At 71.5% G+C, this 40,965-nt stretch carries 34 protein-coding genes, 1 tRNA gene and 1 pseudogene; 13 read left to right on the top strand and 23 right to left on the bottom strand.

Translation table 11 applies throughout. From position 1 onward, the window contains the following. Positions 1-145: 145 nt before the first annotated feature. Positions 146-3,217, bottom strand: coding sequence for an excinuclease ABC subunit UvrA (uvrA, locus tag ACGFU6_RS27860; protein ID WP_393614776.1), 3,072 nt, complete (start codon positions 3,215-3,217; stop codon positions 146-148). A 175-nt stretch (positions 3,218-3,392) separates the two neighbouring features. Between uvrA and ACGFU6_RS27855 the strand changes: the two genes are divergently transcribed. Further along, positions 3,393-4,085 (top strand): maleylpyruvate isomerase family mycothiol-dependent enzyme, encoded by a 693-nt coding sequence (locus ACGFU6_RS27855; protein ID WP_393614774.1) that lies wholly within the window; start codon positions 3,393-3,395, stop codon positions 4,083-4,085. Positions 4,086-4,095: 10 nt separating this feature from the next. Beyond that, entirely contained in the window at positions 4,096-4,752 is a 657-nt protein-coding gene (locus ACGFU6_RS27850; RefSeq protein ID WP_393614772.1) for an MBL fold metallo-hydrolase, read from the top strand. Between the two features lie 120 nt (positions 4,753-4,872). On the opposite strand, the gene ACGFU6_RS27845 is transcribed toward ACGFU6_RS27850, so the two are convergent. From ACGFU6_RS27845 to ACGFU6_RS27825, 5 genes are all read right to left on the bottom strand, one after another. Then, positions 4,873-5,883 (bottom strand): TerC family protein, encoded by a 1,011-nt coding sequence (locus ACGFU6_RS27845; RefSeq protein WP_393614771.1) that lies wholly within the window; start codon positions 5,881-5,883, stop codon positions 4,873-4,875. A 259-nt stretch (positions 5,884-6,142) separates the two neighbouring features. Beyond that, entirely contained in the window at positions 6,143-8,074 is a 1,932-nt protein-coding gene (locus ACGFU6_RS27840; protein ID WP_393614769.1) for a TerD family protein, read from the bottom strand. Positions 8,075-8,216: 142 nt separating this feature from the next. Further along, entirely contained in the window at positions 8,217-8,795 is a 579-nt protein-coding gene (locus ACGFU6_RS27835) for a TerD family protein (protein WP_393614767.1), read from the bottom strand. 130 nt (positions 8,796-8,925) lie between these two features. Then, on the bottom strand, positions 8,926-11,043 hold the full coding sequence (gene uvrB, locus ACGFU6_RS27830) for an excinuclease ABC subunit UvrB (protein WP_393614765.1): 2,118 nt from the start codon (positions 11,041-11,043) through the stop codon (positions 8,926-8,928). 38 nt (positions 11,044-11,081) lie between these two features. Beyond that, positions 11,082-11,957, bottom strand: a complete 876-nt coding sequence (locus ACGFU6_RS27825; protein WP_393614763.1) for an MHYT domain-containing protein — start codon at positions 11,955-11,957, stop codon at positions 11,082-11,084. A 247-nt stretch (positions 11,958-12,204) separates the two neighbouring features. Here ACGFU6_RS27825 and ACGFU6_RS27820 point away from each other — a divergent pair, with 247 nt between their 5' ends. From ACGFU6_RS27820 to ACGFU6_RS27810, 3 genes are all read left to right on the top strand, one after another. Further along, positions 12,205-13,191, top strand: a complete 987-nt coding sequence (locus ACGFU6_RS27820; protein WP_393614761.1) for a glycerophosphodiester phosphodiesterase — start codon at positions 12,205-12,207, stop codon at positions 13,189-13,191. Positions 13,192-13,258: 67 nt separating this feature from the next. Next, positions 13,259-13,801, top strand: a complete 543-nt coding sequence (locus ACGFU6_RS27815; protein WP_393614759.1) for a methylated-DNA--[protein]-cysteine S-methyltransferase — start codon at positions 13,259-13,261, stop codon at positions 13,799-13,801. Positions 13,802-13,877: 76 nt separating this feature from the next. After that, the gene (locus ACGFU6_RS27810) at positions 13,878-15,176 is read left to right on the top strand and encodes an MFS transporter (RefSeq protein WP_393614757.1); all 1,299 of its coding nucleotides are present in this window, start codon (positions 13,878-13,880) and stop codon (positions 15,174-15,176) included. Between the two features lie 41 nt (positions 15,177-15,217). Here ACGFU6_RS27810 and ACGFU6_RS27805 read toward each other — a convergent pair whose 3' ends face one another. From ACGFU6_RS27805 to ACGFU6_RS27765, 9 genes are all read right to left on the bottom strand, one after another. Beyond that, on the bottom strand, positions 15,218-15,580 hold the full coding sequence (locus ACGFU6_RS27805) for a cupin domain-containing protein (protein ID WP_393614755.1): 363 nt from the start codon (positions 15,578-15,580) through the stop codon (positions 15,218-15,220). A 91-nt stretch (positions 15,581-15,671) separates the two neighbouring features. After that, positions 15,672-16,325, bottom strand: a complete 654-nt coding sequence (locus ACGFU6_RS27800; RefSeq protein ID WP_393614753.1) for an SGNH/GDSL hydrolase family protein — start codon at positions 16,323-16,325, stop codon at positions 15,672-15,674. 52 nt (positions 16,326-16,377) lie between these two features. Next, positions 16,378-17,187, bottom strand: a complete 810-nt coding sequence (locus ACGFU6_RS27795) for a sugar phosphate isomerase/epimerase family protein (RefSeq protein ID WP_393614752.1) — start codon at positions 17,185-17,187, stop codon at positions 16,378-16,380. Between the two features lie 112 nt (positions 17,188-17,299). Further along, entirely contained in the window at positions 17,300-18,727 is a 1,428-nt protein-coding gene (locus ACGFU6_RS27790; protein ID WP_393614750.1) for a polysaccharide lyase 6 family protein, read from the bottom strand. Between the two features lie 57 nt (positions 18,728-18,784). Then, complete coding sequence (locus tag ACGFU6_RS27785; RefSeq protein ID WP_393614748.1) at positions 18,785-20,218, bottom strand: polysaccharide lyase 6 family protein; 1,434 nt, start codon at positions 20,216-20,218, stop codon at positions 18,785-18,787. 51 nt (positions 20,219-20,269) lie between these two features. Further along, positions 20,270-21,580, bottom strand: coding sequence for an alpha-L-fucosidase (locus ACGFU6_RS27780; protein WP_393614747.1), 1,311 nt, complete (start codon positions 21,578-21,580; stop codon positions 20,270-20,272). Positions 21,581-21,632: 52 nt separating this feature from the next. Next, positions 21,633-22,499: a carbohydrate ABC transporter permease gene (locus ACGFU6_RS27775; RefSeq protein ID WP_393614745.1), complete on the bottom strand. Its 867-nt coding sequence runs from the start codon at positions 22,497-22,499 to the stop codon at positions 21,633-21,635. Further along, entirely contained in the window at positions 22,496-23,467 is a 972-nt protein-coding gene (locus ACGFU6_RS27770) for a carbohydrate ABC transporter permease (protein ID WP_393614744.1), read from the bottom strand. The genes ACGFU6_RS27775 and ACGFU6_RS27770 overlap by 4 nt, the downstream gene beginning before the upstream one ends. Continuing rightward, complete coding sequence (locus ACGFU6_RS27765; protein WP_393614743.1) at positions 23,464-24,792, bottom strand: extracellular solute-binding protein; 1,329 nt, start codon at positions 24,790-24,792, stop codon at positions 23,464-23,466. The genes ACGFU6_RS27770 and ACGFU6_RS27765 overlap by 4 nt, the downstream gene beginning before the upstream one ends. 482 nt (positions 24,793-25,274) lie before the next feature. On the opposite strand from ACGFU6_RS27765, the gene ACGFU6_RS27760 reads away from it, so the two are divergent. The 3 genes from ACGFU6_RS27760 to ACGFU6_RS27750 all read left to right on the top strand — a co-directional run bounded on the left by ACGFU6_RS27760 (position 25,275) and on the right by ACGFU6_RS27750 (position 28,763). Continuing rightward, positions 25,275-26,285 carry a hydroxyacid dehydrogenase gene (locus ACGFU6_RS27760; RefSeq protein WP_393614741.1) on the top strand — a complete coding sequence of 337 codons (1,011 nt, stop codon included), beginning with the start codon at positions 25,275-25,277 and terminating at the stop codon, positions 26,283-26,285. Positions 26,286-26,904: 619 nt separating this feature from the next. Further along, positions 26,905-27,861, top strand: coding sequence for a pseudouridine-5'-phosphate glycosidase (locus ACGFU6_RS27755; protein WP_393614739.1), 957 nt, complete (start codon positions 26,905-26,907; stop codon positions 27,859-27,861). Then, complete coding sequence (locus ACGFU6_RS27750; protein ID WP_393614738.1) at positions 27,858-28,763, top strand: carbohydrate kinase family protein; 906 nt, start codon at positions 27,858-27,860, stop codon at positions 28,761-28,763. The genes ACGFU6_RS27755 and ACGFU6_RS27750 overlap by 4 nt, the downstream gene beginning before the upstream one ends. Positions 28,764-28,798: 35 nt before the next feature. Here ACGFU6_RS27750 and ACGFU6_RS27745 read toward each other — a convergent pair whose 3' ends face one another. Next, positions 28,799-29,452 carry a uridine kinase gene (locus tag ACGFU6_RS27745; RefSeq protein WP_393614736.1) on the bottom strand — a complete coding sequence of 218 codons (654 nt, stop codon included), beginning with the start codon at positions 29,450-29,452 and terminating at the stop codon, positions 28,799-28,801. Positions 29,453-29,462: 10 nt separating this feature from the next. Further along, positions 29,463-30,158, bottom strand: coding sequence for a nucleotidyltransferase domain-containing protein (locus ACGFU6_RS27740; protein WP_393614735.1), 696 nt, complete (start codon positions 30,156-30,158; stop codon positions 29,463-29,465). An 18-nt stretch (positions 30,159-30,176) separates the two neighbouring features. Between ACGFU6_RS27740 and ACGFU6_RS27735 the strand changes: the two genes are divergently transcribed. Beyond that, a complete protein-coding gene (locus ACGFU6_RS27735; protein ID WP_393614734.1) occupies positions 30,177-30,542 on the top strand; it encodes a nuclear transport factor 2 family protein in 366 nt (121 codons plus the stop codon). A 55-nt stretch (positions 30,543-30,597) separates the two neighbouring features. Here ACGFU6_RS27735 and ACGFU6_RS27730 read toward each other — a convergent pair whose 3' ends face one another. Together ACGFU6_RS27730 and ACGFU6_RS27725 are read right to left on the bottom strand one after the other, a co-directional pair. After that, positions 30,598-31,089: a cupin domain-containing protein gene (locus ACGFU6_RS27730; protein WP_393614733.1), complete on the bottom strand. Its 492-nt coding sequence runs from the start codon at positions 31,087-31,089 to the stop codon at positions 30,598-30,600. Positions 31,090-31,199: 110 nt separating this feature from the next. After that, positions 31,200-31,877 carry a winged helix-turn-helix transcriptional regulator gene (locus tag ACGFU6_RS27725; protein ID WP_393614731.1) on the bottom strand — a complete coding sequence of 226 codons (678 nt, stop codon included), beginning with the start codon at positions 31,875-31,877 and terminating at the stop codon, positions 31,200-31,202. An 88-nt stretch (positions 31,878-31,965) separates the two neighbouring features. Between ACGFU6_RS27725 and ACGFU6_RS27720 the strand changes: the two genes are divergently transcribed. Both ACGFU6_RS27720 and ACGFU6_RS27715 read left to right on the top strand, forming a co-directional pair. Continuing rightward, positions 31,966-33,177, top strand: a complete 1,212-nt coding sequence (locus tag ACGFU6_RS27720; protein WP_393614730.1) for a pyridoxal phosphate-dependent aminotransferase — start codon at positions 31,966-31,968, stop codon at positions 33,175-33,177. Between the two features lie 148 nt (positions 33,178-33,325). Then, the gene (locus ACGFU6_RS27715; protein WP_393614789.1) at positions 33,326-33,907 is read left to right on the top strand and encodes a peptidase; all 582 of its coding nucleotides are present in this window, start codon (positions 33,326-33,328) and stop codon (positions 33,905-33,907) included. A gap of 321 nt (positions 33,908-34,228) precedes the next feature. On the opposite strand, the gene ACGFU6_RS27710 is transcribed toward ACGFU6_RS27715, so the two are convergent. Together ACGFU6_RS27710 and ACGFU6_RS27705 are read right to left on the bottom strand one after the other, a co-directional pair. Beyond that, positions 34,229-34,315 (bottom strand) — tRNA-OTHER (locus ACGFU6_RS27710). Between the two features lie 33 nt (positions 34,316-34,348). Further along, positions 34,349-35,079: pseudogene (locus ACGFU6_RS27705) on the bottom strand (hypothetical protein). Between the two features lie 391 nt (positions 35,080-35,470). Here ACGFU6_RS27705 and ACGFU6_RS27700 point away from each other — a divergent pair. Beyond that, on the top strand, positions 35,471-36,019 hold the full coding sequence (locus ACGFU6_RS27700) for a DUF3574 domain-containing protein (protein ID WP_393614728.1): 549 nt from the start codon (positions 35,471-35,473) through the stop codon (positions 36,017-36,019). Positions 36,020-36,126: 107 nt separating this feature from the next. Beyond that, a complete protein-coding gene (locus ACGFU6_RS27695; protein WP_393614726.1) occupies positions 36,127-36,435 on the top strand; it encodes a hypothetical protein in 309 nt (102 codons plus the stop codon). 27 nt (positions 36,436-36,462) lie between these two features. Here ACGFU6_RS27695 and ACGFU6_RS27690 read toward each other — a convergent pair whose 3' ends face one another. Next, positions 36,463-37,773 (bottom strand): SWIM zinc finger family protein, encoded by a 1,311-nt coding sequence (locus ACGFU6_RS27690; protein WP_393614725.1) that lies wholly within the window; start codon positions 37,771-37,773, stop codon positions 36,463-36,465. Beyond that, positions 37,770-40,751, bottom strand: coding sequence for a DEAD/DEAH box helicase (locus ACGFU6_RS27685; RefSeq protein WP_393614723.1), 2,982 nt, complete (start codon positions 40,749-40,751; stop codon positions 37,770-37,772). The genes ACGFU6_RS27690 and ACGFU6_RS27685 overlap by 4 nt, the downstream gene beginning before the upstream one ends. Positions 40,752-40,965: the final 214 nt, after the last annotated feature.

Genomic DNA, 40,965 nt, shown 5'->3' with positions numbered 1-40,965 from the left:
ACCCCCCTACGCCCCGCCCCCCCCCCCCCCCCCCACCCCAGCCCCCCCCCCCCCCCCCCCCCCCCCCCACCCCCCCGCCCCCCCCCCCCCCCCCCCCCCGCCCCGCCCCGCCCCCCCCCCCCCCCCCCCCCCCCCCCCCCCGGCCTCAGGCCTTGCGCGCGCGGGTCGCCCTCTTGGCCGCGGGCTTCTTCGCCTCGGCCTTCTTGACGGCGGCCTTCTTCGGCGCGGCGCCCGTGGCCTTCGCCGCGGTGCTCCGGTCCGTCTTGGCCGTCTCCGTCTTCCTGGCGGGGGCGGACTTCGCGGCGACCGCCTTCTTCGCCGCCGTCCCCCGGACCGGCTTGCGGGCCGAGGGCACCGCCGCCTCGCCGACCCGGTCCGCGTCCAGGATGCCCTGGAGGAACTTCCCGGTGTGGCTGGCGGGAACACCGGCCACGTACTCCGGGGTGCCCTCGGCGATGACGAGACCGCCGCCGTTGCCGCCCTCGGGGCCCATGTCGATGACCCAGTCGGCGGTCTTGACGACATCGAGGTTGTGCTCGATGACGATCACCGTGTTGCCCTTGTCGACCAGGCCGGAGAGCACCTTGATGAGCTTGGAGATGTCCTCGAAGTGCAGGCCGGTGGTCGGCTCGTCCAGCACGTAGACCGTGCGGCCGGTCGAGCGCTTCTGGAGCTCGCTGGCCAGCTTCACGCGCTGTGCCTCACCGCCGGAGAGCGTCGGCGCGGACTGCCCGAGCCTGACGTATCCGAGGCCGACCTCGTTGAGCGTGCGCAGGTGGCGCGCGATGGTCGGCACGGCCTCGAAGAACTCCAGGCCCTCCTCGATGGGCATGTCCAGCACCTCGGCGATGGACTTGCCCTTGTAGTGGACCTCCAGGGTCTCCCGGTTGTAGCGCGCCCCGTGGCAGACCTCGCACGGGACGTACACGTCCGGCAGGAAGTTCATCTCGATCTTGATGGTGCCGTCGCCGGAGCAGTTCTCGCAGCGGCCGCCCTTGACGTTGAAGGAGAACCGGCCCGGCAGGTAGCCGCGGACCTTGGCCTCCATCGTCTCCGCGAACAGCCTGCGGACGTGGTCGAAGACGCCGGTGTACGTGGCCGGGTTGGACCGGGGCGTCCGGCCGATGGGCGACTGGTCGACGTGCACGACCTTGTCGACGAGGTCGTCCCCGTCGACCCGGGTGTGCCGGCCGGGGACCGACTTGGCGCCGTTCAGCTCGCGCGCCAGGTGGGTGTAGAGGATGTCGTTGACCAGGGTCGACTTGCCGGAGCCGGAGACACCGGTCACGGCGGTCAGCACGCCGAGCGGGAAGGCGACGTCGATGTCCTGGAGGTTGTTCTCCCGGGCACCGTGCACCGTGAGCAGGCGCGAGGGGTCGACGGGACGCCGGATGTCGGGCATCGCGATCGACCTCTTGCCGGTCAGGTACTGACCGGTGATCGACTTGTCGTTGGCCAGCAGCTCCTTGAGCGATCCGGAGTGGACCACCTTGCCGCCGTGCTCACCGGCGCCGGGGCCGATGTCGACGACCCAGTCGGCGACCTTGATGGTGTCCTCGTCGTGCTCGACGACGATGAGGGTGTTGCCCATGTCGCGGAGCCGGACCAGGGTCTCGATCAGGCGGTGGTTGTCGCGCTGGTGCAGGCCGATGGACGGCTCGTCCAGGACGTAGAGCACGCCGACCAGGCCGGAGCCGATCTGGGTGGCGAGCCGGATGCGCTGGGCCTCGCCGCCGGACAGGGTGCCGGCCGCGCGGTTCAGCGAGAGGTAGTCCAGGCCCACGTCGACCAGGAACTTCAGCCGCTCGTTGACCTCCTTGAGCACCCGCTCCGCGATCTTCTTGTCACGGGCGTTCAGCTTCATCCGGCCGAGGAACTCGGCGCACTCGCTGATCGACATCGCGGCGACCTCGGCGATGGACTTCTCCATCACCGTCACCGCCAGGACGATCGGCTTGAGGCGGGTGCCCTCGCAGGTGGGGCAGGGCACCTCGCGCATGTAGCCCTCGAAGCGCTCCCTGCTGGAGTCGCTCTCCGCCTCGGAGTGCCGCCTCTTCACGAACTGCACGGCGCCCTCGAAGGAGGGGGTGGTGTAGGCGCGCTCGCGCCCGTAGCGGTTGCGGTAGCGGACCTCGGTCTGGATCTTGTGGCCGTGCAGCAGGGCCTTCTTGGCCCGCTGCGGCAGCCCGTCCCAGGGAATGTCCGTACGGAAGCCGAGGGCGTCCGCGAGCGCGTTGATCTGGCGCCCGAAGTACTCCTTGGTGTGGCCGTGCGACCAGGGGTGGATGGCGCCCTCGTCGAGGGACTTCTCCCCGTCCGGGACGATCAGCTCCGGGTCGACCTCCATCCGCGTACCGATGCCCGTGCAGTCCGGGCAGGCGCCGAAGGGCGAGTTGAAGGAGAAGGAACGCGGCTCCAGCTCCTCGAAGGAGAGGTCGTCGTACGGGCAGTAGAGGTGCTCGGAGTACATCCGCTCACGCTCGGCGTCGTCCTCGGGGAGGTCGACGAAGTCGAGCACGACCATGCCGCCGGACAGGCCGAGGGCCGTCTCCACCGAGTCGGTCAGCCGGCGCTTGGCGCTGTCCTTGACGGTGAGGCGGTCGATGACCACCTCGATCGTGTGCTTCTCCTGCTTCTTGAGCGCGGGCGGCTCGGAGAGCTGGATCGTCTCGCCGTCGACCCTGGCCCTGCTGTAGCCCTTGGTCTGCAGGTCCGCGAAGAGGTCGACGAACTCGCCCTTGCGCTCACGCACCAGCGGCGAGAGCACCTGGAAGCGGCTGCCCTCGGGCAGCCCGAGCACCTTGTCCACGATGGCCTGCGGCGACTGGCGCGAGATCGGCCGGTGGCACTCGGGGCAGTGCGGCTTGCCGATCCTGGCGAAGAGCAGCCGGAGGTAGTCGTAGACCTCCGTGATGGTGCCGACCGTCGAGCGCGGGTTGCGCGAGGTCGACTTCTGGTCGATGGAGACGGCGGGCGACAGGCCCTCAATGAAGTCGACGTCCGGCTTGTCCATCTGACCGAGGAACTGCCGGGCGTACGAGGAGAGCGACTCCACGTAACGGCGCTGCCCCTCGGCGAAGATCGTGTCGAACGCGAGCGACGACTTGCCCGACCCGGAGAGCCCGGTGAAGACGATGAGGGAGTCGCGGGGAAGGTCGAGCGAGACGTTCTTGAGGTTGTGCTCGCGAGCGCCACGGACGATGAGACGGTCGGCCACGCCGGTCCGCACCTTTCTAGAGAGAAGCGGGGGAACTGAGCCCCTGCCCCAGGGTATGGGGGGTGCCACAGCGATGTACGGAGCTTTCGACTCCGAGCGTATAGCACGCGCATTCGATTTACGGACGGCTGATGACTCCTTCACCCGAATGAGTGGCGGGGCTACTCTCGGCCCCATGATTGATCACGCGCACGACCTGGACGCACTTCGTGAAGCGACCGCCCGGCTGCTCAGTGCCACGGAGAAACTGGACGACTCCGAGCTCGCCCGGCCGTCGCGGCTGCCCGGCTGGAGCCGGGGTCATGTCCTCGCGCACCTTTCACGTAACGCCGACGCGCTGGTAAATGTTCTCCAGGGTCGGCCGATGTACGCAGACAGCGAAACCCGCGACCGCGACATCGAGCGCGACGCGCACCGCACGCCGGCCGGACAGCTGGCCGATCTGACGGAGAGCGCGGCCCGCTTCGTGGCGGCGGCCGCCGCCCCGGCCGACTGGTCACGCACCGTCGCGATGCGCAACGGTGTGACGGACTCGGCCTCCCGGATCCCCTTCCGCCGCCGTATCGAGGTCGAGCTGCACCACGTCGACCTGGGCGTCGGCTACGAGCTGGAGGATCTCCCGGACGACTTCACCGCCCGGGAGATCGACTTCCTCGCCGAGCGGTTCGCCGGGCACCCGGACATCGTGTCCACGGCCGTGGCCGACGACACGGGCCGGATCTGGACGACGGGGGGCGGCAGGGAAGGCGGCCCGGTCGCGGTCCGCGGGACGGCGCCCGAGCTGCTCGGCTGGCTCTGCGGGCGCCGCGACGGGTCGGCGCTGACCGTCGATGGCGCCCAGCCCCTGCCCGTACTGCCCCCGCTATAGGCTGAGACGCATGACGTACAGCGGAGTGGTCAAGGTCGGCGGGCGGGCGGACGTGCACGAGCTGACGGATCTGATGATCTCCAAGGCCGCCGTCGGCCCGATGAACAACAACGCCTATCTGCTGCGCTGCCGGGCCACCGGCGAGCAGCTCCTGATCGACGCGGCGAACGACGCCGCGACCCTGCTCCGGCTGATCGGTGACGACTCGATCACCTCGGTCGTCACCACCCACCGCCACGGCGACCACTGGCAGGCGCTGGGCGAGGTCGTGGCGGCCACCGGCGCGCGTACGTACGCCGGGCGCCATGACGCCGAGGGGATCCCGGTCACCACCGATGTGCTCGTCGATGACGACGCCACGATCCGGGTCGGGCGGGTCGCCCTGACCGCCCGGCATCTGACCGGGCACACGCCGGGCTCGATCGCGCTCCTCTACGACGACCCGCACGGTGCCCCGCACCTGTTCACCGGGGACTGCCTCTTCCCGGGCGGGGTCGGCAACACGTTCGGGGACGCCGAAGCGTTCGTGAGCCTGCTGGACGATGTGGAGACCAAGCTCTTCGCCCCGCTGCCGGACGAGACCTGGGTCTACCCGGGGCACGGCAACGACACCACGCTGGGCGACGAGCGGCCCCGGCTGCCCGAGTGGCGCGCCCGCGGCTGGTAACAACGACACACATGACATGAAGGGCCCCGGTGAGATCCGCTTCACGGAGCGGGAGTCACCGGGGCCCTTTCATGCGCGTCGCCGTGCGTGGCCCCGCTTCACCGGGGCCACGCGGCCGGTTCAGGCGTCGATTCCGGCGCCCTTGTCCGCACCGTCCTCGGCCTTCGCGGCCTCGTCGGACTCCGCGGCGGCCTGCTTCCTGTTGGCGAGGAGGCTGGTGATCGTGGTGATCACCAGCACGCCGCAGATGACGCCGAGCGAGACCGGGATCGAGATCTCGGGCACGTGCACCCCGGACTCGTGCAGGGCGTGCAGCACCAGCTTGACGCCGATGAAGCCGAGGATCACCGAGAGCCCGTAGCTGAGGTGGACCAGCTTCTTCAGCAGACCGCCGATCAGGAAGTACAGCTGCCGCAGGCCCATCAGGGCGAAGGCGTTGGCCGTGAAGACGATGTACGGGTCCTGGGTCAGCCCGAAGATCGCCGGGATCGAGTCCAGCGCGAACAGCACATCGGTGGTTCCGATGGCGAGCATGACGACCATCAGGGGCGTCAGGACGCGCTTGCCGTTGTTGCGGATGAAGAGCTTGGTGCCGTGGTACCTGTCGGCGACACCGAAGCGGCGCTCGATCGTCTTCAGGAGGCGGTTCTCCTCGAACTCCTCTTCCTCCTCGTCGGCCCGCGCCTCCTGGATGAGCTTCCAGGCGGTGAAGATCAGGAACGCGCCGAAGATGTAGAAGACCCACGAGAAGTTGGCGATGACCGCGGCGCCGGCGGCGATGAAGATCGCCCGAAGCACCAGCGCTATCAGGACACCGAAGAGCAGCACCCGCTGCTGGAGGTGTGAGGGCACCGAGAACTTCGCCATGATCAGCACGAAGACGAAGAGGTTGTCGACACTCAGCGACTTCTCGGTGATGAAGCCGGCGAAGAACTCGCCCGAGGCCTGGCTCTCACCCGAGACGAGCAGGCCGAGCCCGAAGAGGGCGGCCAGGGCGATCCAGACGATCGTCCAGATTCCGGCTTCCTTGGTCGACACGTCATGGGGCTTGCGCCCGATGAAGAAGTCGACGGCGATGAGGGCGCTGAGACCAAGGATGGTCAGCGCCCAGAGGGTCCATGAAACGTCCACTGCGCCTCCGGCAGTTCGCTACGGCTACTGATCAGCGTCGTCGCTGCCGGAGGTCTCTTCCACCTGGGCGCACGGGCTGCGCGCCTGGCCGGCGCCCCGGGACCGGTCACAGTCCGTACTGACGGGAACGCCGCGATCGGGAGTACTCCCCTCCGCCCAAAGAACAGTACAGGAATTACCAAGGAAAGGTAAAGAGGAAGCTAAAGAAGAACCAAAGCCCCAGTTCAGAGGGGTAGTGGGCGATCGGGGACGGAGCGGGTCAGCGGGGCTCGCCGCGACGGGCGGCCGCCACCTGAGCGAGCACGAGATCAAGGACGCGGCTGCCCTCGGGCGTGGTCAGCGGCTCGTACGTCCAGGCATGGCCGACCCAGGGGTCGGCCAGATGGTCGTCGGCAACCGGGGTGATCCGGAGCAGCGACCGCCACAGCGGATCGAGTACCGGCCCGAACGCGGAGGCGTCCTCCCGGTCGGCGACCATCAGCAGATGGACGCCGACGGACGGCCCCTCGTCGGCGAGGTAGCGCAGCTGGTTGACGGCCCGGTCGTCGAAGCCGTGCGGGAAGTCGTTGACGATCAGCAACTGCTCGGCCGGGTCCAGATCGGGCGGCAGCGAATCCGCGGCGCCGGCCCGGATCGCCATCTGCACCAGGTCGACCCGCCGGGTCAGCTGGGCGAGCACCGAGGACACTCCCCCGGCGCCGGAGGCGGGCGGGCCCGCGAGCACCCCGGAGCGGACCAGCGGATCCAGCGCGGCCGAGGCGGAACCGGCCGGGTCGATGACGTGGACCGAGAACTCGCCCGCGGGGTAGACGGCGAGCAGCCGGGCAGCGTGCAGTACGGCGCTCTCCATGGCCAGGCGGCGCAGCTGGTCCCCGTCCGTCAGGGCGGCGGCCTCGGAGGCCGTGCGCCCGCTGTCGATCCAGATGCCGCGCTCCAGCGGCAGCCGCACGAGCAGCGGGATGCGCAGTTCGCCGCTCTCGGGCAGGTGCAGGTCACCGATCCGCAGGGCCATGGGGATCTCCATCGGAACCCGGTAGGCGTGCCAGACGGGGTTGTCCCAGCCCGCGTACGGGGCGGGGAGCGCGGGTTCCACCACGGCGGACTCGGCGGCCAGCTGGGCGAGGTCGCGGTCCAGTGCCTCGCGGGCCCGGCCGGTCAGCTCGTCGCGCTTGGCGCGGGCCTGTTCACGGGCCAGGTCGCCCGAACCGCCGATCCGGCTGCGCGGGTCGGACAGGGTCCGCTCCAGCTCCTGGTCCATCCGGGACTCCGCGAAGTCGACCGCGCTGCGGTAGGCGGCGGTGGCCCTGGCCAGGTCCTCGAACATCCCCCAGATCTGGTTGTAGAGGCGTTCGTCCATGGACCAGCCGGTCGCGTCCCCGGCAACGGGCCCGGCCTGCTCTCCGGGCCCGGCGGGCGGCGCGGCGGGAGGGGGCGGCGGGGGCGCGGAGGGCCGGCGGCGCGGGTGCGCGTAGTCGATGGGCCCGGACGGGACGGCGGCCGGTGCCGGCTGCTCGGGCTGCCGGGCGGCCGGGGGCCCGACGAGGGGCTGCCCGCCGCCCGGGACGGCCGCGGGTCCCGCCGCGTGCCGGACCCGGTCGCCCTCCGGGGTGCGGGGCGGGGGCGGTGACACGGAACGGGCCAGGCCTCGGGCGACGGCCTCCTGGATCGAACCGGCCAGCTCGGCCGCCCGGTCCACGCCCTGGTCGGCGAGCATCGCGGCGAGACCGCCCGCGTAGCCCTGCCCGACGGCGCGGACCTTCCAGGCGCCCTGCCTGCGGTAGAGCTCCAGGGCGGCGACGGCCGACTCGGTGTCCAGGCCGGTCAGGGTGAAGGTGGCGATCTCGGTGCCTTCGAGTCCGGTGACGGCGACGAAGGGCGCGGCCACGGCTCCGAACCGGGTCGGACCGCCCGCCTCCAGCGGCAGGGCGAGCAGCACGGTGACCCGGTGCACCCCGTCGGGCAGGGCGTCGAGGTCCACGGCGAGCCGGTGCTCGGCGGCGGCCTGCCTGGAGACCTCCAGACCCGGCAGGTGCGGGGAGCCGGGGTGGGCGATCCGCTCGACGCCGTGCACGGTGCCGTGCTCGTCCCCGAGGGTGGCCCCGGCGACGACCGGCGCGCCTGCCGAAATCCGGATCTCCAGACGGGTCTGGGGCAAGGCGTGGTTCTGCCCCCGGACCAGCTCGGCCGTCATTGCCCTGTCCCCTCGACGAGTTGCTGCCGCGCGGCGCGGTGCCGCGGTGGTGATGAAGGTGGTGGTGATGCGGTGAAGCTCCCGGCGGCCGATGCCTCCGGGAGCTGCGCGTACCGATACGGACCCGCTGGTCCGGCTCCGCCTACAGGTGCGGCAGGATCGCCGGCATGAGGTCCTGGAAGGTGCGGCCGTTGGCCGGGTTGCCGATGGCGGTCATCTGCCATCCGCTGCCCGCGCGGTGCACCTTCGCCATGATCTGCGCGGTGTACTGCCCGCCACCGTCCAGGGTGTAGCGGGCGAGCTCCTGGCCGTTGGTCTCGTCGACGATGCGGCAGAAGGCGTTCTGCACCTCCTGGAACGTCTGGCCGGTGAAGGAGTTCACCGTGAAGACGATCTGGTCGATGTGGACCGGCACCCGCTGGAGGTCGACCAGGATCGCCTCGTCGTCGCCGCCCGAGCCGGCGCCGCCGACCAGGTTGTCCCCGGTGTGCTTGACCGAGCCGTCGTCGCTGACGAGGTGCCGGAAGAAGACGACGTCGACCGGCTGCTTGTCGGCGAACAGGACCGCCGAGGCGTCCAGGTCGATCTCGCGGGTGCGCGAACCGAACAGACCGCGGCGCGGCGCCGCCTGCCAGCCGAGCCCCATCCGTACCGCGGTCAGGGTCCCCCCGTCGCTCTTCTGCAGGCTGATGGCCTGGCCCTTGGTCATATTGACCGTCACGCGCTGTCCCCTCTCCGCTTCCCCGCAAACCGTCCTTGCGCGGTTTCCAGCACCCTACGCATTCACGCCACCCGCGCATCGGGTCCGGGCCGTTTTGTGTCGGTCCTGCAACACACCCCGCACCGCGGGGTCAGGCCAGGCCCGCCTCCCGCATCTGGCGCAACTCCTTCTTCAACTCCCCTACCTCGTCGCGCAGTCGGGCGGCCACCTCGAACTGCAGGTCCGCGGCGGCGGCGCGCATCCGGTCGGTCATCTCCTCGATGATCCCGGCGAGCTCGGTGGCCGGCCGGTCGGTGACCGCCGCCCCCTCGCCCTTGGTCTTCGCGGAACCGGCCTTGATGCCCAGCGTGGGCACGGGCGCCTTGGTGCCCTTCGTCTGGCGGTAGCCGGTGCCGAGCAGCTGCTCGGTGTCGACCTCCTCGCGGGCGATCGTCGCGACGATGTCGTTGATCTTCTTGCGCAGCGGCTGCGGGTCGAGGCCGCGCTCGGTGTTGTAGGCGATCTGCTTCTCGCGGCGCCGGTTGGTCTCCTCGATGGCCTGCGCCATCGCCGGGGTGATCTTGTCCGCGTACATATGGACCTGACCGGACACGTTACGGGCGGCTCGGCCGATGGTCTGGATCAGTGAGGTGCCCGAACGCAGGAAGCCCTGCTTGTCGGCGTCGAGGATCGCCACGAGCGACACCTCGGGCAGGTCGAGGCCCTCGCGCAGGAGGTTGATGCCGACCAGGACGTCGTACTCGCCCGAGCGCAGTTCGCGCAGCAGCTCGATGCGGCGCAGGGTGTCGACGTCGCTGTGCAGGTAGCGCACCTGGATGCCGAGCTCCAGGAAGTAGTCGGTGAGGTCCTCCGACATCTTCTTGGTGAGGGTGGTGACCAGGACCCGCTCGTCCTTCTCGGTGCGCTTGCGGATCTCGTGCACCAGGTCGTCGATCTGGCCCTCGGTGGGCTTGACGACGATCTCCGGGTCGACGAGGCCGGTGGGGCGGATGATCTGCTCCACGAAGCCGTCGCCGCGGGAGAGCTCGTACTTGCCGGGGGTGGCGGAGAGGTAGACCGTCTGGTTGATCCGTCCGAGGAACTCCTCCCACTTCAGCGGGCGGTTGTCCAGGGCGGACGGCAGCCGGAAGCCGTGGTCGACGAGGGTCCGCTTCCGGGAGGCGTCTCCCTCGTACATCGCGCCGATCTGCGGCACGGTGACGTGCGACTCGTCGAGCACGAGGAGGAAGTCCTCGGGGAAGTAGTCCAGGAGGGTGTTGGGCGCGGTGCCGGGGGTGCGGTCGTCGAAGTGCATCGAGTAGTTCTCGACGCCCGAGCAGGTGCCGATCTGGCGGAGCATCTCGATGTCGTACGTGGTGCGCATCCGCAGCCGCTGGGCCTCCAGCATCTTGCCCTGCTTCTCCAGCTCGGCCAGCCGCTGCTCCAGCTCCTTCTCGATGCCGCCGACGGCCTTCTCCAGGCGCTCCGGTCCCGCCACGTAGTGGCTGGCGGGGAAGACGTGGAGGGACTGGTCCTCGCTGATGACCTCGCCGGTGAGCGGGTGGAGGGTGGAGAGCGCCTCGATCTCGTCACCGAACATCTCGATGCGGACGGCGAGCTCCTCGTAGACCGGGAAGATCTCGATGGTGTCGCCCCGCACCCGGAAGGTGCCCCGGGCGAAGGCCAGGTCGTTGCGGCTGTACTGGATCTCGACGAAGCGGCGCAGCAGCTGGTCGCGGTCGATCTCGTCGCCCACCTTGAGCTGGACCATCCGGTCCACGTACTCCTGCGGTGTGCCCAGGCCGTAGATGCAGGAGACGGAGGCGACGACGATGACGTCACGCCGGGTGAGCAGGGAGTTCGTCGCGGAGTGGCGCAGCCGTTCGACCTCCTCGTTGATCGAGGAGTCCTTCTCGATGTAGGTGTCCGACTGCGGGACGTACGCCTCGGGCTGGTAGTAGTCGTAGTACGAGACGAAGTACTCGACGGCGTTGTTGGGCAGGAGCTCGCGGAACTCGTTGGCCAGCTGGGCGGCGAGGGTCTTGTTCGGCGCCATCACCAGGGTGGGGCGCTGCAGCTTCTCGATCATCCAGGCGGTGGTCGCCGACTTTCCGGTGCCGGTCGCGCCGAGGAGCACGACGTCCTTCTCACCTGCCCGGACGCGCTTCTCCAGCTCGGCGATGGCCGTCGGCTGGTCGCCGCTGGGCTGGTAGGGACTGACGACCTCGAAAGGCGCCACCGAACGTTCGATCTTCGAAACGGGCCGCATGCAACCACCGTACGGCCCCCCACTGACAACGGGCCGGGTCAGCGGTCGTGGTACTCCACGGGGTCGCGCCGCTGCGAATGGAAGGACGCCGGGTCGGCGTGGGTGCCGAACCGGGGTATCTGGCGCTGGGCGGGGACGCCGAGGGCCCGTCCGGCCGCGGCGTCCTCCCAGTCCGGGGTGCCCATGACCACCAGCGGGTCGAACATCACGACGACCCCGGCGATCAGCAGGAAGCAGGCCGGGCCGATCAGCATGGGCACGAGCAGGCCGGTCGGGGTGTCACCGGCGGTGGTGCCGGTGACGGTGGCGGGGTGCAGGTGGACCCGGAGCGCGGCCATGCCGGTGTAGTGCATCCCGCTGACCGCGACGCCCATCACGACGGCCGCACCGAGGCTGGGCAGGAAGCCGTGGATCGAGACGGCGGCCCAGAGCGCGGCGGTCGAGGCCGACACGGCGATGACCACGGAGAGTGTCACGGTGATCGTGTCGTACTCGAACTGCCCATCAAGTCGCATCCCGGCCATGCCGAGGTAATGCATGGTGGCCACGCCGAGTCCGGTGATCGTGCCGCCCGTCACCAGCGCCATCGGGGTGGCGCCCCGGTACCCGACAAGGAAGATCCCGACACCGACCACGACGATCGCGACGGCGAGGCTGGCGAACGTGACCGGCTTGTCGTAGCCGATCGGCACCTCCTCGACGGAGAAGCCCATCATCGCGATGAAGTGCATCGTCCAGATTCCGGAGCCTATGGAAGTCGCGCCGAGAGCCAGCCAGCCTGCCTTGAAGGAACGTTCCGTGCGCAGTGACCGGGTGGTGCAGCGCAGACCGAGTGCCGCGCCGAGGCAGGCCATGACAAACGCGGCGACGGGGGTCACCGCCCCGTAGCTGAAGCCGTCGATTGTGCCCTGCATACACACGTCCTTCGCAGAAGCCCGGGTGCGGACGACCCTAAGGCGCGAGGCCCGGCAAACAAACAGAAGAGCTGCATTTTATCGACAGGGGCACGGGTCCATGACGCGGTCCCCGGGGTCCGTTCACAGTCCCCCGGGTCCGTTCACATGGTGGCCACCCGCCGCCTCTCCCCCGTTCGGCGGCGGCTGCGACTCTCGGGCCGTCCGCACACTCCGACGCTCCGCATCCCTGACGCAAGGAGTCCACGTGTACGCAGGCACCGCTACCGCTACCGCCTCCGTCGCTGCCGCCGCACTGCTGGCCGCCGGCACGTTCCTGATGTCGAACACCGGCGCACCCGTCTCGGACACCACCACCGCTGCCGCCGGGCACCCCGGCCCGGTGACCCGCGCCGCCGCCCCGGTCCGTACCCCGCTCGTCATCGCCCACCGGGGCGCGTCTGCCTACGCCCCCGAGAACACCCTCGTGTCCGTCGACAAGGCCCACGCGCTCGGCTTCGAGTGGGTGGAGAACGACGTCCAGCTGACCAAGGACGGCGTTCTCGTCGTCATCCACGACACCGATCTGAAGCGCACCACCGACGCCGAGACGGTCTTCCCCGGTCGCGCACCGTGGGCGGTCAAGGACTTCACGGCCGCCGAGATCGCCCGGCTGGACGCGGGCAGCTGGTTCGGCGCGCGGTACGCCGGAACCCGGGTGCCCACGCTCCGGCAGTACCTGGAACGTATCGAGCACAACGACCAGAGCCTGCTCATGGAGATCAAGAGCCCCGAGACCTACCCGGGGATCGAGCGGGCGACCCTTCAGGTGCTGGCCGAGGAGGGCTGGCTGGACGGCGGCCACGTCCGCGACCGCCTCGTGATCCAGAGCTTCGGCGCGGACAGTGTGCGCAGGGTGCACGAGCAGCGTCCCGACGTCATCACCGGCCTGCTGGGCACCCCGGCCGTCGCCGAGCTGCCCGCGTACGCCCGGTTCACCGACCGGATCAACCCGGACCACACCTCGGTCTCGGCCCAGTACGTCGCGGCGGTGCACGCGCTGAAGGGGCCGCACCACAAGAGGCTGCAGGTCGACACCTGGACGGTCAACGACGCGGCGGACGCGCTCCGGGTGACCGGCTACGGCGTGGACGGCATCATCACCAACGCCCCGGACGTGGTCCGTGCGGCCACCGGGACGCGCGAGGCCATCGGGGCACCTCAGGCAGCCGGGGTGCGTGCGACCGGCGGCTGATCGTTGCGGGGCCGTTGTCGCGGCCGGCCACCGAGCGTTGTCAGTGGCCGGCCGTACCGTGGGTGCCATGAACAACAACGGGGTTGTCGAGTGGGCCGTCGTGGAGAGCGACATCGGCCCGCTGCTGCTGGCCGCGACCGACGCCGGGCTGGTGAGCGTGGTCTTCCACGCACGTCCGGCGGTACGGGACAGGGCGCTGGCCCAGTTGCGGAGCCGGCTCGGCGCCGAATTGGCCGAAGCACCGGACTCCGCGCGGCTGGCCGAGCCGATACGCCAGTTCGCGGCATACTTCGCCGGCACCCTGCGTGATTTCTCGCTCGCTCTCGACTGGTCACTGACCAGCGGTTTCAACCGTCAGGTGCTCCGTGAGCTGGCGACGGGCGTGCCCTACGGCGCCGTCGCCGGCTACGGGGAGCTCGCCGACCGGGTCGGGCAGCCCGGGGCGGCCCAGGCGGTCGGGGCGGCCATGGGGTCCAATCCGCTGCCGGTCGTGGTGCCCTGCCACCGGGTGGTGGAGCGCGACGGCGGGATCGGCGGCTTCGGCGGCGGGCTGGAGACGAAGCGGCAGCTGCTCGCGCTGGAGGGCGTGCTGCCGCAGCCGCTGTTCTGAGCCACCTCGGCGGACGGTACCCCGATCGCCCTCGATCTCATTTTCGTACGCACGTTCGGACTGACACACTGCGTCGGTGACCAACACCCTCGACGCATCCGACGCCCCCGGCGGGTCCGCTCCCACCGGGCGGGTCACCTCGGCCGACCTGCCGGGGCTCCGGCGCAGAACGACCGCCGTCCTGATCGCCGGTCAGATACTCGGCGGCCTCGGCGTGCCCGTCGGCATCGCCTTGGCCCCCGTGCTGGCGACGCAGGTCAGCGGCTCCGAGGCGCTGTCGGGCCTCGCGCCCACCGCGTCGGTGACCGGCACGGCCCTGCTGTCGCTGCCGCTGGCCGCGCTGATGACCTCGCGCGGCCGCCGCCCGGGGCTCGTGCTGGCGTATCTGATCGGGGCGCTGGGAGCCGGCCTCGTGGTGCTCGCCACCCTGGTGGAGAACTTCCCACTGCTGCTCCTCGGCATGGCCGCCTTCGGCGCGGGCTCCTCCGCCAATCTGCAGGCGCGGTTCGCCGCGGCGGATCTGGCCGAGCCCGAGCGGCGCGGCCGGGCGATCTCGACGGTCATCTGGGCCACCACCATCGGCTCGGTCGCGGGGCCCAACATCGCGGCCCCGGCGGGCCGGGTCTTCCGCGGCACCGCCGTGTCCGAGACGGCCGGGCCCTTCGTCTGGGCGGCCGGCATCTTCCTCCTCGCCGCCCTCGTGATCGCGGTGCTGCTGCGGCCCGACCCGCTGCTCACGGCACGCGCGCTGGACCCGCAGGAGGGCAGGTCGACCGCCAACCGTTCGCTGCGTGCGGGCATCGCCGCCGTGCGGGCTTCGCCGATGGCCCGGCTCGCGCTGGTGACCATGACCGTCTCGCACACCGCGATGGTCTCGATCATGGTGATGACCCCGGTCGACCTGGGCCACCACGGCGCGGACCTCCAGCTGGTCGGCCTGGTGATCAGCGGCCACATCGCGGGGATGTACGCGTTCTCGCCGGTGATGGGCTGGCTGTCGGACCGCTTCGGACGGATCGCTGTCATCGGCCTGGCGGTCGGGCTGCTCTCCCTGGCCGCACTCCTTGCGGGCACCGCGGGCGCAGCCCACGGCCGGACCGCGGCCGGGCTGTTCGTGCTCGGGCTCGGCTGGTCCGCAGGGCTGGTCGCCGGCTCCGCGCTGCTCACCGACTCCGTACCGCAGCCCGCCCGCGCCGCCGTACAGGGCCTGTCGGACCTGACCATGAATGCCTCGGCGGGCATCGGCGGCGCGGTCGCCGGGGTGATCGTCTCCCGGGCGAGCTACGGCTGGCTGAACCTCACCGGCGCCTGCCTGCTGCTGCCGATGGCCGCGCTGGCCCTGCGCCGGTCCCTCACCCGCCCCGCCTCGGCCTGAGGGACCCCAAGGCCTTCAGGGCTTCAGGACGCCACGGGCCTTCAGAGGCTGATGTGGTACGCCTTGCGCAGCGTCTCGTGCACGGTCCACGTCGTACGGTCGCCCTCGCGCAGCACGCAGGCGTCGCCCGGTCCGAGCTCCAGCGTCCCGCCGCCCTCGACCGCCATCGTCGCGCGACCGCTGACCACCACGAACAGCTCGTTGGCCTCGGTGTCCGTGACCACGCCGGGCGTGATCTGCCAGATCCCGCGCAGCTGCTTGCCGTCGGGCGACTCCCACAGCACCTTGCCGGTGACCTGCGGATCGCCCGAAACGATCTGCGCCGGATCGAGCGGCTCCGGTTCGAGTTCGGCATCCGGGATGTGCACGACGAAAGAGGCGGGAACTTGATCAATTGTGGTCATGGGCGGTCACTCTAGCGACCGTCCATCCGCGTCCCGCAGGGCCCCGGGCCGAGTCCGTGAAGCATCCGGCCCGGTCCCCGCGAAGACGGTGCTACGCCCGCGCTTCCGTGGCGGCCGGGTCGGCCACGGCGAGCCAGGCATCGGCGATCAGCCGGTGCCCGAGCGGGGTCGGGTGGACGCCGTCCCGGGCCAGCTCCACCGGCTGCCGGTCCCGTACCGCACGGGCCATGACATGGTCGGCGCGGACCACCTGGGCCGCGTTGTTCGCGGCCGCGCGCAGGACTGCGTCGGTGCGGGGAGTCAGGTCGTCGAACCACCTCTCCTGGTCCGGCCCGACCGGGACGAGGAACGGGGTGATGACGACCAGCCGCGCGGGCATCATGCGCGCGGTGTCCGCGAGCAGGCCGTCGAGGCAGGACTCGAACTCGTCCACCGGGCTGGCCAGTCCGCTGTCGTAGTGCCGCCAGGTGTCGTTGATGCCGATCTTGACGGTGACCACGGTGGGCCGGTGGTCGATGACATCGGTGGTCCAGCGGGTCTCCAGGTCGTAGACGCGGTTGCCGCTGATCCCCCTGTTGATGACACGGGGTCCGGGCCCGGGTCCTTCGGCCGCACGGTCGCGCAGGATCCGCGCGATCTCGTGGACGTAACCCGCACCGAGCGAGGCGGAGTCCGCGCGGTCGCGGCCCGCGTCGGTGATGGAGTCTCCGATGAACAGGAGCGTGTCGTCGTTCTTGATGCGCATGTCTGCCGTTCTGACATCGGGGGCGCCGGAACGCCCCTCGTGGCCTGCGGGTTCAGTCGACTATGTTCGGCCCCACGCCGTCCGGCAAGGCGAATCCCCTCAGCGCCGCCGCCTCCCGCGCCAGCACCTCGGGGTCGTCGCCGGGCACGAACTCCAGGAGCGCCTCGACGCCCCGGCCCGCCAGCAGGCCGAGCGCTGCCGTCCACAGGTGCGAACGGGCCCCCAGCGGCAGCCGGTTGTTGCCGGGCCACCACGAGAAGGCGTGCACGGCACAGACCCGGTCGGCCAGCTCCGCGAGCCCCGCCAGCGCCTCCTCGTCCGGGGCGTCGAGCGGCGGCTGCCAGTAGGTGCGCACGTTCTCCGCGCCCACCTCGTCCAGCAGCCGGGCGGTCGAGGCGACGGTGTCGGTGAGCGTCCCCCCGTGGAACTCGGGCGCGAGCAGCAGTCCGTGGCCGGCGGCGATCCGCGCCGCCTCCCGCAGACAGCGCACCGTCTCCCGCCGCTCCCCGGGCGACGCGGACCGCGATCCGGCCGCTCCCGCCCACACCCGTATCCGGGGCGCCCCGAGCAGTACCGCGGCGCGGGCGACGGCGGGGAATCCCGCCAGCTCGCCCCGGGTGGCGCGGAAGTACGAGCCGTACGAGCAACAGGTCATGCCGTAGCGGTCGGTGGCCTGGCGGACCGCGCGGACGGTGTCGGGCTCCGCGGCGGGCGCGTGGACGTCGGCCCCCCACTCGATCACCTCCAGGCCCGCACCGGCGGCACGTCGGGCGACCTCGGCGGCGGGCAGCCGGCGGAACGTGACCGAGCACAGGCCCGGCCTGATTCCGCCCACCGCGTTCCGGCTGCTCTCGTCGGTCATGGCACTGCCTTCCTGCGGTGGGCGGTGGGCGTTCGGACGCTCTTCGTAGCGGTCCGCCCGGACGGGGCGGGCGGACCGGGCCCGCTGTGCGGTTCCCCGTCACCGTGCTCGCTCAGGCGGCATTCGGGCCCACGTCGGCGGCCGTGAGCGGGTGCCGGAGCGCGGGCGCCGTCGCGTACTCGTCGGCGCCGATGTCCCGTACGCTGCCGCGCTGGTCCCCGTCGATGTCGTCGGCGACGGCCGCGCCGCTCAGGGTGGCGGCGCCGATCGCCGGGCTGCCCGACGTCAGCCGCAGGATGCCGTCCGCGCCCTGGCTGAGCAGCGGGTCGGCCCGGGTGAAGCCCCCGGCGGGGATGTTGCCGTCTCCGGCCGCGCCCCACAGCAGGTTGCTCTGCCAGGTGAAGCCGGTGGTGGCCCCCATCGCGACGAGGCTGCCCGCGTCACCGACGAGCAGGTTGTCCGCCACGGTCACGTTCGTCGGCTCGAACGCCCGGGTCTCGCCGGAGAGCGAGCCGGTGTTGTCGATCAGCGAGTTGTGCACGATCACCGCACGGTCGCAGGCGTCGTTGCCCGTCCGCTGCTCCGGTGTCTCGCCGGAGTTGTGGTCCCGGGTGGTGCCGCTGCCGACCACCAGGGCCCGGCCGGACAGCCCGCTCAGGTAGTTGTTGACGATCCGGTGGTCGTTGCCGTAGATGCGTACCCCGTCGATGCCGTCGATCAGGTAGTTGCCCTCCACCACGGAACCGTTGCCGTGGCGCAGCACGATGCCGCCGCGGCTGTCGCGGACGGTGTTGTACCGGATGGTGTTCTTCGAGGACTTCACCGAGATGGCCTCGGGGTCGCCGTCGCAGCGCTCGAACAGGTTGTACTCGACGACCGCGTTGGCCTCGGACAGTGCCCGGCCGCTGACGCCGAGGCGGATGGGCTCGCCTCCGTTGGCGCCGGTGAAGGTGTGGTCGGAGAAGTGGTTGCGGAAGATGTGCAGGTTCTGGGCCATGGCGGTCTTGCCCGTGCCGTCCACGACGATGAAGATGCCCGCGGTGGTCTTGTTGTGGAAGTGGTTCCGGTCGATCTTCGAGTCGTCCGCCCGCACGACGAGCCAGTACGGGTCGCCGGCGTCCGCGAGCTGGAAGTCGTTGCGGGTCAGCCGGATCGACGAGCAGTCCGCCGGGATCTCCATCGTGGTGCTCTGCCGGAAGGAGAAGCCGCTGATGGTGATGTTGCTCGAATCGCTGAGCACGAAGCCGCGTTCGCCGCGCAGCACGGCGCCGCCGCGGGTCTTGGAGACGATGGTGATCTGCGCGGCGCCGGTGCCGTTCTTGCCGGAGATGTTGACGGAGCTGCCGGACGGGACCGTGTAGGTGCCGTCGGCGACGACGATCCGGTCCCCGGGCGCTGCGCTGTTGATGGCGCTCTGCAGTGCGGCCAGGGAGGAGACCGGGATGTCGGCCGCGGCCGCGGTGCCCGACAGCGCGGTGGTGAGGGGTACGGCCGCGAGTGCGGCCACGGCGGTGCTTCTGAGGAACGTGCGGCGTTGCATGGTGCCTCCTGCGTCGATGCGGACGGATTCGTTCAGCCGGCGTGCGGGCCGTGGTCGTCAGCCGGCGTGCGGGCCGACGTCGGCCGGGGTGAGGGGGGCGCGGCCGGGGCCCCGGCGGGAGTACTGGTCGGCGCCCACGTCCCGGCTACGGCCGCGCGGCCGGCCGTCGATGTCGTGGGTGACGGGCGGCCACCGGAGCGTGCCCGCACCGATCGCCGGGCTGTCGGCGGCCGGGCGCGCGATGCCGTACGGGTCCGGCACCAGGCGGGGGTCGACGCGGGCGCCGCCACCGGCCGGGATGTTGCCGTCGGCGGCGGCGCCCCACAGGAGGTTGCCCGACCAGGTGAAGCGCACGGTGTTCGCCATCTCGACGAGCTGACCGGTGTCCGCGACGAGCAGGTTGTCCGCGACGGTGACGTCCCGCGGCTCGTGCGGGCGCTGGCTCTCGCCGGAGAGCGTGCCGTTGTTGCCGACCAGGGTGTTGTACGCGATGAGGACGCGGTCCGGGGCGTCGTTGCCCCGACGCGTGTCGGGCGACTCGCCGGGCAGGTGGTCGCGCTCGGAACCGCTGCCGATGACCAGGGCGCGCCCCGACAGGCCGGCGAGGTAGTTGTTGACGATTGTGTGGTCGTTGCCGTAGATCCGTACCCCTTCCTGGCCGTCGACGAGGTGGTTGGCCTCCACCCGGTTGCGGTTGCCGTGGCGCAGCACGATGCCGCCCAGGCTGTCGCGGATGGTGTTGTACCGGATGGTGTTGTCCGAGCTCTTCACCGAGATCGCCTCGGGGTCCCCGTTCGCGCGCTCGAACAGGTTGTACTCCACGAGCGCGTGGGCGCCGGACAGCGCCCGGGGGCTGACACCGAGCCGGATCGGTTCGCCGCCGTTGGACCCGGCGAAGGTGTGGTCGGAGAAGTAGTTGCGGTACACGTGGACGCGCTGGGCCATCTCCTCGGTGTCCGCGCCCTCGATGCCGAGGTAGATGCCGAGGGTGCTCTTGCCGTGGAAGTGGTTGTGGTCGACCGTGCTGTCGTCCGCGCGCACCATCACCCAGTGCAGGCCCTCGATGTCGGCCAGTTGGAGGTCGTTGCGGGTGAGCCTGATGTGCGAGCAGTCCGGGGGGACGTCCAGGGTGCTGCTCTGACGGAACGAGAAACCGCTGAGGGTGATGTGGTGCGACGCCTCCAGGACGAAGCTGTGCTCGCCCTCCAGGACGACGCCGCCGCGGGTCTGCGCGGCGATGGTCACGGGTGCGCGCGGGGTGCCGCGCTTGTTCCGGATGGCGAGGGGGCTGTCCGGCGGCACGGTGTACGTCCCGTCGGCCACAACGATCCGGGTTCCGGGGCGTGCCCGGTCGATGGCGGCCCGGAGCTGGTCCAGTGTGCGGACGGGCTCCGGAGCCGTGGTCGCGCTCGCGGTCAGTGGTCCGCCGACGGGGGCGGCGGCCAGTGCCACCCCGGCAGCGGTGCTCATGAGGAACGTGCGGCGTTGCATGGTGCCTCCGTGAGTGCGGAATTGAGGGGGTTGCGGACCGGGGTCCGGGTCTCAGCCCTCGGCCGGTGTGTCCAGGAACAGTTCGATGACGGGGACGGGGGTGTCGGGGCGGCGCACCGGGATCTGGAGCGTGAGCGTTCCGGCGGGCTGCCCGCCCATCTCGGTGTTGACGGCGGGCCGGTCCGGGTCGATGTGGACCGGGATGATCTCGGACGCGTCGTTCAGCAGCTGGGCGTACCGCACCCGGCCGGCGAGGCCCGGCAGGTGCAGGTGGCGCGGGGGCCAGGCGAACAGGTGGACGTAGAGCCGGTCGCCGCGCTGGGTGTACCGGCATTCGGCGGGGGCGGTGTACGGGGACGGCCCGCAGCCGCGTACCGACCGCTCGTGCAGCTGTGTCCACCGGCCGATCTCGCCGAGGATCGCCGAGTCGCGCGGGTCGAGGTCGCCTCGGCCGGTGGGGCCCACGTTGAGCAGCAGGTTGCCGCCCTTGGACACCCCGTCGACGAGCATCCGGATCAGCAGGTCGGCGCTCTTGTGGTCGAGGTTGTCGCGGTCGTAGCCCCAACTGCCGTTGAGCGTCTGGCAGGCCTCCCACAGGACGGGGCGCCCGTCCTCGGTCATCGGGCCCGATGGCTGGTACTGCTCGGGGGTCACGAAGTCGCCGGGAAGCCCGGTGCGGTCGTTGACCAGGACGTGCGGCTGGAGTTCCCGGATCGTCTCCAGGAGCTTCGGGGAGTCCCAGTCGTCGGGTCCCTTGCCGCCCCACCAGGTGCGCCCGGCGTAGGAGAAGTCGAAGAAGAGGTAGTCGACGCGCCCGAAGGACGTCAGCAGTTCACGGACCTGGCCGTGCAGGTAGCGCCGGTAGTCGCGGATGTCCCGGCCGGTGTTCGCGGCCTTGAACTCCTCGTCGTCGCGCTGCGGGTGGGTGCCGTCCACGGGGAAGGACGGGTGGTGCCAGTCGATCAGCGAGTAGTAGAGGCCGACCTTGAGCCCTTCGGCGCGGCAGGCCTCGACGAACGGGCCGACGAGGTCGCGGCCGTGCGGGGTGTTGGTGACCTTGTACTCGGTGAGGGCGCTGTCCCAGAGGCAGAAGCCGTCGTGGTGCTTGGTGGTCAGGACGACGTACCGCATACCGGCCGCCTTGGCGGCCCTGGCCCACTGGACCGGGTCGTAGCGGTCGGGGTCGAAGTGGTCGAAGTAGACCTGGTACTGCTCGTCGGTCAGCTTCTCCCGGTTCTTGACCCACTCGTGCCGCGCGGCGAGGGAGTACAGGCCCCAGTGGACGAACATGCCGAACCGGGCTGCGGTGAACCAGTCCGTCTCCGGGGCTCCTGCGGGAGCGGGGGTCGCGGGCGGGGTCATGGGATGTGCTCCTTGCGGGGGACGGGGGTGGTGACGGAGGGGTTCGCCGGGGTCAGCCCTTCAGCGCACCGGAGGACAGGCCGCTGACGAAGGACCGCTGGAAGAAGAGGAAGACGATCACGGAGGGCAGCAGGGCCAGCAGCGAGGCGGCCATCACCACTCCGGGGGTCACCGCGGGGTCGATCCGCAGGGTGCGCAGCGCCAGCGGGAGCGTGTACGAGGAGGAGTCGGTGGAGACGAGGAGGGGCAGCAGGTACTGGTCCCAGATCATGGTGAACCCGAAGACCCCGATGACGCCGAGGGCGGGCTTGCACATCGGCAGGATGATCTGGGCGAAGATCCGCAGGTCGCCGGCCCCGTCGATGCGGGCGGCCTCCTCCAGTTCGCGCGGCACGTCCTTCATGAACTCGGTCATGACGAGGATGGAGAACCCCCAGGCGCCCAGCGGGACGATCATTCCGGCCAGGGTGCCGATGAGGTTGAAGTGGACGACCGGCAGGTCGGAGAGGATCAGGGACAGCGGGAGGGCCAGGATCTCCTCGGGCAGCATCAGCGTCGCCAGGACGGCGACGAGCACCAGCGTCATCCCGGGGAAGACCTTCCTGGCCAGCGCGTACCCGGCCAGGACGGAGACGGCGACCTGTAGCAGCAGCCCGCCGCCGACCACGAAGAACGAGTTCAGCAGGTACCTGAGCACCCCCTGGTCGAAGGCGATCCGGAAGTTGTCCAGCGTGACGCCCGAGGGGATGACGCTCAGCTGTGTCGGGTCCTTGACGTGTCCGAAGGCGCTGACGAGCAGGGCGAGCAGCGGCCCCGCGAAGACGATCAGGACCAGCAGGTGGACGACGTTCCTCAGGATCCGTCCGCCGGCGGTGCGGCTCTCGGTCAGGCCAAGCGCGGTCTCGGTCTGCTCGCTCACTTGCTTTCCCTCCGCCGCAGCAGTTGGACGACGACGGTCAGGATCAGCGTCGCGACGAACAGCAGGACCGCTCCCGCCGCTCCGACACCGAGCCGGTTCTGTTCGAGGCCGAGCTTGTAGATGAGGGTCATGACGACCTCGGTGGAGCCGTCGGGCCCGCCGTTGGTGAGCAGGAACACCTCGGTGAAAACGCGCAGTCCGCGGATCGCGGCGAGGATGAACAGGATCGAGAACACCGACCGCAGTCCGGGCACGGCCACGTGCCACACCCGCTGCCACCTGGACGCGCCGTCGACCTTCGCGGCCTCGTACAGGCCCCGGTCCACGCTCGTCAGTCCGGCGAGGATGATCATCATGTCGTAGGGGGCGCCCCGCCAGACGCCGGTGAGCATGATGGAGGCCATCGACGTGTCGGGGTCGTTGATGAACCCGGACGGGCCCATTCCCACCATCCCGAGCAGCGAGTTGAGCATGCCGTCGCCGGTGGGGTGGTACATGATCCGCCACAGTTCGGCGACGACCGCGAGCGGCACCACCACCGGCAGGAACGCCGCGGAGCGCACGAACTTCAGCCGGCGGCTCTGCCCCTCCATCAGCAGGGCGAGGGCCAGGCCGAGCGCCATCGAGCCGGCGGTCTGCCCGGCGGCGAGTACGAGCGTGTGCCAGGCGGCCTCGCGGAATCCGTGCGACTGGAGCACCGTGGCGTAGTTGTCGGTGCCGACCCACTTGTTTCCCAGGTAGGGCTGAACCTCCTGGAAGGACATGGTCAGCGCGTTGGCCATGGGGATGAACTTGAAGTACAGGAAGAGGATCAGCGCGGGGGCGAGGAACAGCCAGGGCGTCCACCACCGGCCCGATCTGCGGCTGCGCCCCGGGCGGCCGGTGGCCCCGCCGCCCCGGCGCCCCGGCTTCCGCGGGGCGGGACCGGCCGCCGCGGGGGCGGCCGGTTCGGCCTGGTCGAGGCTCATGACGCGGCGATCCCCTGCTCCTGAAGGATCTCGGCGAGCTGCTTGTCGAGCTCACGGAGCTTGGTCCCGGTGTCGAGACCGCAGTCCGCCATGAGCGCGTTCACGGTGTCGGCCGTCGCCTGCCGCACCGGGGTCCAGTTCGGGATGGACGGGGCGTACCGCCCGGAGTCCTGGTACGCCTGGGCGTAGGTCTTCCAGCGGGGGTCGGGCCGCACCTGGGAGATGTCCACCGTCTTGTTGACGGGAAGCTGGACGGTGTAGCCGGTCTCGCCCGCCATCCCCGTCTTCTGACCCTCCGCGGAGACGGCGAAGCCGGCGAAGGCGTCCTGGCCGGCCTGGTTGGCGGAGCCGGCCATCAGGTAGACCGAACCGCCCTCCGCGAGAACGGTGGCGTCCTTCGGGCCCTTGGGCATCGGCACTACCTCGTACTTGTCCTTGCCGAGGGTCTCGTCGAAGCGGGGCAGCAGGTACGGGCCGACGACGAACATGCCGGTCCGGCCCGCCTCGAAGGTCTCGTTCGTCGGCGGGGTGTCCATGGTCACGGCGCCGGGCTGGATGGCCTTGGCCTTGCAGCCCAGGTCGCGGAACCACTGCATGGCCTCGACCGATGCCTTCGTGGCCGAGGCCGGCTTGTACGTGCCCTTGCCGCTCTCGGTGATGAAGTCGCCGCCTGCGGCCCAGAGGAAGTTGGAGAAGTACCAGGAGGCGTAGCCGCGCTTGGTGGACAGCGGGGCGGCGAGCCCGGCGGTGTTCTGTTTGCCGTCGCCGTCCGGGTCCCGGGTGGTGAAGGCCTTGGCCATCGCGGCGAAGTCGTCCCAGTTCTCCGGGACGTCGAGCTTCAGCTTCTGCCGCCAGTCCTTGCGGATGAGCAGCGCGGACGCCTGCGCCGAGTACGGCAGTCCGTACTGCTTGCCGTCCACGCTCTTCCCGGAGTCAAGGCCCTGGCCGATGATCTGCCCGCTGTCCTTGATCTTGTCCAGGTCGATCTCCCGGAGCAGCCCCTGGCTGTGCATGGCCCCGAGCTGGGTCACGTCGTTCATGACGATGTCGGGGAGGTTCTTCTGGGCTGCCCGCTGCTGCAGCTTGGTCTCGAAGTCATCGAAGATGGCCGTGACCTTGACCTTGTAGCCCGTCTTCTTCTCGAAGGCGGTGACGAGCTTGAGCGCGCCCTGCTCCCCCGGTCCGCCCGGTGTCGTCCTGGTCCAGAGCTCCAGAGGCGCCTTGGGGTCCTGCTTGGCATCCACTCCCGCAGGCCCGGACGAACAGCTGGTGAGGACCAGTGTCGAGGCGAGGACACCCGCACCGATCCATCGCGATCTCTGCATCACAACTCCTGTTTTCGCCGCATCACAGTTGGCCTGGAAAGCGCTTTCTGGGACGGTAACGGGGTCGGAATCAGCGGTCAATAGTCCGATGAATACAAAAATTTCCACGGGTCGGCGCAGCTCCCACCGAATGCCCCTCCGTGCACGGCTCCGGCAATCCGGAACGCGCGAGGGCGATATCACCTCCGAAAATCGCCTGATAACGGCCCAGTTCGCCGATCCATACGAACAGCCATCCCGATCCGGAACGAGTACGAGCCCTGACAACAACTGCCGGGGGACGAGGGCTGGACATCCGACCTGTACGCGAGGACATTCCAGTGATCCGATGTATCGTCCCTGCGAGCCATCCGGCCTGGGGACTGAACAGGCCACACCAGTCCGCGACATCCAGTCAGACATTCACCCACAGATCCGAGCAGGGACCGGTGGCCGCCCGGCCACCGGTCCGGCACCGGACCGGCCGAGGAGCCAGACCCGATATGAACGAACCGGCCACCGCACCGACAGCCCTGCTGGTCATGGAGGAAGAACGCCGGGCGGACGTCTACCCGCCCGAGGTACTGGCCGGGATCGGCCGGCTCGCGCGCTGGCAGGGACCGCCCCGTACCCGCCAGGAGCTGGACGCGGAGCCCGAGGCGCTGAGGGACGTCGAGATCCTGCTGACGGGCTGGGGCGCGCCCGTCCTCGATACCGCCTTCCTGTCGCGGGCCCCTGGGCTGCGGGCCGTCCTCGTGGCAGCGGGGTCCGTACGGCACCTGACCACGCCCGCCTTCTGGGAGCGCGGCATCCCGATCGTCTCCGCCGCCGCGGCCAACGCCGTCCCGGTCGCGGAGTTCACCCTCGCCCACGTCCTCCTCGGGCTGAAGCAGGCCCACCGCATCGCGCGGGAGGTCGCGAGCAGCCGCCGCTTCCCGCACAACCCCGAGGTCCCGGGCGCCTACCGGTCACGGGTGGGCCTGCTGGGGCTCGGCCACATAGGCAGGCTGGTCGCCGCCCACCTGGCCCGTTTCGATGTCGAGGTCCTCGCCACCGATCCCGTCGCCTCCCCGGATGCCGCCCGCCGGGCGGGCGTCCGGCTGGTGCCCGTCGAGGAGCTCTTCGCCACCTGCCACGTCGTCAGCCTCCACGCACCGCTCCTGCCCGAGACCCGCGGCACGATCGGGGCACGGCTGCTGGACTCGATGCGCCCCGGCGCGACGCTGATCAACACCGCGCGGGGCGCGCTGATCGACGAGCCGGCCGCCGCTCAGGTCCTGGGTGCCAGACCCGATCTCACCGCCGTGCTCGACGTAACGCATCCCGAGCCCCCGGCTCATGACTCGCCACTGTTCACCCTTCCCAACGTTGTCCTGACACCGCACCTCGGCGGCGCCCTGGGTGCCGAACGCCAGCGCCTCGGACAGCTCGTGCTCGACGAACTCGACCGCTTCACACAGGACCGGCCACTCCGTCACGCCATCGACCCCGCGCACGCCACTTCACTGGCCTGACGGCCCGGCGGGCCCGATGGCGGCGGGCCGGACGCGAGGCGGCCATGCTGTACCGAATTCCCGGGACCGGGCAAGCCCGGCCGGCACCCGATTCCGCAAGTCCGCAGCCCGGGGACGTCACGTCAGCGAAACGTCAGTGAGACGTTAGCGAAACGTCAGTGAGACGTAAGCGGGAGGAGCGATAGTTCGGAGCAGGCAGAAGTCCCGGCCCCGGACTGCTCCGCTCCGCATATTCTTCCGACCCGGCCGCCGCAAGGCCGAAGGGCCGAGAGCCAAAAGGCCGAAAGCCGAAAGGGAACGGGCGAGGGTCCAGGGACCAGGAACGCATTCGGAACGCCTTCCTCGCGGGTATCGGCACCTTCATGCCCGCACGGCAGCAATGGCACGGCGAAGCGCGGACTTCCGCCCTGTCGGCCTTCCGAATTTCCGCACTTCCCTCCTTCCGCTCCTGCGGGCACGACGGAGCACCGGTCGCGAATGCGGATCACAGGGCAAAGGAATGCGCCGCCCGGCAGTACGTCAATGCCGCGTCGGTCACCGCCGGGAGGCGTACGAGACCCGCACCGGTGGCCGCCGGGTGCACGTTTGAGCCCGCCCCCGCCGCGACAGAGATGTGGACATGTCACATACTGCGCCGCTCGGCGCCGCTCCCACCCCGTTCGTGCCTCACGCGCCCGTCCTCTCCGCGGAGGTGCGGGCCGCCCTCGCCGCGCACCGGCCCGTCGTCGCGCTGGAGTCGACGATCATCGCCCACGGTTTGCCCCGCCCCCGCAATCTGCGGGTGGCCGAGGAGCTGGAGGGGCTCGTCCGGTCCGGCGGCGCCGTGCCCGCCACCATCGCCGTGCTGGACGGGAGGGCCAGGATCGGTCTGGACAAGGACCAGTTGGAGCGGGTCGCCCAGGACCCGGCGATGCGCAAGTTCGGCCACCGGGACCTCGCCCCGGCACTGGCGGCGGGCGCGAGCGGGGCGACGACGGTCTCCGCGACGGCGTTCCTGGCCGCACGCGCGGGCCTCCGCGTCTTCGCGACCGGTGGGCTCGGCGGGGTGCACCGGGGCTGGACCGAGACCCAGGACGAGTCGGCGGACCTGCGGCTGCTGGCCGGGACCGGGATCACCGTGGTCTGCGCGGGCGTGAAGTCGATCCTGGACGTGCCGGCCACGCTCCAGCGGCTGGAGACGCTCGGCGTCGGGGTGCTCGGTTACGGCACCGACCGCTTCCCCGGGTTCTATCTGAGCAGTTCGGGCGAACCGGTCGACTGGACCGTGAACTCCCCGGAGGAGGTTGCCGAGGTGATGGCCGCCCAGGACGCGCTCGGCGGCCCGGACACCGCGCTGATCGTCGCCAATCCCGTACCGCGGGAGGAGCAGTTGGATCCCGCCCTGCACGACCGGGTGCTGGCCGAGGCGCTGGACTCGTGCCGGGAGCGCGGCATCGTGGGACAGGCCGTCACGCCGTACCTGCTGGACCAGCTGACGCGGCGGACCGGGGGCGCCTCGCTGGAGGCCAACCTGGCGGCGGTCCGCGGCAACGTGGCGCTCGCCGCCCGGATCGCCACGGTCCGGTCCGCCCGGTGACCGGTGGCCTCCTCGTCGTCGGGGACGTGGTCACCGACGTGGTGGCCCGGCACGCGACGGCGCTGGTCCACGGCACGGACACGAAGGCCGGCATCCGGACCCTGCCGGGCGGGGCCGGAGCCAACGTGGCCTGCTGGGCGGTGCGTTCCGGCTGCGCGGAGGTGCGGCTGCTGGCCCGGGTCGGCGCCGACTCCGCGGCCTGGCACCGAGACCGGCTGCGGCGGGCGGGCGTACGCGAACTGCTGGCCGTGGACGACGCGGCGCCAACCGCGACGGTCGTCGCCCTGGTCGACCCCGCCGCCGAACGCACCTTCCTCACGGACAGCGGTGCGGCCCTGCGCCTCGCGCCCGGGGACTGGTCGCCGTCGATGCTCGACGGGATCGGCCGCCTCCACCTCTCCGGCTACCTGCTCTTCGCCGCCGGCAGCCGCGCGACGGCCCTGCTCGCGCTGCGGGAGGCCCAGCGGCGGAGGATCCCGGTGAGCGTCGACCCGGCCTCGGCCGGCTTCCTGGCCGAACTGGGCGTCGACCGGTTCCTGGACCTGGTCGGGGGCGTCGACCTGCTGCTCCCCAACGCTGACGAGGCCCGGCTGCTCACCGGCCTCCCCGGACCGGCCGACGCGGCGGCCAAGTTGAGCCTGCTGGTCCGCCAGGCCGTCGTCACGCTGGGCCGGGACGGCGCGCTGCTCGCCACCGGGGGCGTGGTGACCGGCCGGGTGCCGGGCGAGACCGTGCGGGACCCGGTCGACTCCACGGGGGCGGGCGACGCCTTCACCGGCGGCTACCTCGCGGCGCTGCTGGCGGGCGACGACGCCGTGACGGCCGCCGCGGCGGGCTGCCTCTCGGGAGCGCGGGCCGTCATGGCCGTGGGCGGTCGGCCACCCCTGCCCGGGGACGGATAGCGGGTGCGCGCCGGGGGCCGGACGTGCCCCTGCCCCTACGCGTCGGCGTCTCCCCGCAGTCCCGTCCAGGCCGGGTGGCGCGGGTCGTCGGCCCGGACGACCGCGTCCGCGCTCTCGGCGGGCGTCACCTCGTCCTCGTACCGCGCGAAGGCGGGCAGGGTCCACTGCTCGGCCTCCTCGGTGCGCCGCCGCAGCGCTCCGGGCGACAGCCGCAGGTGGACGCTCAGGTCGAACGGGAACCAGTGCCCGAGCAGCAGCGGCCCGTGCACCACCAGCACCCCGCCCGCCGGCAGGAGCCGGTACGGGCTCCGGGTGGCCCGGTCCGTCGCCGGGTCCCAGAGGTCGGGCAGCACCCGCCCGTTGCCGCCCGCCTCCAGCGGCCCGAAAACCTCACGCCACAGCGCCCCGGTGTCGAACCAGCTGCCGTAGTACGAGTCGGGGTCCCGCTTGCCGTACTCGTAGCGCAGGCTGGCCGGCCGCAGGAATCCCGCCGTGGAGACGGGGAGCACGGCCCGGCCGCGCAGCCGCAGCGCCTGCGCGAGTGCTTCGGCCGGCTCACCTGTCCGGGCGGCCGGGGCCCCGTCGACGGCGACCTTGAGCCAGGGCCCGCCGTCGGACGGCTCCAGCGCGTCGATGTGCGCGGCCAGGGCGTCCGCCAGCCGCTCCCAGGTGATCGCTTCGAATCGCACGCCTCCATCATCACCCCCGCCGGCCGAGCTCCGGCCGGTGGTCCGCCGCCAGCCGTACGACGCGTCCGGCGAGCGGGCCCCGGGCCGGTTCGAGCGCGGCGGCGGCCTCCGCGAGGCGGGTGATGTCGGCGAACCAGTCGCCGGAGAGCGTGTCCACCGCCCCGATGCGGGCGAAGCCGCGCTCCAGCAGGCCCCGGGCGGTCTCCGGCCGGCCGCGCAGCAGCGCCTTCACCGCGGCGACTGCGTTGGCGAGCGCGCTGGCGGGTCTGGACCAGTCGTCGCTGCGCGCCGCCGGGTTGTCCTGGTCGTAGCCGGGCAGCCCGGCGAAGGACTGCGCGACGATCTCCAGGTCCAGCCGCCAGAAGAGGGGCAGCCCGGCGAAGTCGACGAAGATCAGCCGTCTGCCCCGGGAGTTCCCCAGCTCGGGGTCGACCCGCAGGAAGGCGACGTCCCGCACCGTGCCGAGCAGCCCGGGAACAGCGGCCGCACAGTCCGCGAACCGGCCGTCCGGCACGACCCACAGGAGGTCGATATCGCTGTAGGCGTCGGCGGTCCCGCGCGCGAGCGACCCCCTCGGCTCCGCCCGCGACCCGGCGCAGTGGGCCCGCAGCGCGCGCAGAAGCTGCCGCGCCAGCGCGGCTCGGCGCACCGGATCGAGCTCCTCGGGCACCTCTTCACCCACCGCCCCGCCACCCTCCTCCGTCACCCTCGTACGCTCCTCCTCATGGACCTCGAATTCGCCCACACGTTCGCCGCGCGGTGGCAGGAAGACTGGAACTCCCACGATCTGGAAAGAATCCTGACGCACTATCACGACGACGTGACGTTCAGCTCGCCCATGATCGCCCGGTTCACCGGCGACCCCTCCGGCACCGTGCGTGGCAAGGACCGACTGCGGGCCTACTGGGCGCGCGGTCTTGAGCTCATCCCCGACCTGGCGTTCGAGGTGATGGATGTCCGGGTGAGCGTCGACACCCTGGTGATCGACTACCGCAACCAGCTCGGCGGCCGGGTGTACGAGGTGCTGACGTTCCGGGACGGGCTGGTGATCGGCGGCCTCGGCGCCTACGGCGAGACGCTCGCCCGCTGACGGCAGGGGGCGGAAGCGGGCAGCCGGAAGAACGGGGGCGGCCTTCGGCGCCGCCTCAGTGCTTCCCGTCGGTCTTCCCGTCGCAGTCCACCGCGTCGGCGTCGTCGGAGAGTTCGCTGCCCTCGGGCAGCAGATAGGTCACCCAGAGGACGACGGGCTCGGTCCCCAGATTGCGCCCGATGTGGCGGTGCTTCGTCCCGGACGGCTCGATGAAGGACGTTCCGGCGGGCGTCACCTCGACCGAGCAGTCGTCCAGGGTGCGGGTCAGCGTCCCCTGCTGGACGACCGCGATCAGCTGGCCGCGATGGGTGTGCCAGCCGGTGGAGCCACCGGGTTGGACGGTGATCTTCCGGAAGGTGACATCGGTACGGCCCTTCGGCGTCTTCACCTTCAGCTTGCCCGGTGACGTGCCCTCCGCGACGACGGTGCCGCTCACCCCGCTGCCGGGAGTGGCGACGGCCGCCGACGGCACGAAGCAGAGCGCTGCCACGCAGCCCCCGATGACAAGCGCCTTGCCCAGCCGCCCCTGGTGTCTGCCGAGTCTCATGGGCAACTCCTCTGCGTCAGTGCCCCGGGCATCAGCGCTGCCCCTGGCATCCCAAATGCCCCGACGCTACCCAGGAGCCGGCCGGGCGAACCGTCCCCGGCCCGCCACCGTCATTCGCCCCGCAGCTCGGCGGCCAGCGGTCCCTCGCCGGACACCTCGATCCGCCCGTCCCTGACCGCATCGGTGAAGGTCGTCTCGCCGCGCCCGAGCGCGAGGCAGAGCTCGGCGTCGAGCGCGATGCGCGCATCGGCCCGCTCGGCCGGACCGTCCCCGTAGACCGCGCTGCCGGGTGCCCGCGTCCCCGTACGGACGTGGAACTCGCCCTCGTCCAGGTGCACATCCAGCACTCCGTCACCGGCAGGTCCGCCGGGCCCGTCCAGTGCGCGCAGCAGCGGCAGCGCGAACCAGTGCGCCCGGACCGCGTCCGTGGGGCGCCGCTCGGCGAGGGCGGGTGCTCCCCATTCGGCCAGTGCGGCGAGCACGGGCAGCAGTCCGTGGCCGCGTTCGGTGAGCTCGTACACCGAGGCGGCGGCGGGCGGCGGCAGCCGGCGCCGGGTGGCCAGTCCGCCCTGCTCCATGTCCCTGAGCCGGGAGGCCAGGACGTCCGTGCTCACGCCGGGCAGGTCCGCGTGCAGATCGGTGTACCGGCGCGGACCGGCCAGCAGTTCACGGACGATCAGCAGGGTCCACCGGTCACCGACCGCGTCCAGCGCGCGGGCGCCGGCACAGAACTGGTCGTAACTCCGGCGGCGGGCCGGGCGGGTTTCGGGCTGTTGCTGACGTGGCATGCGACGCAGTCTAGACATGTTGTTGGACTTTCCAAGCTCAAGCTTGGTAAAACCAAGTACCGCAATCGGATCGGGGAGGCAGCACCGCATGGAATTCCGCCAGTCCAGCAAGCTCAACGAGGTCTGTTACGAGATCCGGGGCCCGGTCATCGAGCACGCCAACGCCCTGGAGGAGGCAGGCCACAGCGTGCTCCGCCTCAACACGGGCAACCCGGCGCTGTTCGGCTTCGAGGCGCCCGAGGAGATCGTCCAGGACATGATCCGGATGCTCCCGCAGGCCCACGGCTACACCGATTCGCGTGGCATCCTGTCCGCCCGCCGGGCCGTGGCCCAGCGCTACCAGGCGATGGGGCTCACCGGAGTCGGCGTGGACGACATCTTCCTCGGCAACGGGGTGTCCGAGCTGATCTCGATGGCCGTGCAGGGGCTGTTGGAGGACGGTGACGAGGTGCTGATCCCGTCCCCGGACTACCCCCTGTGGACGGCGGTGACGACGCTGGCCGGCGGCAAGGCCGTGCACTACATGTGCGACGAGGCCTCGGACTGGAACCCCGACCTGGCCGACATGGCATCGAAGATCACCGACCGGACCAGGGCCGTCGTGATCATCAACCCGAACAACCCGACCGGCGCCGTCTACCCGCGCGAGGTCCTCGAAGCCATCCTCGATCTCGCCCGCAGGCACGGTCTGATGGTGTTCGCGGACGAGATCTACGACCAGATCCTCTACGACGACGCCGAGCACCACAGCGTCGCGGTCCTCGCCCCCGACCTGGTCTGCCTCACCTTCAGCGGCCTCTCCAAGACGTACCGCGTGGCCGGCTTCCGCTCGGGCTGGATGGTGGTCTCCGGACCGAAGCAGCACGCGCGCAGCTATCTGGAGGGGCTGACCATGCTCGCCTCCATGCGGCTGTGCCCCAACGCCCCGGCGCAGTACGCCATCCAGGCCGCGCTCGGCGGCCGGCAGTCGATCCGGGAGCTGGTGGTGCCCGGGGGCAGGCTGTACGAGCAGCGCAACCTCGCCTGGGAGAAACTCAACGAGATCCCCGGGGTGTCGTGCGTGAAGCCGAAGGGCGCGCTGTACGCCTTCCCGCGCATCGACCCGAAGGTGCACCCACTCGTCGACGACGAGAAGTTCGTGCTGGACCTGCTGCTGCGGGAGAAGATCCAGGTCGTGCAGGGCACCGGCTTCAACTGGCCGCGGCCCGACCACTTCCGCATCCTGACCCTCCCGTACGCTGACGATCTTGACGCGGCGATCAGCCGGATCGGCCGCTTCCTGACCGGGTACCGGCAGTGACCGGACGCCCGGGGACGAACGGATACCGACCGTGAGCCGCTCCACCCGCGCCACCTCTCCCGCCCCTGCCGCCTCTCCTGTTTCTCCCGCCTCTTCCGCCTATCCCACCTGCCGGGTCCCCGTACACACCCAGTTCGCCTCGTTCGACCTGGTCGGGCCGATCGTCGAGGGTGGGCTCGACCCGGCCACCGACCCCGCGTGGGCCGAGTCCGGCGCGAAGTCGCCCGCGGAGTACGCGCGCTGGGCGGGGCATCTGTGCGGGATGACCTGTCTGCGCATGGCCCTCGGCGCCGGGGCCCCGCCGCTGTTCGCCCTGCGCGACGGGGCGCTCGGGTACGGCGCGTACACCGAGGACCCGGACGACGGCACGATCCGGGGCCTGGTCTACGCCCCCTTCGCCGACTACGTACGCGAGAGCCACGGCCTCGACGCCACCGTCCACCGGCACCTCGCGCCGGAGGAGATCCCGGACCTGCTCGACGAGGGGCGGTCCGTCATGGCGTCGGTGCACTACGCGATCCGCCATCCGGACCGGCCCGCGCCGGGGCGGGGCGGGCACCTGGTGCTCCTGACCTCGCGCACGGCCGACGGCACGGGCGTGCACTTCCACAACCCGTCGGGTATCACGGCCTCGACCAGGGCCGCAGAGCTTCCGCTGGCCGAGTTCGCCCGCTTCTTCGCCGGGCGCGGGGTGTCGCTGTCCGCGCGGTCCGACGCACCGGCCCCCTGAACAGGAGCGGGCCCGGGGGTGTAGCCGGCCCCCGAGCCCTGTGATGCCACCTGTACTGCACGCAGACACGTTTAAGGTCCCGTATCAGTTTTATGTCGTCGCGTCCTGCCTTTAGACGACCGCGGACCGAAGCTCCACGGGCCGGAGTCGAACCGGCATCTCGACGCACACGGGCACGGGCCCGGTCGATTCGGCGATAGGCGGCGCATGCTGAGTCTGGAGCAAGAGTCTGAGATTGATCGCGGTCTGCCTCTGCCTGGTTGGGCCACCCCGGCCCGCATCCGCAGCCCGCACCCGCAAGCAGGTACGAAGGGACGGAAGTGCCGGGGGGAGGACTCGAACCTCCACCGTAACCGCGTCGTCACGACAAACTTCAGTTTCAGCTTTGCGCTCCTCGCGCACCCCAGCGGCTTCGACCGCCGCCGGGGATTCCCTGGCCGGTCACCCGAAGAGGTAACCGAATACCGCGTCGCCCACCCGCTGGTCCGTGACGTCCACGCCGTTGGCCTCTTCGCGGGCGAACTTGACGGCCTGCTGGAGCTTCTCGACCCGGTCGGACAGCTCGTTGATCCGTCGCGCGGGCAGCGCCCCGGAGAACTTCACCGTCGTCCAGTAGCCGACCGGGACGTCCTCGTAATACACCTCGACCTGCGCCGGGTGCTTCTCGGTGGCCTCCGCCTTCACGTGGTTGCGGGGCACCTTCTTGGTCCGCAGGGTCCGCACCGGCTCGGTCTTCCAGGAGTCGGTGGACGGGTCCTGGGCCCAGGCCTCCGAGGCCTCCAGCACCGGCAGCTTGCGGATGAACGTGGTGATGTCGGTGAGCTGCTTCTCCAGGAAGAGCAGGTACGACACCGGCGCACCCGCCACCAGCACCCGGCCGTCGACCGAGATGTCGGCACGGGCTTCGCAGTTCGCCCAGTCCTTGGTGCGGTCACGTCGAACAGCCGGGTGAGCGTCCGCGCCGTCTCGCGCAGTACGTCCTCGGCCTTGATCTGCACCGGCGTCGACTCGGGCGGCAGCTGCTCGCCCTCCTCGTCCTTCGGCTGGTACGTCCGGGAGATCCCGGCCAGCAAGCCGGCCTTCTGGAGGCCGTGATGCGCCGCCGTCAGGTCCTGGTGAGCCTTGGACTTGACGCCCTTCTCCACTGCGATGATCTGATTGAGTTTCGCCACACCAGGAAGCTAGTGCCGCGGCAGCCAAGGTCTGCCCCGTCGCGACGCCCGGCACGCACTCTCGCCGCACAGGCCGAAAACCCAAGTACATCCAGTACAAGGGCTTCCGGCCGGCACGCCGAGAGCACGCACCTGACGCCGCTCCTTGACGGGCAAACCTTGACTGACGCGGCACTAGCAACATCAACACCGCGTGCACCAGCGCTTTTTGCCCGCCCAGCGAGCCCCTGGAAGCGCCGGGTGCGCCGTCCGGTGCGCCCGTGCGCGGCGGTCCGTTCGGGTGGATTCCCGGCGGCGTACCTGTTCCGGGGCCCTGCGGCGGGGGCCGGTTGCCAGAGTGGGGACCGCGCGTCCGCGCTCCCTCCCCCGCACCTGGCACTAAGGGTCCCCCATGCCTTTCCCCAAGCCCCGTCTCTCCGGCCTCTCCCGCCACTCGCTCGATTCCCCTGATTCCCCGAACGTCCGCCTGCGCCCGCGACGGCGTGCCGCGCTCGCCGCTGCGGGCGCCGGACTCGCCGTCCTGGCCGTGGGCACGCCCGTCGCGTACGCCACGCTGGGCACCGGCGCCTCACCCGAACCGCGGCCGGCGACTTCGACCGCTTCGCGGGGCAAGGCCTATATCGAGACCCGGCTCTTCTTCGGCACCGAACGGCCGGACGGCGGAGCTGATGTGACCGACCGCCAGTTCCTCGCCTTCATCGACAGGGAGGTCACCCCTCGGTTCCCGGACGGGCTGACCATCCAGGACGGACGGGGGCAGTGGCGGGACTCCAACGGGGTGATCGAGCGGGAGCGGAGTTACGAACTGACCCTGCTCTACCCGACGTCAGAGGCGCGGCAGCGCGATCCGCAGATCGAGCGGATCCGTGACGCCTACGAGAAGGCGTACGCGCAGGACTCGGTGGCGCGGCTGGAGGAGCGCACGACCGCCGACTTCTGAGCCCGCGCCCCGGCCGCCGCCCGCTCCGCACCGGCCCCGGATGTTCGGGTACTGTGCCGCCGCCGGGTGCCGGAGCACCGGACAACGATCAGCAGGGGGCAGGCCGCATGGGTGCCGCGATACGTCATTTCACCGCCACGACCGAGCAGGGACAGGTCTTCACGGTCAACATCGAGCGGGACTTCCGCTACGACCCGTACCGCGACTTCCTGGTCTGCGCCCACTGCGACTGGCGTCCCTCGCTCCTGACCATGGAACGGATCCTCGACATGGCCGGGGAGCACCTGGCCACCGCGCACGCGGCGACCCGGGGACTGGCGCAGCAGGAGGACGAGTCGTTCCGCAAGGCGCGGCTGATCGTGCTGCCGGTCGTCGCCGTCCTGCTGATCGGTCTGCTGTTCCTCCTGAAGGGCTGATGCCCCTCCTAGGGAGCTCCTGAGCGGTCAGCCGCCGCTGAGCTCCAGGAGTGCGCCCACCGGGTCGGTGTCCGGTGCGGCGCGCGGCCACCACTCGTCCTGGCCCGGGTCGGACTCGTAGCCGTACCAGCGGCCGTCGTGGCCGAAGCGGAGCTGGAGCGTGCCGCCGGGATGGGTGAGGTGGTTGCGCCAGGGCTGGAAGCGGGGGAAGCCGGCGGCGGCGAGCGCCGGGCGGGCCCGGTCGAACGGTCCCGCCGGAGGGTCCCACTGCGTCTCCAGGACGTCCAGCCCCTCGGCCCCGCCCTGGCGCCATGCGGCGACGGCGCGGGCCAGGTCGGTGATGTTGCGGCCGGTGGCGGAGGCCAGTTCGCGGTAGAGGGCGCGGGTGGTGGCGGTCAGCCCGGCGGTGGGGCGGGCGGCGGCCAGCCGGACGGCGTCCTGCCAGGGCGTGAGCCCGGCGAGCGGGTCGAGGCCGGTGGTGAGCAGTGCGTGGGCGCGGGCGGCGGCGTCCGTGGCGAGCTGGTCGAGCGCGAGCGGGTCGCGGCCGCCGGGCAGGCTCGGGTACGAGGGCGGCTGCCCCGGGTGCGGCGCCACCGGGAACGGGGCGGGCAGCGGCGGCAGGAAACGCTCCGCCAGCGCTTCCCGCGCCGGTACGGAGGGGGCGGCGGGGGCCTCGGGCCGCTCCCGTGCGGAGTGCGCGGCGTTGCGGTGGCCGAGGTCCTCCAGGAGTTCCCGCTCGCCCCGGCCGCGCAGCAGCAGGAGGACGAACGGGTCGGCGTCCAGGAGCCGGGCCATCTGGTAGCAGAGCGCCGAGACGTGCTTGCAGGGCCAGCCGTGGTCGGGGCAGGAGCAGGTGGGGTCCAGGTCGTTCGCGCCGGGGAGCAGGGTGACACCGGAGGCGGCCGCCGTGTCGGCCAGGGAGTGCGGCATCTCCTTGGTGAGCAGTGCGGTCAGGTGGTCCGGGCGGGCGGCGACCGCGCCGAGGAAGGTCTCCCAGTCGGCGTCGGTGAAGGTGCGCAGGCGCAGCTCGGCGCGGTAGGGCCGGGGCCGGCTGCCGTGCACGTAGGCGACGACGCGGCCGGGGGTGACGGTGACCGCGGCGACGTGCCCGCCGTCCGCGTACGCGCGGCCCCGGGCGAGCCTCGCCGTGTCCATCGAGAGGGCTTCGAGCGCCGCCACCCAGGCCCGGCCCCACCAGCTGTCCGCGAACGGCTCGTCGTCGCCGGACGTCCGCGCGGGTACCGCCTCGAAGGTCCGGCGCAGGTCGTCGGGGCCGGGCCTGGACCGGGCGACGGGCCGCGCGTCCTGGCGGGCGGCGGGCCGGGAGCGGGGGCTCATGACGGCCTCCGCAGGGAGACGAGATCGGCCAGGTCGCGGTCGCTGAGCTCGGTCAGCGCGGTCTCTCCGGTGCCGAGCACGGCATCGGCCAGGGCCCGCTTGGCGAGCAGCATCTCGCCGATCCGGTCCTCGACCGTGCCCTCGGCGATCAGCCGGTGCACCTGGACCGGCTGGGTCTGGCCGATGCGGTAGGCGCGGTCCGTGGCCTGTTCCTCGACGGCCGGGTTCCACCAGCGGTCGTAGTGGATGACGTGCGCGGCCCTGGTGAGGTTCAGCCCGGTGCCGGCCGCCTTCAGCGAGAGCAGGAACACCGGCACCTCGCCGGACTGGAAGCGGTCGACCATCCGCTCCCGTTCGGCCACCGGCGTACCGCCGTGCAGGAGTTGGGAGGGGATCGCCCGCGCGGTGAGGTGCGCGGAGAGCAGCCGGGCCATCGTCACGTACTGGGTGAAGACGAGGACGGAGCCGTCCTCCGCGAGGATCGTGTCGAGGAGCTCGTCGAGCAGGGCGAGCTTCCCGGAGCGGCCGACGAGCCGGGTCGGCTCCTCCTTCAGATACTGCGCCGGGTGGTTGCAGATCTGCTTGAGCGAGGCCAGCAGCTTCATGATGAGGCCGCGCCGGGCGATGCCCTCCGACGCCTCGATGTACGCCATGGTCTCGCGCACCGTGGCCTCGTAGAGCGTGGCCTGTTCGCGGGTGAGGAAGACGGGGTGGTCGGTCTCCGTCTTGGGCGGCAGCTCGGGTGCGATGCCCGGGTCCGACTTCTTGCGGCGCAGCAGGAACGGGCGGACCAGTCTGGAGAGCCGTTCGACCGCCTCGTCGTTGCCGATCCCGGCTGCCGTGCCGGTGTTCTCCACGATCCGGGCGTGCCGGGCGCGGAACGCCTTGAGGGGGCCGAGCAGTCCGGGCGTGGTCCAGTCGAGCAGGGCCCAGAGCTCGGAGAGGTTGTTCTCGACGGGGGTGCCGGTCAGGGCGACCCGGGCCGGGGACGGGATGGTGCGCAGCGCCTTCGCCGTAGAGGAGTGCGGGTTCTTCACGTGCTGCGCCTCGTCGGCGACGACCAGTCCCCAGCTGTGCGCGGCCAGTTCGGCGGCGCTGGAGCGCATCGTGCCGTACGTGGTGAGGACGAAGCCGCCGTCGGGCTCGGCGAGGGTGCGGTCGGTGCCGTGGAACCGGCGCACGGGGACGCCGGGGGCGAAGCGGTTGATCTCCCGGTGCCAGTTGCCCAGCAGTGAGGCGGGGCAGATGACCAGGGTGGGCGCGGGGTGGGCGCGGTGCAGGTGCAGGGCGATGAGGGTGATCGTCTTGCCGAGGCCCATGTCGTCGGCCAGGCAGCCGCCGAGGCCCAGCGCGGTCATCCGGTCCAGCCAGGCGAGCCCGCGCAGCTGGTAGTCGCGGAGCGTCGCGTCGAGGCCGGGCGGCGGTGCGATCGTGGTGTCGTCGTCGAGGATGCGGCTGCGGAGCGCCGCGAGCGCCCCGACCGGCACGGCGTCGACCTGCTCACCGTCCACCTCGGTGCTGCCGGTCAGGGCGACCGCGAGGGCGTCCACCGGATCGAGCAGGCCTAGCTCCCGCTTGCGCGCCTTGCGCACGAGCGCGGGGTCGACGACGACCCATTGGTCGCGGAGCCGCACGACGGGCCGGTGGGCCTCGGCCAGCACGTCCATCTCGGCCTCGGTGAGCTGCTGGCCGCCCAGCGAGAGCTGCCAGTTGAAGGCGAAGAGCTGTTCGGCGTCGAAGAACGCCGTGCCGTCGGTGGCGGTGCCCGGAGCGGGCCGCACCACGGCGGCCGCGGTGAGCGAACGGGCCAGCTCCCGGGGCCAGTGGACGCTCACCCCGGCGGCCGAGAGCCGGGCCCCGGCGTCGCTCAGCAGCTCGTACAACTCGTCCTCGCTGAGGGCGAGTACGTCGGGGACGGGCTGGTCCAGCAGCCGTTCCAGCGGGGCCCAGACCCGGGCGGCGCGGCGCAGCGCGAGCACGGCGTCGATCCGCGCGCGCGGTCCGAAGGGCTCGCCCGCCCCGCCGTTCCACAGGGCGGCGGCGTCGACGACGTAGGTCGGGTCCGCGAGGCTGTGCACCTGGGTGACGGCTGCGGCGGCATGCCGCGAGTCGGAGGATCCGCCGGCACCACCCGGCCCACCGTCGCTGCCGACGGTGTCGTCGGGGCCGTCGGTGTCGCCCGGGTCCGCGGCGTCCCGGGAGTCCGTCGTGTCGAAGAGTTCGTACGCGGAGAGGTCCAGGCGCAGCGACACCCGTACGCCCGCGTCGAGTCCGGCCGCGACCGCCACCGCCCACTCACGGGCGCCGGGCAGGTGCTGGGCCTCTCCGGCGGCGAAGGGCGCCCCCATGGCGAACGCCGCCGCGGGGGTGCGGGGCAGGGTGTCGGCCACCGCGTCGAGGAACGAGGCGATGAGCGGTTCGGGCTCGGGGAGCTGGAGGGGTGTGCGGTCGGGGAACGGCACCGCGTATCCCTCGGGCGGCATGGCCGCGGCGACCGCACGCAGGTGTGCGACGTCCTCGGCGGCGCGGGGACCGGCCCGCCAGGCGTCGTGGTCCTCGGGCGTCAGCCCGGGGAGCATCCGGCCACCGGCCACCAGGTGGAGCGCGTGCAGCGCGGCGGCCCCCCAGCAGCGGGTGGCGGGGTGGGCGGACTGCTGGTGCCGGGCACGGGCCAGCAGGGGTACGGCGTCGGTCAGGGGCAGCACGAGGGCCGGCACGGTCTGCCGGCGGACGTCACCCTGATCGCCGTGCCGTCGGACGACCGTGATCTCGCAGACGCGGTCGTCCTGGCCGGGGGCGGATCCGCCCGCGCTCGTCCCACCCGGCGCGGTCGTCACGTCGGGGCCGGGGAGCGGGGCCCCCTCCGGGTCCCAGAACGCGACGCGGCCCTCCCTCGGCAGCGACGCGGGAAGGAAGACCGCCGCGCAGCGCAGCAGCCGGCCGACAGCCGCGTCCCGCGGCGGTGATGCGATGGCCACCGGTCCCTCCCCTCACGTCCAAGGCCCTGGTCACGGGCTTCGAGTCCCGGTCCCCGGCGCCCCGAGCGGCACCGGATCCCTCTGACTGGCGAGTCTAGGCGGGTGGTCTGACAGCGGACCACGGGCCCGGGGGCCCCCCCCCCCGCCGGGGGGGGGGGGGGGGGGGGGGGGGGGGGGGGGGGGGGGGGCGGGCGGCGGGGGGGGGGGGGGGCGG

It is taken from the genome of Streptomyces sp. NPDC048462 (assembly GCF_043200175.1).
Lineage (GTDB): Bacteria > Actinomycetota > Actinomycetes > Streptomycetales > Streptomycetaceae > Streptomyces.
Note: the sequence above shows the minus strand (reverse complement) of the source record. Positions and strands in the feature narration are given on the sequence as shown.

Bases quoted from the DNA above. Each gene is read 5' to 3' on its own strand.
- ACGFU6_RS27855 (WP_393614774.1), top strand. From the start codon at position 3,393: ATGATTGATCACGCGCACGACCTGGACGCACTTCGTGAAGCGACCGCC.
- ACGFU6_RS27850 (WP_393614772.1), top strand. From the start codon at position 4,096: ATGACGTACAGCGGAGTGGTCAAGGTCGGCGGGCGGGCGGACGTGCAC.
- ACGFU6_RS27840 (WP_393614769.1), bottom strand. From the start codon at position 8,074: ATGACGGCCGAGCTGGTCCGGGGGCAGAACCACGCCTTGCCCCAGACC.
- uvrB (WP_393614765.1), bottom strand. From the start codon at position 11,043: ATGCGGCCCGTTTCGAAGATCGAACGTTCGGTGGCGCCTTTCGAGGTC.
- ACGFU6_RS27825 (WP_393614763.1), bottom strand. From the start codon at position 11,957: ATGCAGGGCACAATCGACGGCTTCAGCTACGGGGCGGTGACCCCCGTC.
- ACGFU6_RS27815 (WP_393614759.1), top strand. From the start codon at position 13,259: ATGAACAACAACGGGGTTGTCGAGTGGGCCGTCGTGGAGAGCGACATC.
- ACGFU6_RS27805 (WP_393614755.1), bottom strand. From the start codon at position 15,580: ATGACCACAATTGATCAAGTTCCCGCCTCTTTCGTCGTGCACATCCCG.
- ACGFU6_RS27800 (WP_393614753.1), bottom strand. From the start codon at position 16,325: ATGCGCATCAAGAACGACGACACGCTCCTGTTCATCGGAGACTCCATC.
- ACGFU6_RS27795 (WP_393614752.1), bottom strand. From the start codon at position 17,187: ATGACCGACGAGAGCAGCCGGAACGCGGTGGGCGGAATCAGGCCGGGC.
- ACGFU6_RS27790 (WP_393614750.1), bottom strand. From the start codon at position 18,727: ATGCAACGCCGCACGTTCCTCAGAAGCACCGCCGTGGCCGCACTCGCG.
- ACGFU6_RS27785 (WP_393614748.1), bottom strand. From the start codon at position 20,218: ATGCAACGCCGCACGTTCCTCATGAGCACCGCTGCCGGGGTGGCACTG.
- ACGFU6_RS27780 (WP_393614747.1), bottom strand. From the start codon at position 21,580: ATGACCCCGCCCGCGACCCCCGCTCCCGCAGGAGCCCCGGAGACGGAC.
- ACGFU6_RS27770 (WP_393614744.1), bottom strand. From the start codon at position 23,467: ATGAGCCTCGACCAGGCCGAACCGGCCGCCCCCGCGGCGGCCGGTCCC.
- ACGFU6_RS27765 (WP_393614743.1), bottom strand. From the start codon at position 24,792: ATGCAGAGATCGCGATGGATCGGTGCGGGTGTCCTCGCCTCGACACTG.
- ACGFU6_RS27760 (WP_393614741.1), top strand. From the start codon at position 25,275: ATGAACGAACCGGCCACCGCACCGACAGCCCTGCTGGTCATGGAGGAA.
- ACGFU6_RS27755 (WP_393614739.1), top strand. From the start codon at position 26,905: ATGTCACATACTGCGCCGCTCGGCGCCGCTCCCACCCCGTTCGTGCCT.
- ACGFU6_RS27735 (WP_393614734.1), top strand. From the start codon at position 30,177: ATGGACCTCGAATTCGCCCACACGTTCGCCGCGCGGTGGCAGGAAGAC.
- ACGFU6_RS27730 (WP_393614733.1), bottom strand. From the start codon at position 31,089: ATGAGACTCGGCAGACACCAGGGGCGGCTGGGCAAGGCGCTTGTCATC.
- ACGFU6_RS27725 (WP_393614731.1), bottom strand. From the start codon at position 31,877: ATGCCACGTCAGCAACAGCCCGAAACCCGCCCGGCCCGCCGCCGGAGT.
- ACGFU6_RS27720 (WP_393614730.1), top strand. From the start codon at position 31,966: ATGGAATTCCGCCAGTCCAGCAAGCTCAACGAGGTCTGTTACGAGATC.
- ACGFU6_RS27700 (WP_393614728.1), top strand. From the start codon at position 35,471: ATGCCTTTCCCCAAGCCCCGTCTCTCCGGCCTCTCCCGCCACTCGCTC.
- ACGFU6_RS27695 (WP_393614726.1), top strand. From the start codon at position 36,127: ATGGGTGCCGCGATACGTCATTTCACCGCCACGACCGAGCAGGGACAG.
- ACGFU6_RS27690 (WP_393614725.1), bottom strand. From the start codon at position 37,773: ATGAGCCCCCGCTCCCGGCCCGCCGCCCGCCAGGACGCGCGGCCCGTC.